Raw genomic sequence first — 56,373 nt, forward strand, 5'->3', positions numbered from 1 at the left:
ATCGCGGCGTGCGCCGGGGACGACCCGGAGACAAACATCGAGGTGCTGATCGGCCAGCTCGTCAACGTCGGTGGCGCCAAGCTGTCCAAGCGCGCCGGCAACATCATCGAGCTGCGCGACCTCGTCGACTGGATCGGCAGGGACGCCGTGCGCTACTCGCTCGCGCGTTACCCCGCCGACACCCCGCTGGAGCTGCAGGGCGAGGACATGCTCAAGCAGACCAACGACAACCCGGTCTTCTACGTCCAGTACGCGCACAGCCGCACGGTGCAGATCGGCGCGAAGGCCGTGGAGCGCGGCGTGCGCCGCGCGGACGGGTTCGACCCGGCGCAGCTCTCGCACGCCTCGGAGGCGGCGCTGATCGGCCGCCTCACCGAGTTCCCGCGGATCGTGGCGCAGGCCGCCGAGCTGCGTGAGCCGCACCGCGTGGCCCGCTACCTGGAGGCGCTCGCCGGCGACTTCCACTCCTGGTACAACGACGACGAGAAGCTGCGCGTCACGCCATACCCGGACGAGGAGGTCACGGACGCGCACCGCGCCCGCCTGTGGCTGAACGACGCCGTCCGCACGGTCCTGGCCAACGGCCTCGACCTGCTGGGCGTGAGCGCTCCGGAGCGGATGTGACCGGCGCGCCCTGGTCCACCGGCGTCGGTCGGCTGCCGGACGGCGCGCTGGCCGTCGCCGGCGTGGACGTCCGCGATCTCGCCGCCGAGCACGGCACGCCCGCCTACGTGCTGGACGAGGCCGACTTCCGGATGCGCGCCCGCGCGTACCGCACGGCGTTCGAGGCCGCGTTCGGCGCGGTCGGCGCGGGTGTGGACGTGTACTACGCCGGCAAGGCGCTGCTCACCGTGGCCGTCGCGCGCTGGGCGCGCGAGGAGGGGCTGCGGGTCGACACCGCCTCCAGCGGCGAGCTCGCCGTCGCGCTGCGGGCCGAGGTGCCCGGGGCCGAGATCGGCCTGCACGGCAACAACAAGTCCGACGCCGAGATCCTGCGCGCGCTGGACGCCGGGGTGGGCCGCATCATCGTGGACTCGCTGGTCGAGATCGAGCGGGTCGCGCGGCTCGCGGCGGGGCGCGGGGTCGTGGCACCGGTGATGGTGCGCGTGACCACGGGCGTGCATGCCGGTGGCCACGAGTACATCGCGACGGCCCACGAGGACCAGAAGTTCGGTCTGTCGGTCAACGCCGCGGGCGGGGCGGAGAACCCCGCGATGACCGCGCTGCTGGAGGTGCTCAAACACCCCGAGCTCAAGCTGCTGGGCATCCACTCCCACATCGGCTCGCAGATCCTGGACCCGGACGGGTTCGAGGCCGCCGCCCGCGTGGTGCTGCGCCTGCGCGCCGACCTGGCCGAGCGGTCGGGCGTGCTCGTGGACGAGGTCGACCTCGGCGGCGGGTACGGCATCGCCTACCTGCCGGGGGACGTCGCGCTCGACCCGGAGCGCGTGGCCAAGGACATCGCGCAGTCTGTCGCCGGGGTGTGCCAGGAGCTGGGCACGGGCCTGCCGCGGTTCTCGATCGAGCCCGGCCGGGCGATCGTCGGCCCCGCGGGCCTGACGCTGTACACGGTGGGCACGGTCAAGCCCGTCACGGTCTCGGCCGACGACGGCGCGGACTTCACGCGCACCTACGTGTCCGTCGACGGCGGCATGAGCGACAACATCCGCCCGGCCCTGTACGGCGCGGCGTACCACGCCGAGGTCGTGGGCCGGACGTCGACGGCGGAGACCATGCTGGCGCGGGTGGTCGGCAAGCACTGCGAGTCCGGCGACATCGTGGTGCACGAGGTGCGTCTCCCCGCCGACGTGCGTGCGGGCGACCTGCTCGCCGTCGCCGCCACCGGCGCCTACGGGCGCTCGATGGCGTCGAACTACAACATGCTGCCCCGCCCGCCCGTGGTCGCGGTGACCGCCGGGGCCTCCCGGGTGCTGGTGCGGCGCGAGACCGAGGACGACCTGCTGGGCCTCGACCAGGGCTGACGTGTCCGGGTTCCGGCCGCCGCGCGGCCGGAACCCAGGTCAGACGCCCTGGGCGTCGTCCACGTGGCACCCCTCGGCGGTGTCCGTGTAGTCGTCGATGTGGCCGTCGATCTGCTCGTTCAGGTCCTCGAGCTGCACGGTCAGCGCGTCGATCTCGGCGGCGATGGTCTCCGCCGCGGCGATGTTGCCCGCGTTGACCGCGGCCATGAAGTCGTTCAGACCTTCCAGGTAGACCACCGTCTTGTCGTCGATCTTGGCCGAGACCTCGAGCATGGCGTCCGCGTCGTCGATCGCGCCGACGCAGGCGGTCGCTGTGGTCTCGGCCCGCTCCTTGGCGATCTCCAGGTCGTCGATCGTCGCGCGGGCCTCGGCGAGGGTCTGCTCCGCGCTCGCCAGGTCCGACGAGAGCGTCGCCGCACGGGACTGCCAGTCGTTCGTCGAGACCACGCCGAGCGCACCCCACACCACGGCCGCGATCAGCAGCACCACCAGCACGAGGGTGACGGCGTGGTTCTTGAGGAACGCCACGACGCTGCCGAGCGCCTGCCCCGGTGCCGGTGCCGCGGGCCCGGCCGCGTCGTCCGCGAACGGTGCGGTGCTCTCGGCGGTCAGCACCTGGCCGGCCGCCGGCTCCGCTGCGTCGTTCGTGACCGGGTCGTTCGCGACCGGGTTGTTCGTGACCGGCTCGGCCGCCGTCGTGCTGCCGTTCGTGGCGTCGGAGACGGAGCCGTTCGATGCGTCCGGAGCCGGAAGGGGCTCGGCGGACGGGTTCAGTTCTGGAGCGCGGGTCGCGCTCTCGTCGTCGGACATGGGCGCACCGTATCCGGCAAAAAGGGCGAAAAGCCGACCTATTCGAGCCAGAGGTGAAAGATCACCCGGCCTGGTTCGTAGCCCCGCTCGCGCTGCCGTCTCCGAGCAGGCCACCGACGACGCCGCCGACCACACCCTCGACCGTTTCGCCGACCAGGCCGACCGTGCCGCCGACCACGTCCTCGACGAGGCCCGTGCCGGTGGGGGAGTCCGGGTCCTCCTGCGCGGGCGGTTCGGTCGGCGTGGGCTCGGCCGGGGCCGGCGGTTCGGGAGCCGTCGGCGTGCTGCCGCCCGGTTCCGTCGACGAGCCGCCGCCGGAGCCTCCGGTCCCACCGGATCCGCCGTCCTGACCACCGGCCGAGCCGGCGCCGGAGCCGGAATCGTTCCCGCCGGACGCCGGCCGCTTCGTCGTCGCGGCCTCCTCCGCAGGCCGGGAGCCCGGGTCCGCCGGATCGGTCCGGGACGCCGAGTCCGACGCCCAGGTGCCGACGTCGGCCGGGTCGATGGCACGGTTCGGGATGGAGCCCGCCGCGAAGAACTCGAAGTGCCACGGCTCGGGCTTGGCGCCGCCGAGCCGGGCCCAGGACGGGTTGTCCCAGCCGTAGTCGGGCGCGTGCAGGCGCAGCCACACGTACTCGGGGGAGCTGCCGCCGGCGACGGGGTCGCCGAGGTCGATCGCGAGGCCCCAGCCGTGGTTCGACGTGCCGGGGATCGCCGCGAGGTGCGGTTTGGTCCCCTTGACCACCACCTGCATGTCGTACGAGCGGTACGAGTCGGTCAGCGGGATCGGATAGCCGAACTCGTCCTCGAAGCGGGCGCTGAGCGCGGTCAGCCGCTCGGCCGCGTCGCAGCGCAGCAGGTGGCCGGGCGCGAAGGGCAGTGCGCAGAGCGCGTCCGCGGGGATGCGGCCGTTCGCGTACCCCGCGGTGGAGTCGCCGTAGGCCGCCACGGTCTCCAGCAGGTTGCGCCGCAGCGACGTGCCGGCGTCGGGCAGCGTGTCCATCAGCGCGGTGGGCGACGACGGGTCGAGCATGTTGGCGAGCCGCATCGCGGCGACGGCCACCTCGTCGAACGTCACGTAGCCCGGACCTTCCTCGGGGACGGCGCGCTGCGGCGGGAAGACGTCCGACGGACCCCACTCCGGGGCCCTGGTCTGCCGGAGCGCGCTGGTGACTGTGCGCGACACCTGCTCGGCCCGCACGACCTCGGCCGCAGGGGCTGCCGGGCGCGCATCACCCGCCGTCGGGGCCGACTCGACGCGGAGCGGCCGGTCGGCCTCGGCCAGGGCGAGCTGTTGCGCCTGGTAGGTCGTGTAGAGCATGCCGAGCTCCGCGGCGGCCTGGGCGACGCCGGGGCTGGGCGCCGAGCTCTGCCGCAGGGTCAGCTCGGCGCGGTCGAGCACGGCGAGGACCTGACTCACGGTGACGCCGTCCGACACGGCGGACGGCGCCGGCGCGGCGTGTCGGACGGTGCCGAGCCGCGCCGCCGTCTGCCCCGGGCCCGACGCCGCGGGCACCGTCGCCACGCCCGCCGTCGGCGTGCCGAGCAGCCCGGCGCCCGCCGGCGGAACGCTCGCGGAGGCGGTGACCAGGACGCTTCCGGTCACCGCCAGGGCGACGACGCCGGTCCAGGCGCTGCGGCCGTGGCGGCTCAGGGTTCCGCGGCGGCGGTCGTCCGGTCGGCGGAAGGCCGCTCCCGGCGGGGACGACCGCGGTCCCGACATCCCCGGCTCGGCAGCACCGGCAGGCCCGCCCGGACCGCCCTCGCCCGGCGTCCGGTCCGCCGGCTGTGCACCGTTCGGCTGTTCGCTCACTGGTCAACGCCCCCTTGCGTATGACATCGGCGCCGGCGGAGCACGGTCCGCCCGCCGACCGGTCGGGGCAGCGGCACGGTCGAGCGCCCCGCTGCCGTCCGTCGAAGAACGCCCAGGGTAGCGCTACTGACGGGGCATACAACAACCGAGCCCGACGCCGTGCCGGTCTCACCCCAGGGGTGGTGGGGCGCCGAGAGAGCGGCGACCGGGCACGGCGTCGGGCGGATGGAAGGGACGCCCCGACAGCGGGGCGTCCCAGCCTGAGGTCGGCCGGCTACGGCCGGTCGACGGGCGAGCCCACCAGGTGCCCCTGGTAGGCCGGGCTCGTGAGGAACGCCGGGAAGTCGTCCTCCAGGGCGACGGCGCGGAAGATCTCCGCCGCGTCGTCGATCCGGTTGCCCTGGCCGTGCGGCAGCGAGGCGACGACGTCGAGCAGGATCGCCTCGACCCGTTCCCGGGTCACCGGCTGCCGGTCGTCGTCGGTCACGGTGCCCGACGCGATCCACTGCCACACCTGGGACCGGGAGATCTCCGCGGTGGCGGCGTCCTCCATGAGGCTGTCCAGCGCGGCGGCCCCGGTACCGCGGAGCCACGCGTCGAGGTAGCGCACGGCCACCGAGACGTTCGACCGCAGCCCGGCGGACGTCACGGTCGCCCCGGCCCGCCGCGCCGACGCGACGTCGAGCAGCTCGTGCTGCCCCACGGCGACGTCGGGCCGCAGGCGGGAGACCTGGTTCGGCGCGTCGCCCAGCACGGCGTCGAACTCGGCCTCGGCCACCGGGATGAGGTCGGGGTGGGCCACCCAGGTGCCGTCGAAACCGTCGCCGGCCTCGCGCTTCTTGTCGGCCGCGACCTGCTGGAACGCCTGTCGCGTGACCTCCGGGTTGCGGCGGTCGGGGATGAACGCGCTCATGCCGCCGATGGCGTGCGCCCCGCGCTTGTGGCAGGTGGCCACCAGCAGCTCGGTGTACGCCCGCATGAACGGCGCCGTCATGGTGACCTGCGCGCGTTCCGGCAGCACGTACGAGTCGCCGCGCGTGCGGAAGCACTTGATCACCGAGAACAGGTAGTCCCAGCGGCCGGCGTTCAGCCCGGCGCAGTGGTCACGCAGCTCGTAGAGGATCTCCTCCATCTCGAACGCCGCGGGCAGCGTCTCGATGAGCACCGTGGCGCGCACGGTGCCGCGCGGGATGCCGAGCGCGTCCTGCGCCACCTCGAAGACCTCGTTCCACAGCCGCGCCTCCCGGTAGCCCTCCAGCTTGGGCAGGTAGAAGTACGGGCCGCGGCCACGGGCGACGAGCTCGGCGGCGTTGTGGAAGAAGTAGAGACCGAAGTCCACGAGGCTGCCGAGCGTGCTGCTCGTGATGCCGTTCGCGTCCGTGTAGCGCAGGTGCGCCTCGTCGAGGTGCCAGCCGCGCGGGCGGAACACGATGGTCGGGAGGTCCACGAGGTCGGCCGACCGCAGCGTGTACTCCTTGCCGCCCTCGTTCGTGAAGTTCAGCGTGCCGCGGATCGCGTCGTGCAGCGCGAGCTGCCCCTCGATCACGTTGGGCCACGTGGGGCTGGACGCGTCCTCGGCGTCGGCCAGCCAGCACCGCGCCCCCGAGTTGAGTGCGTTGATGGTCATCCTCGGGTCGGTGGGACCCGTGATCTCGACGCGGCGGTCCTCCAGGCCGGGCGCGTTGCGCGATCCGGCCACCCGCCAGTCCGGGTCGTCCCGGACCGGCCGGGTCGAGGCCCGGAAGTCGGGGTCGCTGCCGTCGGCGATGTCCTGCCGGCGCAGCTGGCGCTGCGCGATCAGCTCGTCGCGGCGGGCGTCGAACCGGTCGTGGAGCAGGGCGAGGAACGCCAGGGCCTCCGGCGTCAGGATCTCGCCGTACCGCGGCCCGACGGGCGCGGTCACGGTGATCACGCCCCGGCGGGCGCCGGTCCCCGAGGCGCCCACCCCGCCGTTCGGCAGCGTGCTCGGGGCCGAGCTCCGAGGTGCGGGCGCCGGAGCGGGAGCGGGGGAGGGCGCCGGGGCCGACGCCGTGCGGGCTGCCGGCGGTGTGCCGATCCCGGCCAGGCCGGCGTCGGCGTCATAGGGGCTGGTGCCCTGGGCGCGGGTGTCGATGGTGGCGGTCATCAGAACTGCGCCGTCTCGGTCGAGCCGGCCAGGGCGGTGGTCGCCGAGTCCGGGTTGAGCGCGGTGGCGACGCGGTCGAAGTAGCCGGTGCCGACCTCGCGCTGGTGCCGCGTGGCGGTGTAGCCGCGCTCCTCGGCGGCGAACTCCAGCTCCTGCAGCTTCACGTACGCCGACATCTGCTCGCGGGCGTAGCCGTGGGCCAGGTCGAACATCGAGTAGTTCAGGGCGTGGAAGCCGGCCAGGGTGATGAACTGGAACGTGAAGCCCATCGCGCCCAGCTCACGCTGGAACTTCGCGATCGTGTCGTCGTCGAGGTGCTTCTTCCAGTTGAACGACGGCGAGCAGTTGTAGCTCAGCATCTGGTCGGGGAAGTCCGCCTTGACGGCCTCGGCGAACTTGCGGGCCAGCTCCAGGTCGGGCGTGCCGGTCTCCATCCAGATCAGGTCGGAGTAGGGCGCGTACGCCTTGGCGCGGGCGATGCACGGCTCGATGCCGTTGGTCACCTTGTAGAAGCCCTCGTTGGTGCGCTCGCCGGTGATGAACGGGCGGTCGCGCTCGTCGACGTCGGACGTGATCAGGGTCGCCGCCTCGGCATCGGTGCGGGCGATCACGATCGACGGCACGTCGGCGACGTCGGCCGCGAGCCGGGCCGCGTTGAGCGTGCGCACGTGCTGCTGGGTGGGGATGAGCACCTTGCCGCCCAGGTGGCCGCACTTCTTCTCCGAGGCGAGCTGGTCCTCCCAGTGCACGCCCGCGGCGCCGGACTGGATCATCGACTTCATCAGCTCGTACGCGTTCAGGGGGCCGCCGAAGCCGGCCTCGGCGTCCGCCACGATCGGGGCGAGCCAGTCGCGGGTGGGGGTGCCGTTCTCGGACACGTCGATCTGGTCGGCACGCAGCAGGGCGTTGTTGATGCGGCGGACCACCGCCGGCACGGAGTTGGCCGGGTAGAGCGACTGGTCGGGGTAGGTCTGCCCCGAGAGGTTCGCGTCGCCGGCCACCTGCCAGCCCGAGAGGTAGATGGCCTGGAGGCCCGCCTTGACCTGCTGCACGGCCTGGTTGCCGGTCAGCGCGCCGAGGGCGTTGATGTAGTCCTCCTCGTGGAGCTGGCGCCACAGGCGCTCGGCCCCGCGGCGGGCGAGAGTGTTCTCCTCGCCGACCGAGCCGCGCAGGGCGACGACGTCCTCGGCGGTGAAGCTGCGCTCGATGCCGGCCCAGCGCGGGTCGGACTCCCAGGACTGGCGCAGCTCCTCGGCGGTCTGGACCTGGTCCCCGGTGCGCACGGAGGCCTGCGCCGGCACCGCGGTCGTCGCGGACGTGGTCGCCTCGGACGTGTGGTCGATCGTGGGTGCGCTCATGGCGGGTCTCCTTCTCGGGACGGAACGTTGTCACCGCGTCTGCCGGTGACGTGTTACGACCATCTGCCCTCCGCAACCCCTTCCTCAAGCAGATCCGCGCAGAAGTTTTCGTTTTCTTCTGTTGATCGGAAGCCTTTGCCTATGTCACCCTCAGTCATGGCAGGAAGCACCGAGAATCGCGGAACCGCCCGAAACGCGACATCCTCGCGTTCTCCGCAGGGCGGGCAGAGCGCCCAGCCGCGCCGGCAGGCCGCGGGCGCCACACGCCGTCCGGTGGCGCGCCCCGCGCGCGGCACGGCGGGCGGTATCGCCGGCGGCCCGACGGCGGACGCCGAGCCCGACGCCCTCACGATCGGCCGGCGCATCCGCTACCTGCGGACCAGCAAGGGCATGACGCTCGAGGACCTCGCCGCGGCGATCGACCGCGCCCCGTCGCAGGTCAGCACGCTGGAGAACGGGAAGCGGGAGCCCAAGTTCTCCCAGCTCCAGGCCATCGCCCGGGCGCTCGGCGCGGGGGTGGACGACCTGCTCTCGGCCGAGCCGCCGTCGGAGCGGGACGCTCTGGAGATCGAGCTGGAGCGCGCGCAGCGCGGCCCCCTGTTCGCGTCCCTCGGGATCGACGGCGTGCGTATCGGCAAGTCGCTGCCCACCGACGCGCTCGGGACCATCCTGGCGCTGCACCGGGAGCTGGAGCGCCTGCACACCGAGCGCGCGGCCACCCCCGAGGAGGCGCGCCGGGCCAACGGCGAGCTCCGGGACGACATGCGCGCCAAGGACAACTACCTGCCCGAGCTGGAGCAGGTGGCCAAGGAGCTGCTGGCCGACGTGGGCCACACCTCCGGGCCGCTGCCGCAGCGGATGGCCGCGGAGATCGCCGCGCACCTGGGCTTCACGCTGCACTACGTGAGCGACCTGCCGCACTCGACGCGGTCGGTGATCGACACCCGGAACCGCCGGGTCTACCTGCCGTCCAAGGGGTTCCGCGGCCGCTCGAACACGCGCTCGGCGCTGCTCCAGGCGCTCGCCTCGCACGTGCTCGACCACACCGAGCCGGGCCACTACGGCGAGTTCCTGCGCCAGCGGGTCGAGGCCAACTACCTGGCGGCGGCCCTGATGGTGCCGGAGAAGCCGGGCGTGAAGTTCTTGCGCGACGCCAAGGACGAGCGCGCCATCGCGATCGAGGACCTGCGCGACGCGTTCGGGGTGTCCTTCGAGACCGCCGCGCACCGGTTCACCAACCTCGCGACGCGGCACCTCGGCATCCCGGTGCACTTCATGAAGGTCCATGAGTCGGGCATCCTGCACAAGGCGTACGAGAACGACGGCGTGCGGTTTCCCTCGGACGCCCTGGGCGCCGTCGAGGGCCAGCACGTGTGCAAGCAGTGGACGGCACGCCAGGTGTTCGACGTCGAGGACCGGTTCAACCCGTACGCGCAGTACACGGACACGCCGTCGGGCACCTACTGGTGCACCTCGCGCGTGGAGAACACGTCGGACGGCGCCTTCTCGGTCTCGGTCGGCGTGCCGTTCGCGCACGTCAAGTGGTTCTCCGGGCGTGAGACGACGGTCCGGTCGGCCTCGCGGTGCCCCGACGAGTCGTGCTGCCGGCGTCCGCCGGCGGACCTGACCGAGAAGTGGGGCGACTTCGCCTGGCCCTCCGCCCGGCCGCACGCGTCGATGCTCGCCGCGATGCCCTCAGGCGCGTACCCGGGCGTGGAGACCACGGAGGTCTACACCTTCCTGGAGCGGCACGCTCCCGAGGGCTGAGCGGGTTCGGCAGCGCTGCGTCAGCAGCCCGTGACCAGGTCGAACACCCCCTCCGACGTCTCCCGCAGGGTCGTCACGGTCGTGTTCCCCTGGCCGAGGTAGTCCAGGGTGCCGACGGCGTAGAACGGGTTGTACGGGTCGATGCCGTACGACGTCGCTCGGCCCGCGGCCTGGTGCTGCGCGTTCGTGGCCGCGCCGCAGAACAGCCCCGGCGGGTCGGTGGGCGGATCCGTCGGCGGGTCGGTGGGCGGGTCGGTGGGCTCGGCCGAGCGGTCCACGCGCCGGTTGTTGTCGAAGAAGAAGTCCGTCACGTACGCCGGGTAGTTCACCGAGCTCGTCGAGATGTACGAGCCGCCCGGCCCGCCGCCGGCCGGCCACGCGTGGCCCACGTTCGTGTTGGCGATGAGCGAGACGCGCGGCCCGGTGCCGTCGGACCAGAGGGTGCCCGAGCCCGAGGTGTTGGTGCCGGGCAGTCCCGCCAGGGAGAACGACGACTGGCTGGAGGCCCCGTAGATACCGGCCATGACCTGCGCATTCAGGGTGTTGTACCCCGTCGCCACGGTGGTGTCGGACGACCCGTAGATCACCGACGTCACCTGCGTGCCGAAGCCGGGCGAGCCGGTCGAGGCGAAGTTGCGGCAGACGGTCGTGGCCTGTGCCTGCGTGGTCGCCACCGACCCGATCTGGCCGGACGTCGTGCCGACCGTCGGGCCGGCGTTGATGCCGATCCCCGCGAAGACGTCGGGCGCGAGGCAGCCCATGACCATGGTCTCGCCGCCGCCGGACGAGAGCCCGGAGAGGTAGACCTGGTTCGGGTCGATGCCGAGCGACGCGTCCCCGAGCAGGTCGTCGACGAGCTGCAGCAGGTTGTCGTCGTGCCGCGCCGGGTTGGCCCGCGAGTGGGACGTGTCGTAGTAGTCCCAGCAGCCGAGCAGCACGCCGCCGTTCGGCGCGGCGGGCACGGCCACGACCATGCCGTGCTCGTCGGCGGTCGTGGTCCAGTTGCCGCCGTTCCTCAGGTTGGTCGCGGTCTGCACGCACCCGTGCAGGTTGATCATCAGCGCCCGCCCGGCCGCCAGCGCGGGCTGCGACGTCGGCACGTAGAGCTGCGTGGTCATGCCGCCCGCCGTCCGGGAGGACCAGGCGCCGGCCGCGACCGACTGCGCGGCCGGCTGGGCGACGGCGGCCATGGCTGCGACGGCGGGTGGGGTGAGCGCTATCGCGACGACGGTCGCGATCCACGCGGCCAGGCGCCGAGGGCGCCGTGGGGATGGGTGTGTCATGCGAACCTCCACATTGAGGTCGTGCTGCCCGAGGCGCTCCGATGCGCGGGGTCAGCCGGACATCTGCGGACATTAGGTGCGACCTGAATCACCTGTCAATAGTTCACCCGGCCCCTTCCACCGGCGGATGGGTTGACACGAGATGCCCGGCTCGTCCACTATCTCCGCAACCTGAATCGCCTCTCAGGTTTGGGCGACGTAGCCCGCACCCCACGAGCGGCGACCACCCGAAGAAGGGCAGAGTCATGCGGACGAGGAAGTCCCTCATGGCCGTCGCCGCCGCGGCGGTGACGGGCCTGGCGCTCGCAGCGTGCGCGCCGACCGGCGCGACCACCGGCGGCAGCGGCGACGACGGCGCGGACGCGGCACCGATCGACGTCGGCATCGTCTACTCGGAGTCCGGGCCGCTCGCCGCCTACGGCGCGGCCTATAAGCAGGGGTTCGAGGCGGGCATCGAGTACGCCACCGACGGCACCGGGACGGTGGCCGGTCACGAGCTGAACGTGACCTACCACGACGACGCCGGCGACCCCGAGAAGGCGGTCTCGCAGGCCAAGGACCTGATCGGCAAGGGCTACCAGATCCTGGGCGGCACGGTCGTCTCGGGCGTGGCGCTGCCGCTCGCCGAGCAGGCCGAGCAGAACAAGGTCCTGTACGTGTCCGGCCCCGCGGCCGTGGACACGCTCACCGGCATCAACCGCTACACGTTCCGCAGCGGCCGGCAGTCGCTGCAGGACGTCGCCGCGGCGGGCACGTTCGTGGACCCGAAGGGTGCGAAGGTCGTCGTCTTCGCCCAGGACAACGCGTTCGGGCAGGGCAACCTCGCCGCGGTCGAGGGCGTGCTGGGCGGCCAGGGCGCGGAGGTCTCCTCGGTGCTGGTGCCCGAGGACGCCACGGAGTTCACGCCCTTCGCCAAGAAGGTGCTCGACGCGAAGGCTGACATGGTCTTCGTGGCCTGGGCCGGCGCCACGACGGGCGCGATGTGGCAGGGCCTGGACCAGCAGGGCGTGCTCGACGGGACCACCGTCGTGACCGGCCTGGGCGACGTGGCCACCTACGGCGCCTATGGCGACGCGGCCGAGAAGGTCAGCTTTCTGAACCACTACTTCCCGGGCGCGGCCGGCACCGCGACCGAGGCCGCGATGCTCGACGCCGTCGAGGCGGCCGGCGGCACGCCCGACCTGTTCACGCCGGACGGCTTCGTCGCGGCGCAGCTCATCGTGCATGCGATCGAGGAGGGTGCGGGCGACGTCGAGGCGATGGTCGACGCGCTGGAGGGCTACACGTTCGAGGGCCCAAAGGGCGAGACCACGGTCCGCGCCTCCGACCACGCGCTGATCCAGCCGATGTACCAGGCCAAGCTGGTCAAGGACGGCGACACCTGGACGCCGGAGCTGGTCGAGGTCATCGACGGCGAGACCGTCGCGCCCGCCGAGGCGACCGAGTAATGGCGACGGGTGGCGAGCCGGTCCTCGACACGGCCGGGCTCGGGCTGACGATCGGCGGCGCGCGCATCCTCGACGGGGTGGACCTCCGGGTGGGGCGCGGCGAGCTGCTGGGCGTGATCGGGCCGAACGGCGCGGGCAAGACCACGCTGTTCAACCTGATCAGCGGGATCTACCGGGCCACGAGCGGCCGCGTGCTGCTCGGGGGTCGGGACGTGACCGCGGCGTCCGTCGCGGTGCGGGCCCGCGCCGGCCTGGGCCGGACGTTCCAGACGTCGAGCCTGTTCCCGCGGCTGTCCGTCGTCGAGAACGTCCGGCTCGCCACCCAGCGCCGCCTCGGCGGCAGCCTCTCGGTGCTGAGCTTCCCCCGGCGCGGCGACGCCGCGTCGGGGGAGGCCGCCGAGCACCTCGCGACCGTGGGCCTGACCCACCGGGCCGACGCCGCGGCCGGCGACCTGTCCCACGGCGACAAGCGCAAGCTGGAGATCGCCGTGCTGCTGGCGATGGACTCGTCGGTGGTGCTGCTGGACGAGCCGATGGCGGGCGTGGCGACGGGTGACGTCGCCGGGCTGGTCGAGGTGATCCGGTCCATCAACGACTCCGGCCGCACGGTGCTCATGGTGGAGCACCACATGGACGTGGTGCTTGGCCTGGCCGACCGCGTCGCCGTCATGCACCACGGCGAACTCCTGACCTGCGACGTCCCGGAGAAGGTCATGGCGGACGAGACCGTTCAGTCGGCGTACCTGGGCACCACGGCGGGCACGACGGCGGGGAGCGCGGCATGAGCGGGCCGAACGTGCTGGAGGTGCGCGGGCTGTCCGCGCGCATCGCCGGCCAGGAGGTGGTGCACGACGTGTCGTTCGAGGTCCCGGCGTCCGGCGTCACCGCGGTGCTCGGCCGCAACGGCGTCGGCAAGACGTCCACGCTGCGGGCGATCCTCGGCCTGATCGAGCGGTCGGGCGAGGTGCTGCTCGACGGCGTCCGCGTGGACACCGAGCGCACGGACCGCATCGTCCGCCGCGGCGTGGGCTACGTGCCGGAGGACCGCGAGGTGTTCGCGGGCCTGACGGTGGCGGAGAACCTCCGGCTCGCGGAACGGCCCGGTACGACCGTGGAGCACCGCGAGCTGGTCGACGCCCTCTTCCCGGACCTGGTCAAGCGAGCTGGGCAGCGTGCCGGCACGCTCTCGGGCGGGCAGCAGCAGATGGTCTCGCTGGCGCGGGCGCTGCTCAACGAGAACCGGATCCTCCTCGTGGACGAGCCCACCAAGGGGCTCGCCCCGCGGATCGTGACCGAGGTGACCGAGACCCTGGCCGCGGCCGCCCGGACCGTGCCCGTGCTGCTCGTGGAGCAGAACCTGCAGGTCGTCGAGCGGCTGGCCGAGCGCGTCGTGGTGATCGACGCCGGACGTGTGGTGCACACGGGCCCGGCCCGGGCGCTGCTGGACGATCCCGACCTGGTCCAGCGGCTGCTGGGGGTCTCGGCAGGTCCGGCCGAGGACGTGCCGACCGGCGAGGAAGCACACACCACCGCGGAGGCCGGCCGATGAGCACCCTGATCCTCCTCCTGGCCACGGGCCTCGGCCTGGGTGGGCTGTACTTTCTCGTCGCCTCGGGCCTGTCCCTGATCTACGGCCTGATGGGCGTGCTGAACTTCGCGCACGGCTCGTTCCTCACGCTCGGCGCGTTCGTCGGGCTCGCGGCGGGCAACCTCGTCGGCGCGGGCACCTGGGGAGGCCTCCTGCTGGGCCTCGTGGTGGGTGCGCTCACCGGTGCGGCCGCGGCGACCGCCACCGAGCTGGGCCTCATCCGGCCCCTGTACGACCGGCACATCGAGCAGGTGCTCGTCACCGTCGGCCTCTCGCTCGCCACGGTCGCGCTGTTCGAGGGGATCTGGGGGCCCAACCCGCGCAACGTCACGCGCACCGAGTGGCTGTCCTCGACCACGGACGTCCTGGGCGCGCACGTGCCGAACACCGCGTTCCTCAACGTGCTCGCGGCGGCCGCGGTGCTCGGCGGCATCGTCGCGTTCCTGCGGTACACGCGGTACGGCCTGATCATCCGCGCCGGCGTCGAGAACCGGGCCATGGTCACGGCGCTCGGCATCGACGTGCGCCGCGCGTTCACGCTCGTGTTCGCCGTCGGCGGGGCGGCCGCCGGCCTGGGTGGCGTGCTGGCCACGCAGTCGCTGAACTACGTCTCGCCGCACCTGGGCGCGAGCCTGCTGATCTTCGCGTTCATCGTCACGGTGATCGGCGGCATGGGTTCGCTGACCGGGGCGGCGGTGGCGTCCGTCGTCGTCGCCGTGCTGCAGCAGCTCGCGAACTTCTACCTGAACAACACCGGCGACCTGATCGTCGTCCTGCTCCTGGCGCTCGTGCTGCTCGTGCGCCCGTCCGGACTGATGGGGAGGCCCGCATGAACCGCAGGACCCGCACCCGCCTCGGCGGCCTGGCGCTCCTGGTGCTCCTGGCCTGCCTGCCGCTGCTGGCGCTCCCGGTCCCCGGCGTGCTGCCCGGCTACACCTACGAGCCCGGCACGCTCCAGCTCCTCGCCCTGTGCTGGCTGACGGCGGCGCTCGCGCTGTCCTACCACCTGCTGTTCGGGGTGGCTGGCCTGATGAGCTTCGGGCACGCGCTGTACTTCGCGGCCGGGATCTACGGCCTCGCGATCGTGCTGGACCGCACCGACGTGCCCCTCCTGCCCGCCGCCGCGCTGGTGCTCGTGGGCGGTGTGGCCCTCGCGTTCGTCGTGGGCGCCATCTCGCTGCGCGTCACCGGCATCTCGTTCGCCATGGTCACGCTCGCGTTCGCCCAGGCCGGGAACGTGCTGGTGCGCCGCGACCAGGGCGACGTGACCGGCGGCGAGGAGGGCCTGGCCCTCGCGACCGACGGCGTACCGGACGCCCTCGTGGGCGTGGTCAACACCCGCAACCTGTACTGGCTGGCGCTCGCGGTGCTGCTGGTGGTCTACCTGGTGGTGCTGTGGATCGAGCGCAGCCGGGCCGGGCACATGGCCGCGGCCGTGCGCGAGAACGAGGTCCGCGTGCGGATCATCGGCGGCCGCCCGTACCTGACCAAGCTCGTGGTGTTCGTCCTGGCGGCGTCGCTCGCGACCGTGGTCGGGATGGCGTACCTGCTGCTGCAGTCCGGCGCCTCGCCCGCGACGTCGACCGCCGACTTCACGCTCACGCTCCTGGTCATGGTGGTGCTCGGCGGGGTCGGCTCGCGCTGGGGCGCCGTCGTCGGGGCGGTGCTCTACACGCTGCTCGACCAGCGGCTCGCCGAGCTCGCGCACTCCGAGGCCGTGGCCGGGCTGCCCGCCGTGCTCCGCATCCCGCTCTCGGAGCCGATGTTCCTGCTCGGCACGTGCTTCGTGCTGGTCGTGATCTTCCTGCCGGGCGGGCTTGCGGGCGCGGCCGAACGGCTGGCCGCCCGACGTCGGCCCGCGGCGACCCCCGCACCCGAGGGGGTGGCGGCATGAGCGACCTGCACACGCTGGGCCGGTGGCCGCGCGACCGCGCGCTGGCCACGCCCGACCGGGTGGCGGTCGACGACCGCGGCGTCACCCTCACCTATCGCGCCCTGGACGCACGGGCCACGGCCCTGGCCGCCCGGCTGCGGGACGCCGGCTACGGTGTCGGCGACCGGATCGCCACCGTGACGGGGAACAGCTCCGACCAGGTGGTGCTGTTCTTCGCCTGTGCCAAGGCCGGGCTCGTGCTCGCGCCGCTGTCGTGGCGGCTGTCCCCGCACGAGCTCGCGGCGCAGCTCGACCAGGCCGACCCTGCGCTCGTGCTCGTCGAGGAGGAGTGCGGCACCCTGGCGGACGCCGCGCTCGAACGGCTGCCCCTGCCGCCGTCACGCACCGCGCTGGGGCCGCACGGCGTGGAGGCGCGCGTGCCGCCGCTCACGCGCCGCCGGGCGGAGCCGCCCGCCGGCCCGCCGCACCGCGCGGTGCGCGACGACGACCCGCTGCTGCTGGTGTTCACGTCCGGCACGGGCGGCACCTCGCGCGGCGCGCTGCTCACCCACGCGAACTGCTTCTGGAACAACCTGTCGCTGTCCCGGACCGTGGAGCTGACCAGCACGGACGTGGTGCTCTCGGTGCTGCCGCAGTTCCACGTGGGCGGCTGGAACATCCAGCCGCTGCTGGCCTGGTGGACGGGCGCCACCGTGGTGCTGGAGCGCACCTTCGAGCCCGAGCGCGTGCTGCGCCTGGTTGCCGACCGGCGGGTCACGACGATGATGGGCGTGCCCACCAACTACCTGCTGCTCGCCGAGCACCCCGGCTTCGCGGCGGCCGACCTGAGCTCCTTGCGGCACGCCGTTGTGGGCGGCGCGCCCATGCCGGAGCCGCTGCTGCGCGCCTGGCACCGGCGCGGCGTCGCGCTCACCCAGGGCTACGGCCTCACCGAGGCTGGCCCCAACGTGCTCTGCCTGCCCGACGACGTGGCGCGTGACCGCGTCGGCTCCGCCGGCGTGCCGTACCCGCACGTCGAGGTGGCGGTGGCCGACCCGGTCACCGGCGAGCACCTCGCGGGCACCGCGACCGGCGAGCTGCTGGTGCGCGGCCCGAGCGTGTTCGCGGGCTACTTCCGGGAGCCGGAGGCGACCGCGGCGTCGTTCGCGGGCGGCTGGCTGCGCACCGGTGACCTGGTGGAACGCGACGCCGACGGGTACTACCGCGTGGTGGACCGGCTCAAGGACGTGTTCATCACGGGCGGCGAGAACGTCACCCCGGCGGAGGTGGAGGCGGCGCTGCGCCGGCACCCCGCCGTGGCGGACGCCGCCGTCGTCGGCGTGCCCGACGAGCGCTGGGGCGAGGTGGGCCACGCGTTCGTGGTGCCGCGCGGCGGCCGGCTCACCGACGCGGAGGAGCTGGAGGCCTTCTGCCGGCGCGAGCTCGCGGGCTACAAGGTGCCGCGGCACTTCGACCTCGTCCCGGACCTGCCACGCTCGTCCTTGAACAAGGTGGTGCGCTCGGCGCTCGCCGCGCCGCCACCAGCCGGTCCAGCGAGTCCAGCCGGTCCAGCCAGTCCAGCCAGTCCAGCGAGTCCAGCGAGTCCAGCGAGTCCAGCGAGTCCAGCCCTGCACGTACGTCCCGCCGAGGAGGCCCGGTGAGCACCATCTCCCAGCCCATGACCAAGGGGGAGCGCACCCGCGCGCGCATCCTCGTCGCCGCCGAGCAGGTGTTCGCCGAGCTCGGCTTCCACGACGCCTCGATCGTCAAGATCACGGAGGCGGCCGGGGTGGGGCAGGGCACGTTCTACCTGTACTTCACCTCGAAGATCGAGGTCTTCGACGAGGTGGTCGAGGACCTGAACCGGCGCGTGCGCCACGCCATGATCGCGGCGTCCTCGCAGACGTCCGGCCGGATCGAGGCCGAACGGGCGGGGTTCCGCGCGTTCTTCGAGTTCACGGCCGAGCACCCCGCGCTGTACCGCATCGTGCGACAGGCCGAGTTCGTCTCGCCGGGCGCGCTGCGCCTGCACTACACGCGGATCGTCGAGGGCTATCGCGGGGGCCTCGCCAAGGCGCAGGCTGCCGGGGAGGTCGGCGACATCGACCCCGAGGTGGCCGCGTGGGCGCTCATGGGCATCGGCGAGATCGTCGGGATGCGGTGGGTCCTGTGGGGCCCCGACGTCGAGCCAGGAGGCCCGACGTCGGCCGTCCCGCCCGAGGTGTTCGACCAGGCGATGAGGTTCATCGAGCGGGCGCTGGCGCCCGGCAGCGGCAGCACCGAGGGGGAGGAGCGTCCATGAGCGTCGTCGACCAGGTGGAGGCCACGGGCTCGCACACCTACGCCACCCACGACGTGGCGGTGGCGGGCGGCACGCTGCGCGTGGGCGTCTGGGAGCCGACGGCGCCCGGGCCGGCCCGCCCGGACGGCGCGCCCCTGCCCGCCGTCGTGCTGGTGCACGGCATCACGGCCTCGCACCGCGCCTGGCCCGCGGTCGTCGCCGCGCTGCCCGGCCGCCGCGTCGTCGCACCCGACCTGCGCGGCCGCGGCCGCAGCAACGCGCTGCCCGGCCCGTACGGCATGGCCGCGCACGCCGACGACGTCGCGGCCGTGATCGGGGCGCTCGCCGACGGACCCGCCGTCGTCGTGGGGCACTCCATGGGCGGTTTCGTGTCGCTCGTGCTGACGCACCGCCACCCGGGCCTGGTGGCCCGGCTCGTGCTCGTCGACGGCGGCCTGCCCATCCCGCTGCCGCCGGGCGTGCCGGACGGCGCGACCCCGGAGGAACTGGTGCGCGCCCTGTTGGGACCCGCGATCGAGCGGCTGACGCAGACCTTCCCCAGCGTCGAGGCGTACCGCGAGTTCTGGCGGGCGCACCCCGCCTTCGCACGGTGGAACCCCGTGGTGGAGCAGTACGTGGACTACGACCTGGCGGAGCACCCGTCCTCGGCCGGCCCGGTGCTCCGGCCCGCGACGTCGTCCGACGCCGTCGCCGCGGACTCGGCGGACTCCGCGCGGGGCGACGCCCTGCCCGCCGCGCTCGCGTGGGCCGCGGACACGAGCCTGCCGATCACGTTCCTGCGCGCGCCGCGCGGCCTGCTCGACCAGCCGGGCGGCATGTACCCGGCGGACACGGTCGGGGAGTGGGGGCGTCGTCTGCCGCGCCTGGCGGCGAGCGAGGTGGCGGGCGTGAACCACTACACGATCATCATGGCGGAGCCGGGCGTCTCGGCGGTGGCCGCCGCGGTGGGCTGACCGTGTTCGCTCAGGGCACGGCACGAGCCGGGCGACGCCGTGACCGGCCCGGACTAGGTTGAGGCGCATGACCTCGCAGCCGCCCGCAGCGCGGGAGAGCCACCAGCACCGGGAGATGGCCGAGTCGTTCGGCACGGACGCGGAGCGCTACGACCGCGCCAGACCGCGCTACCCGGCCGGCCTGATCGAGCGGCTGGCCGCCGAGTTCCCCGGAGGCTCGGTGCTGGACGTCGGCACGGGCACCGGCATCGTGGCCCGGCAGCTCGCCGCCGCCGGTGCCACGGTGCTGGGCGTGGAGCCGGACGCCCGGATGGCGGACCTCGCCCGGCGGCTCGGCGTGGACGTCGAGGTCGGCACGATCGAGGAGTGGGACCCGGCCGGGCGCACGTTCGACACCGTCGTCGGCGGGCAGGTGTGGCACTGGGTGGAACCGGTTGCGGGCGCACGAAAGGCCGCCGACGTGCTGCGGCCGGGCGGCCGGCTGGCCGTGTTCTGGAACGCGGGCGACCCCGAGCCCGAGGTCGCCCGCGGGTTCGCGGACGTGTACCGGGGCCTCGCCGACGTGCTGCCGCCGGAGGTGGCCGCGTCGCTGCCCGCGACGATGACGAAGCCCGCCGCCGACCTCTACGCGCCGGGCGTGACGCGGGCCGCCGAGGGCATGGCCGCCGCCGGTGCCTTCGCCGAGCCGGAGGAGTGGCGCTTCGCCTGGGAGTTCACCTACACGCGGGACGCCTGGCTGGACCAGGTGCCCACGCAGGGGCTGTTCACCCGGCTGCCGCCGGACCGGCTGGACCCGCTCCTCGCCGAGATCGGTGCCGTGATCGACGCCAACGGCGGTGGTTTCACCATGCGCTTCACGACGCTGGTGAGCACCGCCGTCCGCCGCTGACCGGTCAGGCGTCCGGGCGCAGGCCCAGCATGCGGTCGCGCTGGCGGGCCATCTCGTCGGCCAGCACCTGCACCACGGCCGCCACGGCCGGCCGGCGCCAGGACTCGCTGCGGATCACGGCCCAGTAGGGCAGGCGCTCGGTGACCTCGTCGGGCAGGAGCCGCACCAGGTCGTCGTGCCGGTCGGCCATGAAGCAGGGCAGGAAACCGAGCCCCGCGCCCGCGCGCGTGGCCTCGACGTGCACGAACACGTTGGTCGAGGCCAGCGCGTCCGGCATGCCGGGCACCAGCCGGCGCGGCGCGTCGAGGTCGTTCACCTGGAGCATGGAGTCGACGAAGTAGACCAGGCCGTGCCGGGACATCTCCTCGACCGTCGTCGGCGTGCCGTGCCGGGCCAGGTAGTCCCGCGAGCCGTACATGCCGAGCACGTACTCGCCCAGGCGCACGGCCTTGGCCCGCTGCACCTTCGGGTCCCCGACGACGACGTCGATGTCGACCCCCGAGCGGTGGTGCGTCGCCACGCGCGTGACCGTGACGAGCTCGACCGACAGCTCGGGGTGCGCGCCCCGCAGCCGGGCGATGGCGGGGGAGGCGACGTACGCGCTGAACCCGTCGGTGGCGGTCATGCGCACCACACCGGTGACCGGGTCGGCCTCGGTGCCGCCACCGACGAGCCGGTCGACGGCGTCGGAGACGGCCTCGCCCGCCCGGGCCGCGCGCCGGCCGAGCGTCGTGAGCTCCCAGCCGTCGGCCCCGCGCACCAGGAGGCGCCCGCCGAGGGCGCGCTCCAGCGCCGTGACGTTGCGGGCGACGGTGGTGTGGTTGACGCCGAGCGCCCGGGCCGCCGTCGTGTACCGGCCGGTGCGCGCCACGGCGAGCAGCACCAGGAGCTGGTCGGCGACCTGGCCGGACGGCGGGTCGTTGCGGGCTGACATGCCGTGACGTTATCAAGTGTGCATCCGTGCACATGCCGTCTGCCGACTTCGTCATTGCTGTGCACAGTGCTTCCCCGAAACACTCTGGCGAGTCACAGGTGGCGGGCCGCGCGGATCGCGCGGGCCGGCCGCACCCCGTGTCAGAGTCGACACCTAGGAGCAGCAGCATGTCCGCACAGCAGGGCACCCACGCACCGGACGACCGGTCGCTGATCAGGCGCATCGTCGCCGCCTCGATGGCCGGCACGGTCGTCGAGTGGTACGACTTCTTCCTCTACGCGACCGCCGCGGCGCTCGTGTTCAACAAGGTGCTCATGCCCGAGACGGGCAACGCCTACGACGCGATCATCGCCGCGTTCGTCACCTACGCGGTCGGCTTCCTCGCCCGCCCGCTGGGCGGCATCATCTTCGGCCACCTGGGCGACAAGCTCGGCCGCAAGTACACGCTGCAGTTCACGATCGTGCTGATCGGCGTGGCGACCGTGCTCATGGGCTGCCTGCCCACCTTCCAGCAGGTCGGCTTCCTCGCCCCGGCGCTCCTGGTGGTCCTGCGCTTCGTCCAGGGCGTGGCGCTCGGCGGGGAGTGGGGCGGCGCCGTGCTGCTCGTGGCCGAGCACAGCAAGGACGCCGAGCGGGCCCGCTGGACGGCGTGGCCGCAGGCCGGCGTCCCCGCGGGCAACCTGCTCGCGACCGTCGTGCTCTACACGATGTCGGCCACCCTGACGGACGAGGCGTTCCTCGCCTGGGGCTGGCGCGTCGCGTTCTGGCTGTCGGCCGTGGTCATCGTCGTGGGCTACTACGTGCGCACCCGCGTCTCCGACGCCCCCATCTACGAGGAGGCGAAGGCCGAGATCGAGGAGGGCGACAAGGGCTACGGCGTGCTCGAGGTGATCAAGCGCTACCCGCGCGGCGTGCTCACCGGCATGGGCCTGCGGTTCGCGGAGAACATCCTCTACTACCTCGTGGTGAGCTTCTCGATCGTCTACCTCGGCACCGCGCTCGGCATGGACACCACGCGCATCCTCGGCGTGGTCGCGGCCGCGCACGCCTTCCACTTCGTGGTGATCCTCGCCGTGGGGCGGCTCGCCGACAGCATCGGCCGCAAGCCGCTGTACATCGCGGGCGCCGTGCTCGGCGCCACCTGGTGCTGGTTCGCCTTCCCGGCGATGGACACCAGGAACGTCTGGGTGATCCTGGCCGTGCTCATGGCCGGGCTGCTGTTCCACGCCCTGATGTACGCGGTGCAGCCGGCGATCATGGCGGAGATGTTCCCGACCCGGATGCGGTACTCCGGCGTCTCGATCAGCTACCAGGTCACCTCCATCGTGGCCGGCTCGCTGGCCCCGATCCTCGCCACGACCTGGCTCAAGAACACCGGTTCGTGGTGGCCCACCGCCGTCTACATGGCGATCGCGGCCCTCATCACCCTGGTCGCGGCGATCGCGCTGCGCGAGACCAAGGGTGCGTCCCTGCACGCGCTGGACGCCGAGGACCAGGCTCGCGAGCGGGAGCTCGCCGAGGGCCGGTCGTGAGATCCGCGCTGGCGGGCCGCCGGGCACTCGTGACGGGCGGCGCGAGCGGTATCGGCGCCGCCTGCGTGCGGGAGCTCGCCGCCCGCGGCGCGCACGTGATCGTGGCGGACGTGGACGGCGACGGCGCCAAGGCCCTGGCCGAGGAGGTGGGCGGCGAGGCGTGGGTGGTCGACCTGTCCGACACCCGGGCGCTCGACGACCTCCGGCTGGACACCGACGTGCTGGTGAACAACGCCGGCATCCAGCGGGTCAGCCCCATCCAGGACTTCGTGCCGGACGACTTCCGGCTGGTCCAGCGGATCATGCTGGAGGCGCCGTTCCTGCTGGTGCGCGCGGCGCTGCCCGGCATGTACGCGCGGGGCTGGGGGCGGGTCGTCAACATCTCGTCGGTACACGGGCTGGTGGCCTCGCCGTTCAAGTCGGCGTACGTGGCGGCCAAGCACGGCCTGGAGGGCCTGTCGAAGGTGACGGCCCTGGAGGGCGGCGAGCACGGGGTCACGAGCGTGTGCGTCAACCCCGGCTACGTGCGCACGCCGCTGGTGGAGAAGCAGATCGCCGAGCAGGCGCGGGTGCACGGGATCGCGGAGTCCGAGGTGATGGCGCGGGTCATGCTCGCGGAGTCGGCGGTGAAGCGCCTGGTGGAACCGCACGAGGTCGCCGCCCTGGTGGGCTGGCTCACGGGGCCGGAGGCCGCGATGGTCTCCGGCGCCTCGTGGACCATCGACGGCGGCTGGAGCGCGCGGTGAGGTGCTGCCCGGCGGCGCGCCGGGAGTGTGACACTGGCACATGGCATGACCTGCCGGTACTGACCTGATGAAGGAGTCAACGATGACTGTGGCACGCACCGGGTTCGACAAGGTGGTCGCGAGCGCGGCCGAGGCGGTGGCTGACATCCCCGACGGCGCCTCGCTCGCCGTGGGCGGGTTCGGGCTGTGCGGCAACCCGATCGCGCTGATCGAGGCGCTGCTGGCGCAGGGCACCAGCGGCCTGTCGGTGGTGAGCAACAACTGCGGCGTCGACGACTGGGGCCTCGGCGTGCTGCTGAACGCCCAGCGGATCGCGAAGATGACCAGCTCGTACGTGGGGGAGAACAAGGAGTTCGAGCGGCAGTTCCTCTCGGGCGAGCTCGAGCTGGAGCTCACCCCGCAGGGCACGCTCGCCGAGAAGCTCCGCGCCGGCGGCGCGGGCATCGCCGCCTTCTTCACCCGGACGGGCGTGGGCACCCAGGTGGCCGACGGCGGCCTGCCGCGCAAGTACGACGGCTCCGGCGGCGTGGCGATCGCGTCCCCGCCCAAGGAGGTGCGCACGTTCGGGGCGGACGACGCCGAGTACGTGCTGGAGGAGTCGATCAGCACCGACTACGCCCTGGTGCACGCCCTGCGCGGCGACCGGCACGGGAACCTCGTGTTCAACAAGTCGGCGCGCAACTTCTCGCCGCTCGCCGCGATGGCGGGGCGCATCTGCATCGCCCAGGTCGAGGAGCTCGTCGAGCCGGGGGAGATCGACCCGGACACCGTGCACCTGCCGGGCGTCTACGTGCACCGGGTGGTGCACGTCGGCACCGACATCGAGAAGCGCATCGAGCGCCGGACGGTGACCGAGCCGGCGTCGTCGGACGCCGCGACGTCGTCCGCCACGCCGGGCACGAAGGGAGCCTGAACCATGGCACTGACCCGACAGGAGATGGCCGCGCGCGCCGCGCGCGAGCTGCAGGACGGCATGTACGTGAACCTGGGCATCGGGCTGCCGACGCTCGTGCCCAACTACGTGCCGGACGACCGGCACCTGGTGCTGCAGTCCGAGAACGGGATCCTCGGCGTGGGGCCGTACCCCACGGAGGACGCCGTGGACCCGGACCTCATCAACGCGGGCAAGGAGACGGTGACGCTGCTGCCCGGCTCGTCGATCTTCGACTCGGCGACGTCGTTCGGCATGATCCGCGGCGGCAAGATCGACGCCGCGATCCTGGGCGGCATGCAGGTCTCGGCCGCCGGGGACCTGGCCAACTGGATGATCCCCGGCAAGATGGTCAAGGGCATGGGCGGGGCCATGGACCTGGTGCACGGCGCGGGCCGCGTGATCGTGCTGATGGAGCACGTGGCGCGCGACGGGTCGCCGAAGATCCTGCGCGAGTGCTCGCTGCCGCTGACCGGCAAGGGCGTGGTGAACCGGATCATCACCGACCTGGCGGTGCTCGACGTGACGCCGTCCGGGCTGGTGCTGCGCGAGCTCGCGCCGGGGGTCACGGCCGAGGAGGTCGTCGGGAAGACCGAGCCGGAGCTCGCCGTCGAGCTGGTCGGTTCCGCGGGCTGAGCTCGCGCGCGACCGCTGAGCTCGCCGGTGAATCCGGGGGATACGCTGGGAAGAACGGCCAAAGGAGGTCTCATGAGTGACGCATTTGCTGCTCCGACGGGTGCCACGAGCACCGGTCCGGGCGCCACTGGTTCGGGCGCGACACACAGCGCAGACGACGTGGTGATCGTCTCGGCGGCGCGGACGCCGCAGGGACGGCTGAAGGGTTCGCTGTCGGCGCTGAGCGCCGTCGAGCTGGGCGCCGTGGCGGCCCGCAAGGCGCTGGAGGGCGCGGGCAGCCTCGCGGCCGACGTCGACAAGGTGGTCCTGGGCCAGGTGATCCAGGCGGGCGCGGGGCAGAACCCGGCCCGGCAGACGGCGGTGGCCGCCGGCGTGGCCTGGGACGTGCAGGCCGTGACGGTGAACAAGGTGTGCCTGTCGGGGCTGACGTCGATCATCGACGGCGCCCGGCTGCTGCGCACGGGCGAGGCGTCCGTGGTGCTGGTGGGCGGGCAGGAGTCGATGACCAACGCCCCGCACCTGCTGGCCGGCGCGCGGTCCGGGTTCGGCTACGGCTCGGCGGAGCTGACCGACTCCGTGGCGCACGACGCCCTCACCGACGCGTTCGACGACGTCTCGATGGGCATCTCGACCGAGGAGCACAACTCCGGCGACGTGTTCGTCTCGCGCGAGGAGCAGGACGCGATCGCGGCCGCCTCGCACCAGCGGGCCGCCGCGGCGACCAAGGACGGCGTCTTCGAGGCCGAGCTGGCGCCGGTCTCGGTGCCGCAGCGCCGTGGTGAGCCGGTCGAGGTCCGCACCGACGAGGGCGTCCGGCCCGACACGACGCCCGAGTCGCTCGCCAGGCTGCGCCCCGCGTTCAAGAGCGACGGGACGCTGACGGCGGGCAACTCGTCGCAGATCTCCGACGGCGCCGCGGCGCTCGTGCTCACCACGCGCGGCCGGGCCGAGGCGGCCGGCGTGCCCGTGCTGGCGACGGTCCGCTCGCACGGTCAGGTGGCCGGGCCGGACAACTCGCTGCACTCCCAGCCGGCCCGGGCGATCGGTCAGGCCCTCGAGCGCGAGGGCTGGACGGCCGCCGACCTCGACCTCGTGGAGATCAACGAGGCGTTCGCCGTGGTGGTCGGCGTGTCCGCGAAGGCGCTGGGCGTGCCGCTCGACATCGTCAACGTGCACGGCGGAGGCATCGCGCTGGGGCACCCCGTGGGGGCGTCCGGCGCGCGCATCGCGGTGCACGCGGCGCACGAGCTGGCGCGCCGCGGCGGGGGCCGTGCCGCCGTCGGCCTGTGCGGCGGCGGCGGCCAGGGCGAGGCGCTCCTCCTGGAGGTCTGACCGGCCGGCTGACTCGGCGTGCGCACCCTGCCGAGTCAGCGGGTTGGTCCGGCCAACCCGCTGACTCGGCGTGCGGATCCTGGCGAGTCAGCGGGGTGGTCGGGGTGGGGGTCAGTGGGTCTCGCGGTCCTTGGTGTCGCCGATGTAGTCGCGGACGTCGTCGGGACGGCCGTCGAGGTTCATGTCCGCCGTCCTGGCCTGGCGCGCGTCGTAGCGCAGCGCGACGCCGCCGAGGATCGCCGCGAGCACCGAGGCGCTCAGGATCGCGATCTTGGCGCCGTCGGTGTGCTCGGAGTCGCCGAAGGACAGCTCGCTGATCAGCAGGGACACGGTGAAACCGATGCCGGCGAGCAGGCCGACGGGCAGCAGATCGCGTACGCCGATCCCGTCGGGCAGGCGCAGCGGCGTGATCCGGGTGATCAACGCCGTGGTGCCCAGCACGCCCACGAGCTTGCCCAGGATCAGCCCGGCTCCGATCGCGAGCACGACCGGCTGGCCGATCACGGAGCCGGGGCCGTCGCCCCCGACGAGGGTGACACCCGCGGCGAAGAAGGCGAACACGGGCAGCGCGAACCCGGACGAGAGCGGCTTGATCCGGTGCTCGTACTGGCTGGTGCGGGACGTGGCCTCGCCGTGCAGCGCGACCGCCGGGACGGTGAAGCCCAGCAGCACGCCCGCGATGGTGGCGTGCACGCCGGACGCGTGCATCAGGGCCCACGCGACCACGGCGAGCGGCAGCAGGACGAACCACCGCGGCTTGCGCGAGCGGACGTGCCAGCCGAACAGCGCGACGCAGACCAGCGTGCCGAGCAGCGCCAGCCAGTGGATCTCGCTGGTGTAGAAGATCGCGATCACGATGATGGCGAGCAGGTCGTCCACCACGGCGAGGGTGAGCAGGAACGTCCTGATCGCCGTGGGGAGCCCGCGGCCGAAGATCGCCAGCACACCCACGGCGAACGCGATGTCCGTGGCGGTGGGGATCGCCCAGCCGTGCAGTGCGCCCGGCTCGCCGAGCAGCAGGACGGTGCCCACGTAGATCAGGGCGGGCACGGCCATGCCGCCCACGGCGGCGATCATCGGGACGCCGGCTTCCTTCGGATTCCGCAGGCTCCCGGCGACGAACTCCTGCTTGAGCTCCACGCCGACCACGAAGAAGAAGATGGCGAGCAGCCCGTCGGCCGCCCAGGTGGCGAGGGAGAGGTCGAGGTGGACCGGCACCGGCCCGATCGCGGCGGGGCCCACGACGGCGTCGGACAACGCCTGATAGGACTCCCGCCAGGGAGAGTTGGCCCACAGCAGGGCGAGGAACGCGGCCCCGATCAGCAGCGCTCCGCCCGTCGTCTCGCGGGAGAGCCAGTTCTTCAGGCGCTGTGCTCGGGTGAGGGTGTGGGCGTCACCGGTCAACGGTCGTCCTCTCGGGTGGGGTCGTCTGAGCCGGACCGGTCGACCCGGTCCACGCCGACCAGACTTCCCGGCACTCCCTGGGCCCCACCCTACCGGGCGCGGGCCGAGGACTACCTGGAGGTCAGCCCGGCGCAGGCGGCGCGGAGCTTGGTGATCGTGTTCCAGTTGCGGGCCGTGGTGGGCGCACCGACGGCCCGGTCGATGACCTTCGGCGTGAGCTTGGACCGGCCGATCCCGTCCACGTAGTGCACGTACAGCACGCCCGCGGCCGTCGCGAGCATCTCCCGGCCGGGGCTGGCCAGGTCGAGCTTGGCGATGCCCGCCTCGTCGAGGTCGCCGAACGGGACGTGCACCTGCAGGTGGGACGGGTCGTCCCGGGCGGCGGCCGGGAACGGGTTGGCCGAGGCGATGGCCTCCAGCCGCTCCGCGCTCAGCCCGACGGCGGCCACGTCCTGGCCCATGCGCTCGGCGAGCCGTTCCTCGACCAGCCGGGCGACGTCGGCGGCGCTGCCCGCCCCGGAGGTCCCGGGCGTGACCACGAGATTGCCGCTGTTCAGCAGGGTGCGGACATCGGCGAGACCCGCGTCCTCGGCAGCCCCGCGCAGGTCCGCCGACGACACGCGCAGGCCGGGTCCGATGTTCACGGCTCGGAGCAGGACGGCGAAGGAAGCCATGTGACCATCCTGCCGCGTGGGCATGCCTCCCTGCGAGTTTTGCTATTCCTTGGAGTAAAAATCAAGCTATTGCCACCATGTGAACAGTTCGTGACAACTTGCGACCCGCCGGGGCTTGGGTCTGGTCACGGGATGGCAGGGCGCGTAGTTTCCACCTCAGGGACGGCACCCAGTCGCCCTTCGGGAGGCCAACCTATGGAGTGCTCGCTCCGTGGAGAAGGGCCGGCCCCGGCTCTGCGCCACGCCGCGGCGCACCGAGTCGGTCGCTCGGCCCATCCACCAGCCCCGGTTCGACCGGGTCGGTTCCGCCGGCAGGCGGTATCCGCCAGGTAGCGACGAGGCTGTCACGGCGTTTCGGCGCCGGAGGGAGAACCGCAGTGAGCCATTCCGCACACACCACCCGTCCGTCCGACCAGAGTGCCGACGCCGCTGCCGGCGCGGCAGGTGACGAACGCAGGACCTTCGTCATCGACACGTCAGTGCTGTTGAGCGACCCGAAGGCGATGTTGCGGTTCGCGGAGCACGACGTCGTACTCCCGATCGTCGTGGTCACGGAGCTGGAGGCCAAGCGCCACCACGCCGAGCTCGGGTACTTCGCCCGGAGCGCCCTGCGGATGCTGGACGAGCTGCGGGTGCAGCACGGCCGGCTCGACTCACCGGTCCCCGTGGGGGACACGGGCGGCACGCTCCGCGTGGAGCTCAACCACATCGACCCCTCGGTCCTGCCCGCGGGCTTCCGCCTGGGCGACAACGACACGCGCATCCTGGCCGTGGCCGCCAACCTGGCGGCCGAGGGCAGCAGCGTCACCGTCGTCTCCAAGGACCTGCCGATGCGGGTCAAGGCGTCCGCCGTGGGTCTGCAGGCCGAGGAGTACCGGGCCGAGCTCGCGGTGGACTCCGGCTGGACCGGCATGCGCGAGATCGACCTCTCGGACGAGCAGATGGGTTCCCTCTGGGAGAACGAGTCCGTCGAGATCGCGGCCCTGGACCCCGCGACGGTCGAGGCGGCCGCGCCGCTGCTGGTGCACACGGGCATGGTGGTGCACTCGCCGGGCGGCTCCGCGCTCGGCCGGGTGACGCCGGACAAGAAGGTGCGGCTCGTCCGCGGCGACCAGGAGGTGTTCGGCGTGCACGGTCGCTCGGCCGAGCAGCGCGTCGCCATCGACCTGCTGCTCGACGAGGAGATCGGGATCGTCTCGCTCGGCGGCCGGGCCGGTACGGGCAAGTCGGCGCTCGCCCTGTGCGCCGGCCTGGAGTCCGTGCTGGAGCGGCAGCAGCACCGCAAGGTGCTCGTCTTCCGGCCGCTGTACGCGGTGGGCGGGCAGGAGCTGGGCTACCTGCCCGGTTCCGAGTCCGAGAAGATGAACCCCTGGTCGCAGGCCGTCTACGACACGCTCGGCGCGCTGGTCTCGCCCGACGTGGTCGAGGAGGTCATCGCCCGCGACATGCTCGAGGTGCTGCCGCTCACGCACATCCGCGGACGCTCGCTGCACGACTCGTTCGTGATCGTGGACGAGGCGCAGTCGCTGGAGCGGAACGTGCTGCTCACAGTGCTGTCGCGCATCGGCCAGAGCTCGCGCGTGGTGCTCACCCACGACGTCGCCCAGCGCGACAACCTGCGGGTGGGGCGGCACGACGGCGTCGCGGCCGTGATCGAGGCGCTCAAGGGTCACCCGCTGTTCGCGCACGTGACCCTGACCCGGTCGGAGCGCTCGCCGGTGGCGGCGCTGGTGACCGACATGCTGGAGCGCCTGGAGGTGTGACGCCCCGCGGGTCGCGCCCGCCGAGATGCCAGAAGCCCAGGTCACCGCAAATGACCTGGGCTTCTGGCACCTTCTGGACTTCTGGCACTGGGGAGGCGGGCCGGCCGGACGGAACCCCCCAGCCCCGCATGTCCGGCGGACCGCCTCCCCTGCGTGCTCTGCGAGGATAGCACCTTAGGTAAGGCTAACCATAGTCACGGCGCAGGGTGAGCTTCTCGGCCTCTGGTTCAATCGGGGCGTGTCTCGCTTGTCGGATATAGCATCTGCCCCATGCTGATTGCCGAAGACTTCCTGCTGCTCGCCGTCGACGACGAGACGGGCAAGACCGCCAACGTCGACAACCTGGGTGTTCGCCTCGCCGGTGCGCTCCTGGCCGACCTCTCCGACGCGCGCAAGACCCTGCTGCGGGGCGCGCCCGAGGCCGGCGCCACCAAGGAGGAGCGTGAGAAGGCCGGTGACGCCACGATCATCGTCACCGACAACGCCCCCTCGGGCCACGTCGCCCTGGACGCCGCGCTGCAGTCCGTGCTCGCCACGCCCGATGCTCCCGCGCGGAAGGTCGTCGAGGCGATCTCCAAGGACGCCGAGGAGAACCTCCTGGCCGCGCTCGTCGAGCGGGGCATCCTGGAGAAGGAGGAGTCCAAGCTCTTCCGCATGCTCCCCGTGACCCGCTGGCCGGCCGCCGACTCGAGCCACGAGACCGCGCTGCGCGCCAACCTCACCAAGGTCCTCGTCGAGGGCGCGGAGCCCGACGAACGCACTGCCACCCTGATCTCCCTGCTGCACGGCTCCGGCCTGATCTCCGGCCTGGTCGGCAAGGAGCAGCGCAAGGCCGCCCAGGATCGCGCCGAGGAGATCGCCGGCAGCGAGTGGGGCGTCGCCACGGTCGCCACGCAGGTCGCCATCGCGGCCTCGGTCGCGGCCGTCGCCACCGTCGGTGCCGCTGTCGCCGCCGCCGTCATCATCTCGGCGACCAAGGAGAACGCGGAGGCCGAGGTCGCCTCCGCGGCCACCGAGACCGCAGGGGCACCCACGGTCTGAGAGCGTTTGAGCGGAGTGGTAGCGCAGCGGCGCCTCGTTCTCGGTGCGATCAGGTCTCGACAACCACGATCGCACCGGACGCAGGCGCCGTTGCGCTACCTGCCCGAGCTTGACTCTGACCAGCAATGACGCAGGTCAGGCGCTGCGACCCTCATGTGCCGTCCCACGCCCGGGCATAACGCTCTGAGTCGTCCGACGACGGCTGTCCACCGACGTTCATGAGGTACCTGCATCGTTCGGCGGGTCTGCCCCCTGCCACCGTCCTGGGGCCGTTCAGTTGCCGCCGTCTTTTCTTCACCCACGGGATACCCTCCGGCCGCTTCCGGCCGTTAGAAATCTCAGGTGCACGCCCGTACCTGGATCTTCGGAGGTTTCTCAGGTGAGCCATCCGGACATCTCCCCGGCGCTTCCCAGCGCCTGGCGACGATGCGATGGGTACAGACGAGCGCCGTTCGCCACGACTGGGCGCGCGTCCCCTACCGGTTGAACGACGAGCTCATTGCCGAATCCATCCTCCAGGTGGGAACTCAGGTCGTGGAGCGCCCCGCCGCCGCTAGCAGAACACCGAGGCAGCATGAACCTCCGCCACTTGACGACCGTGGGCATCGGGCTGAATCCGCCTGATTCGATCGACTGCTTCCTCATGTCCCTGATGCGACGCGCCGTCGCGCTGCTCGGCGTGGCCGTGATCATGGCGCTCTTCGGCGCGAGCGCGGCCTCGGCCCACGTGATCGCCTCCAGCGGCTACTCGGAGATCACGCAGGACGGCTCGAACGTCTCGTACAAGTTGAGCCTCGAGTACAGCATCCTCAACCGGGCGATCGTCCTGAGCCCCCTCGCCCCGGACGAGATGGACGACGACCAGAAGGAGGAGGCGCTCGAGGCGCACGCGGCGGAGATCGCGGAGTACCTGGAACCCCGGGTCATCGTCTCCCTCGACAGCGAGGCCTGCTCGCCGACCTTGCAGTCGACGTCGATCAGTACCAGAGACCTGCTTTCCTACGCCGACCTTCTGCTGGTGTACTCCTGCCCGGGCAGTTCAGGTGAGTTCGGCCTGCAGTACACCGTGTTCGGAGATGCCGAGGCAGTCGCCGACGATCACACGAACAATGCCGAATACCACCTCGGCGGCCAGAGCGGGCAGGTCCTCTTCGACCGCTCCCACCACAGCTACAACATCGGTAAGAGCACCCTCTGGGGCTCCGTGTCGCAATACGCCGTCACGGGTGTGGAGCACATCCTGACCGGCCTGGACCACGTGCTCTTCATCATCGCTCTCATGCTCGGAGCGTCGTCCTTCCGCGATCTGCTGAAGGTCACCGCGATGTTCACGCTGGCCCACAGCGTCACCCTGATATCCACCTTCGTCGGCGTCATTCACGTGCCGGCCACCGTCGTGGAGCCGCTGATTGCGCTCTCGATCGCCTTTGTGGCCATCGAGAACCTCTTCGGCTCCACGCACCGCCGCCTACCGGTGGTCTTTGTCTTCGGTCTTCTTCACGGACTCGGTTTCGCCGGGTCCTTGCAGATCACCGACGAGATGAGCTGGAGCTTGGCAGCATCTCTGGTCAGTTTCAATGTTGGTATTGAAATTGGCCAGGCGGCACTGGTGCTGGTGATCTTCCCGCTGATCTTACTTTCCCGCAGGACCCGATTCTCGACCCTGGTATTTCGCGTGGTGACGTCGATCGTCGCCGCGTGTGGGCTCTTCTGGTTCGTAGAAAGGTTCTTCCTCGCATGAGTCTCCATCCTCCTCTGGACGCCGCACCTGAAGGTGTGGCCGAACCAACAGGCCGTGCACGGCGTACGGGCCCGTGGCAGAAGGCGCTGTACATCACGACGGGTGGCCTCACCGCCCTCGTCGTCGGCGCCCCGCTGACGTCCGCGGTCTCCGCTGAGATCGACCCCCCGATGGCCACCGTGACGGGTGTCGTCTTCGAGGACCACGACAACGACGACCGTCAGGAGAAGGATGAGCCCGGCATCGCCGGCGTCACCGTCTCCGACGGCGCGCAGATCGTTGTCACCGACAATTTGGGCAAGTACTCCTTCGAGACGTCGACCGACCGTCGCGACACCGACCTTGTCTTCGTGACGCAGCCGGCCGGCTACTCGGTGGGCGTCGACGAGTTCATGACCCCGCGGTTCTACCGCAACCTCGGTCAGCTGAGCGACGGCGTCACGAAGACCGCCAACTTCGGCCTCCGCAAGGACGAGAAGTCGGCCACGGGTGGCTTCACCTTCGGTAATGTCGCCGACCCGCACGTGAACGCCCAGCTCTCCGAGCAGATCGCGGAGATCAACTCGACCGACCAGGACCTGGCCTTCATCCAGGTCAGCGGTGACCTCACCAACAATGCCTCGGACTCTGAGTTCGCGTTCTACAAGAACGGCGCCGCCGCGTCGAACGTGCCGGTGTGGCCGGCCGTGGGTAACCACGAGTACGCGGGTGGTTCGGGCTACTCGGTCCGGATCAACAACTACCGCAAGAACGTCGGACCGGAGTGGTACTCGTTCGACTACAGCAACCGTCACTTCCTGGTCCTGGAGAACAACGGCGCGGCTCCCTTCGCCGAACAGCTGGAGTGGGCCAAGGCCGACCTGGCGCAGAACATGACACGCAAGAAGCACCTCGTCGTGCTGACCCACCAGCCGATGAACGTCCCGTTCGGCTCGTCCGAGGTCTACGACGAGTACGGTGACCTGCTCGAGCAGTACAAGGCGGAGCTGATCCTCGTCGGCCACGAGCACTCCAACGATGTCGAGCCGAACAGCGCCTTCGCGAGCACGGCCAAGCACATCCAGACGGTCTCCAGCTCGTACACGATCGACAACGCGCCGCGTGGTTTCCGCTACGTCCACATGGACAACAAGACCTTCGAGAACCCGTTCCGCCTGTACGGCGCTGAGAAGGACCTGACGATCGTCAGCCCTGCTCCGAAGAGCTCCGTCCCGCTGGACAAGTTCCCCGGCGTCCAGATCAACGCCTACGACACCACCGACGCGCCGGTCTCTGCCCGGTACCGCATCGACACCCGCGCGTGGCAGGACCTGGCGCCGACGGGCGAGTTCACCTGGTACGCCGCCCTGCCGGAGAACCTGAGGAAGCCGGTCGGCGACCACACCATCAGCGTCGAGGTTCTCGACGAGGCCGGCCGTACGTGGAAGAAGAACGCCACGTTCACCCTCACCGACGAGAAGGCCATCAAGCCTGTCGCCGGCGAGGACTGGGCCCAGCACCACGGTAACGAGCAGCACTCCGGTGTCTCCGAGGACCTGATCAACCCCGGTCAGCGTCTCGCCTGGTCCTACCGCACCAAGGGCACCTACCTCACCGGCTCCCCGGTGATCGTCGACGGTGTCGTCTACTCGGGCACGCGTGACGAGAACGGTGACGGGAACGCCGCCGTGCACGCCGTCCAGCTCGCGACCGGCAAGAAGCTGTGGAGCTACACGGTTCCCGCCTCGATCCACGGCAGTATCGCCGTGTCGAACGGCACGGTGTTCGCCCCGACCCTGCGCGGAGAGCTCTACGCCCTCGACGCGACGACCGGCGAGCTCCAGTGGAAGTCCTCGCCCGAGGCCGCTCCCGAGCCCTACAACCAGCGCACCTACGGCTACTACGGAGTCACCGTTGCCGACGGCAAGGTGCTCTTTCCGTACCAGACCCGCCACGGCGAGGCTTCGCGCGGCCTGCTCGTCGCACTCGACGAGAAGACCGGTGAGCGGATCTGGGCCTCGCCCATGGCCGGTGCGACCATGAGCGACGGCACCCCCGCCGTCTCCGACGGTCGCGTCTACGTCGGTAGCCAGGACGGCAGCATCGTCATCGCCTACGACCTGAAGACCGGCGAGAAGCTCTGGCAGGGTACGGACACGCTCGGCGGCTGGCAGGACGGCGTCCCTTCCGCTGCTGACGGTCGCGTCTTCATCGGCTCGAACAACGGCATCGTCGCTCGCGACGGCGCCACGGGCGCTGTCCTGTGGAGCTACACGAGCTCGCACCCGTCGCTCGTCAACGGTGGCGCAACGCCCGCTGCTGCGACGATCAAGGGCAACACCGTGTACATGGCGTTCCCGAGCGGGGCTGTCACGGCCCTGAACGCGACCACCGGTGCAGTGCAGTGGGACCGGCTCCTGCCCGGCTCCCAGTACCGCGGCGGATCGTTCACGTCCCCGGCCCTCACCGGCAACACCCTCTTCGTGGGTGCCAACAGCGGTGGCTTCTACGCGCTCGACGCCCGTACGGGTCAGCCCATGTGGGAGCAGAACATCGGTACCTGGGTCTCGGCCGGACCCGCGGTCAGCGGCAACACGGTCGTCGTCGGTGCCTTCGACGGCAACCTGTACGCCTTCACCCCGGGTGGCACGCCGGCCAAGGCCTGGCCCGTCGTGACCGGCAAGGTCACCAACAAGGACGGCGGGGTTCCCGTCGCCGACGCGGGTGTCCTCGTGGTCCAGGACGGCAACATCATCGGCACCACCAGCACGGACGCGAACGGCAACTACCGGTTCGGCATCGAGGCGGGTCCTGGCACGTACACGATCCAGTCGTCGCAGCTCGGCTTTGCCACCAGTGCCAAGGAGGTCGAGGTCACGGCGACCGGGGCCACGGGCATCGACCTGGAGATCGCCACGGTCAGCGTCGATGCCAGCATCGGCAAGCGCATCACCAGCGGTGGCCTCGTCGAGGGCACTCTCGGTGACGTCGTCATCGAGAACAAGCACCTCGCCATGACGATCGCCAAGGCGTTCAGCGACCCTCAGCTGGCCCCGTCTTCCTTCGGCAAGGTCATCGACATGGCCCAGACCGGCAAGCCGGACAACCTGGACTGGATCAACCTGCCCTACGTGGGTTCGGCTGAGCCCCTCACGGGCAACGCATGGCAGCAGCTTCAGGTGATCTCGACGAAGGTCGAGATCACCGAGAACTCGGGTGAGAAGGCGGTCGTCAAGGTGACCGGTGCCTCGTCCGAGATCCCCGGCCTGAACGTGGTCACGACGTTCACGGCCACCCCCGATGACGAGTTCATCACCGCGGAGTCCGTGTTCACGAACACCACCGGTGCGGCACTGCCGGTGTGGCTCGGCGACGCAATGGACTACGACACGGCGGGCAGCCACTCGCGCACCGCGGGCTTCCCCGCGGTCACGAGCGGCGGACCGTTCAGCCAGGCCCCCGACGCCAGCCGTTGGATCGGTCAGTCCGGTGACGACACGCAGACCTATGGTCTGATCTACGACGACGCCAGCGGCCCGTTCGTCGGTTACTCGCAGAGCAACTTCACGATGAGCAAGTTCAAGGTCACGATCGACGCAGGCTCGAGCTTCACGCTGAGCCGCAAGATCGTCGACGCCTCGCACGAGGGGGACGCCGACAAGTTCGACGTTCTCGACCGGATCGCTGGTCAGTAGTACACGGTGCTCCGAGCGCGCGACTGAGTAGTACGCGCGTCTGAACGGCGGAAGAGGGCGGCCGGTCCGGCCGCCCTCTTCTGTCGTCTCCAGCCCTCGCCGTCGGGCACCCAGCCCTCGCCGCTGGCGGGCGCTCGGAACGAGTGGCGTCAGGCCTGCGGCGGTCGCGTCATCGACAGCACGTCGAGCGCCGTGTCGAGCTGCTCCTCGGTGACCTCGCCGCGCTCGACGAAGCCGAGGTCGACCACGGCCTGACGCACCGTGATGCCCTCCTTGACCGCGTGCTTGGCCACCTTGGCCGCGGCCTCGTAGCCGATCGCGCGGTTGAGCGGCGTGACGATGGACGGCGACGACTCGGCCAGCGCGCGGGCGCGGTCCACGTTCGCGGTGATGCCCACGATCGTCTTGTCCGCGAGCACGCGCGACGCGTTCGACAGCAGGCGGATCGACTCCAGCACGCCCTGCGCGATCACCGGGATCTGCACGTTCAGCTCGAACGAGCCGCTCGCGCCGGCCCACGCGACGGTGGCGTCGTTGCCGATGACGCGCGCGCAGACCATGAGCACGGCCTCGGGGATGACCGGGTTGACCTTGCCCGGCATGATCGAGGAGCCCGGCTGCAGGTCGGGCAGCGCGATCTCGCCCAGGCCGGTGTTGGGGCCGGAGCCCATCCAGCGCAGGTCGTTGCAGATCTTGGTCACGGAGACCGCGATGGTGCGCAGGGCGCCCGACAGCTCGACCAGGCCGTCCCGCGCGGACTGCGCCTCGAAGTGGTCCCGCGCCTCGGTCAGCGGCAGGCCCGTGTCCTGCGCGAGCAGCGCGATGACGCGCTGCGGGAACCCGGCGGGGGTGTTGATGCCCGTGCCCACGGCGGTGCCGCCCAGCGGAACCTCCGCGGCGCGCGGCAGCGCGGACTGCAGGCGCTCGACGCCGTAGCGGATGGCGGCGGCGTACCCGCCGAACTCCTGGCCGAGGGTGACCGGGGTGGCGTCCATGAGGTGCGTGCGGCCCGACTTCACGACGGTCGCGTACTCGTCGGACTTGGCCTGCAGCGCGCCCGCCAGGTGGTTCAGCGCGGGGATCAGGTCGTTGACCACGCCCGACGTCGCGGCGACGTGCACCGAGGTGGGGAACACGTCGTTCGAGGACTGCGACGCGTTGACGTGGTCGTTCGGGTGCACGTCCTTGCCGAGCGCGGCCGTGGCGAGCGTCGCGAGCACCTCGTTGGTGTTCATGTTCGACGACGTGCCCGAGCCGGTCTGGTAGACGTCGACCGGGAAGTGGCCGTCGTGCTTGCCGGAGGCGACCTCGTCGGCCGCGGCGACGATGGCGTCGGCGATGTCCTGGTCCAGCACCCCGAGCTCCGCGTTCGCGGTGGCCGCGGCCTTCTTCACCCGGGCGAGCGCCTCGATGTGGGCGCGCTCCAGCGGGGTGCCGGAGATCGGGAAGTTCTCGACGGCACGCTGCGTCTGCGCTCGGTACAGGGCGTTCGCGGGGACGCGGACCTCGCCCATGGTGTCGTGCTCGATGCGGTAAGCGGCGTTGGTGTCGCCGGGCTCGGTCGAGCCCGACGAGACGACGGTGTCAGCAGTCATGGGTCTATCGTGCCGCAGGCTCGGGCGGGTGACGCATCCCAGCGCGTGACTCGTGTCACCCCGGCCCGCCCGAGCCCTTCCGGTCGCCCGGTGGTCAGGGCCGCTCGCCGACCTCGCCGATCACGTCGACCATGCGCGCACTGCCGACCGCGAGGTCGTACTCCAGGCCGACGACGGCGCAGCGGCCCTCCTCGACCGCGCGGGCCAGCGCTGCCGAGTAGCCGTGCAGCATCCCGACCGTGTGCTTCACGTGCTCACGGCGCAGCACGTCCTGGTCGGACAGGGCGGCCATGGCCTGGGCGGGGTCGCCCGAGGTGATGCTCGCGATCGAGGGGATCACCCGGTCCACGACGGCGCGCACGAACCCGGGCGGCTGCTCGCCGGTGGCGAGCGTGTGGGCGGCGGCGGCGACCGCGCCGCACGAGTCATGCCCCAGCACCACGACCAGTGACGCGCCGAGCACCTCGACCCCGTACTCGATCGACCCGACCACGGTGGTGTCCACGACGTGTCCCGCGGTGCGCACCACGAACACGTCGCCAAGGCCCTGGTCGAAGATGATCTCCGCGGCCACCCGCGAGTCCGAGCAGCCGAAGATCACGGTGTGCGGGTGCTGCGCGGCCTGCAGCTCGCGCCGCCGGTCGGCGTTCTGGGACGGGTGCGCGGGCGCGTCCGCGACGAACCGGTCGTTGCCCTCGCGCAGCCGCTGCCAGGCCTCGCTCGGGCTGAGCCGATCCGGGCCCTGGACGGTGCTCACAGGCCGACCTCCTCGCGACGCGGCGGGTTGGCGCCCGCCCGGGAAACGGTGATGGCGGCGACGGCCACGCAGCGGTCCAGCACGTTCTGCACCGTGGCCGCGCCGACGGCGTTCAGGGCGTCCCGCCGGGCGGCGCCCAGCAGGTCGTGCTCCCACAGGCCGTCGATCAGGGCGCCCATGAACGAGTCGCCGGCACCCACGGTGTCGACCACCTCGACGCGCGGGGCCACGGCCTCGACCTCCCCGGCGTCGGACACCGCTACCGCGCCCTTGCCGCCGAAGGTGACGACCACCAGCGCGGGCGTACCGCGCTGCCAGTCGCGGGCGACGGTCACCGGGTCGGTCCCGGGATAGAGCCAGGCCAGGTCCTCGTCGCTCACCTTGACCACGTCCGAGAGCTGCACGAGCGCCTCGACCCGCGGACGCACCTCGTCGGCCGGTCCCATGATCGCGGGCCGGGCGTTCGGGTCGTACGTGACGGTCGACGTCGTGCGCGCGCCGTCGAGCAGCATGCTCACCTCGGCCGCGCCGGGCTCCAGCATCGCCGCGATCGAGCCGGCGTGGACCGCGAGGGTCTCGGCACCGGCCGCTGCCGCCGCCGGGACCTGCCAGGTGAGGTCGAACTCGTAGGTGGCCGAGCCGGCGTCGTCCAGCGTGGCGACCGCCGTGCTGGTGCGCTCCGCGCCGTCGCTGCCCTCGACGAGCTCGACGGCCGAGTCGGCGAGCCAGCCGCGCACCGCGTCGCCCCGCGCGTCGGTCCCGAACCAGGTCGCGAGCCGGACCTCCCGGCCCAGGCGGCCCAGCGTGAGCGCGACGTTGGCGACGCTGCCACCCGGGTGCTCGGCCGACGAACCGTCGGGCCGGTGCACCCCGTCCACCAGGGCCTCGCCCACGGCGAGGACGTGCGCGCTCACTCGGCCTCCTCCGGCGAGTCGGGCGTCGCCGTCGACGCGTTCTGCGCGGCCGCGAGGCGCTCGCGGGCGCCGTCGAGCCACTCCTGGCAGCGGGCGGCCAGGGCCTCACCGCGCTCCCAGAGCGCGAGGGACGCCTCCAGCGGTTCGCCGCCGGCCTCCAGCCGGCCGACGACCTGCACGAGCTCGTCGCGCGCCTGCTCGTAGCTGAGGGAGGCGACGTCGGGGGCCTTCACCGGTTCGCCTGCATCGGTCACAGCATCTGTACTCACGGGGAACAGTCAACAGCACACCGCCGACATCCGGGGTCCGCTGTCCACAGGTGCGACGTCGACGGGCCCGACGTCCGGCAGACCCAGCGTCCGACCCGGAGCCCGGAATCAGTTTGGTCCAGGCCGGTCCGGCATCGGACCATGGTGACCCATGGGCCATCTAGAAGTCGCGCACGCCGAGTACCACCTGCCGGACGGCCGGACCCTCCTGGGGGACGTCTCGTTCCGCGTCGGTGAGGGCAGCGCGACGGCGATCGTCGGCCCCAACGGCGCGGGCAAGACCACGCTGCTGCGCCTCATCACCGGCGAGCTGGAGCCGCACGGCGGATCCGTGGTGGTCAGCGGCGGGCTCGGCGTGATGCGCCAGTTCGTGGGCTCGGTGCGCGACGAGACCACGGTGCGCGACCTGCTGGTCTCCGTCTCCGACGCGCGCCTGCAGCAGGCGGCCCGCGCGGTCGACGAGGCCGAGCACGCGATGCTCACCGTCGACGACGAGGACGCCCAGATGGCGTACGCGCAGGCCCTGTCGGACTGGGCCGAGGTGCGTGGGTACGAGGCCGAGACGCTCTGGGACGTGTGCACCATGGCCGCACTCGGCGTGCCCTACGACCGCGCGCAGTTCCGCGAGGTGCGGACCATGTCGGGCGGCGAGCAGAAGCGGCTCGTGCTGGAGGCGCTGCTGCGCGGCACCGACGAGGTCCTGCTGCTCGACGAGCCGGACAACTATCTGGACGTGCCGGGCAAGCGCTGGCTGGAGGAACAGCTCAGGGCCACCCGCAAGACCGTCCTGTTCGTGTCGCACGACCGGGAGCTGCTCTCGACGGTGGCCGACCGCATCGTGTCGCTGGAGCCCGGCCCGGCCGGGGCCGACGCCTGGGTGCACGGCGGCGGGTTCGCCACGTTCCACGAGGCGCGGCGCGAGCGGTTCGCGCGGTTCGAGGAGCTGCGCCGGCGCTGGGACGAGAAGCACGCCCAGCTCAAGAAGCTCGTGCTGACCCTGCGCAACCAGGCCGCGAGCAGCCCCGACATGGCCTCGCGCTACCGGGCGGCGCAGACCCGCCTGCGCAAGTTCGAGGAGGTCGGCCCGCCGCCCGAGCCGCCGCGCGAGCAGGACATCACGATGCACCTGCGCGGCGGGCGCACGGGCCTGCGCGCCGTGACCTGCGCGGGGCTGGAGCTCACCGGGCTCATGAAGCCGTTCGACCTGGAGATCTTCTACGGCGAGCGGGTCGCGGTGCTGGGCTCCAACGGGTCGGGCAAGTCCCACTTCCTGCGGCTGCTCGCGGGCGGCGACGTCGCGCACTCAGGCTCGTGGAAGCTCGGGGCGCGCGTGGTCGCCGGCCACTTCGCCCAGACGCACGCCCACCCCGAGCTGTTCGGGCGCGCGCTGCTCGACATCCTGTGGGAGGACCACGCGCAGGACAAGGGCAAGGCGATGGCACGGCTGCGGCGCTACGAGCTCACCGTGGCGGCCGAGCGGCCGTTCGACCGGCTGTCCGGCGGCCAGCAGGCCCGGTTCCAGATCCTCCTGCTCGAGCTCGCGGGCTCGACGGCGCTGCTGCTCGACGAGCCCACCGACAACCTCGACCTGGAGTCGGCCGAGGCGCTGCAGGAGGGCTTGGAGTCCTTCGACGGCACCGTGCTGGCCGTGACGCACGACCGCTGGTTCGCGCGGTCGTTCGACCGGTACCTGGTCTTCGGCTCCGACGGCATCGTGCGCGAGACGCCGGAGCCCGTCTGGGACGAGCGGCGGGTCGAGCGGGAGCGCTGAGCGGCGCCTGTCACAGATCCGGGGTGCTCCCGGTCGAACACGTGACGGGCCGTCCCGGCCCGTCCGCGAACATCGCCAACCAAGGAGCACACCATGAAGATCGTGGTCATCGGCGGCACGGGCCTCGTCGGCAGCCAGGTCGTGAGGAATCTGGAGGCGCACGGGCACGAGGCGGTCGCCGCCGCGCCCCAGACCGGCGTGAACACCCTGACCGGTGAGGGTCTTGACGAGGTGCTCGAGGGCGCGCAGGTGGTGATCGACCTCAGCAACTCGCCGTCGTTCGCCGAGGAGGACGTCACCAACTTCTTCCGCACCTCGACGACCAACCTGCTCGAGGCGGAGAAGAAGGCCGGCGTACAGCACCACGTGATCCTCTCGATCGTGGGCGCCGACGGCATCGACTCCGGCTACATGCGCGCCAAGGTCGTGCAGGAGGACCTGGTCAAGGCCTCCGGCTCGGGCTGGTCGATCGTCCGGTCCACGCAGTTCTTCGAGTTCCTCGCCGCGATCGCCGACACGGCGACCGTCGACGGCGTCGTCCACATCGCGCCCGTCCGCTTCCAGCCGATCGCCTCGGCGGACGTCGCCAGGTTCGTCGGCCGGACCGCCGCGGGCACGCCGCTCGGCGCGACCATGGAGATCGCCGGCCCGGACGCCTTCGGGTTCGACGAGATCGTGCGCAAGCACCTCGCCTCGAAGGACGACCCCCGCGAGGTGCGCGCCGACCCGAGCGCGACCTACTTCGGGGCGGAGCTCAAGGACGCCGAGCTCGTCCCCGCGGGGGAGGCCCAGCTCGGCGAGGTCAGCTACGACCAGTGGCGGGCGGCTCAGGCGTAGCGTCCGCGGTGCCGGCCTCCGGCGTGGCCTGGTCCGCCCAGGCCCGCCGGAGCGGCGCCATCTTGTCCGGGTTCATCTGCCACATCAGCTCCTGCACGCCCCCGTCGGACACCGTGGCGGACAGGACGCCGACCAGCACGCCGTCCCGCTCCATCGCGAAGCCCTCGGCGCCGTTGACCTCGACCGGACGCGTGGTGATGCCCGCCCAGAAGGTCTCGGCGAACGACGACAGGACGCGGGCCACCTTGTTCCGGCCCTGGACCGCGACCCGGGCGACGTGCTTGGCGCGGCCGTTGCTGTCGGCGCGCGTCACGACGTCCTCGGCGAACAGCCGCTCCAGCCGGGCGACGTCGCCCACCCGGGCCGCGGCGAGGAACGCGGTGAGCAGCTCACGGCGGGCCGTGTCGCTCACCGCGTTGGTGCGCTCCGAGGCGAGGTGCTTGCGGGCCCGGCTCACGAGCTGGCGGGTCGCGGTGGGGGAGACGCCCACGATCTGGGCGATCTCCGGGTACCCGTAGTCGAACGCCTCACGCAGCACGTACGCGGCGCGCTCCGTGGGGGAGAGCTTCTCGAGCAGCACCAGTACGGCGACGTCCAGCGCCTCCGCCCGCTCCGCGCCGAGCGTCGGGTCGTCGCTGGTGTCCACCGGCTCCGGCAGCCACGGACCGATGTACGTCTCGCGCCGTGACCGCGCGCTCTGCAGCACGTTGATCGCCAGCCGGGTCGCCGCCGTCGTCAGGAAGGCCTGCGGGTTCACGACCACCGAGCGGTCCGTCGTCTGCCACCGCACCCAGGTCTCCTGCACCACGTCCTCGGCCTCCGCGGCGGAGCCGAGCATGCGGTAGGCGATGCCGAACAGCCGGCGGCGGGCCGACGCGAAGACCTCCGCGGCGTCATCGAGCGTGTCCACATCGCCTGTCATCGTGCTCTCCTGGGGTCGCGCAGTTCTCCCCGGGGGAGACACCGGTCGTTCGCGCACGGCCGGTGTCTCGTCCGGTCGCGCGCCTCGATACCCTCCTGACCGTACGCGACCGAATGGCCTTGGGCCTGGTCCGACGGTAGGTGAACATTGTTGCCATGACCACACCCGACCCGATCTTCGTGGACCCCCGCCTCGCGCGCCTCTACGACGCCTTCGACGACGACCGCAGCGACCTCGATCTGTACGTCGGCCTCGCCGAGCGGCTGGGCGCCCGCAGCGTGCTCGACGTCGGCTGCGGCACCGGCGTGCTCGCCCTGCTGCTGGCCGCGCGCGGCCTCGACGTGACCGGCGTCGACCCCGCCGCCGCGTCCCTGGAGGTGGCCCGCCGCAAGCCCGGCGCCGAGGACGTCACCTGGGTCGAGGGCGGGGCCGACGCCGTCGCCGGGCTGGGCCTCGCGGCCGACCTCGTGACGATGACGGGCAACGTGGCACAGGTCTTCACGAGCGACGACGACTGGGCGCGGGCGCTCGCGGCGGTCCAGGACGCGCTCCGTCCGGGCGGCGTCCTCGTGTTCGAGACCCGGGTCCCGGCGCGACAGGCCTGGCTCCGGTGGACCCGCGAGCACTGGTCGGCCCGCCGCACGATCCCCGGCGTCGGCGAGGTCGAGACCTGGACCGACCTCCTGGAGGCCACGCTCCCGCTGGTCACCTTCCAGCACACCTACCGCTTCCCGTCCGGCCTGTTGCCCGACGGCGACGTGGTCACCTCGGTCTCGACGCTGCGGTTCCGGGAGCGTGACGAGATCGAGGCGTCGCTGGCTGCCGCCGGGTTCACGGTCGAGGAGGTGCTGGACGCGCCCGACCGGCCGGGCCTCGAATGGGTGTTCGTGGCCCGCCGGGGCTAGGGGCGCGGCGCGCCCTTTTCATGGCAGTGCCATGTCATAGGATTCCCGCATGGCGAGGCAGAAGGATCCGGCGGTGCGCACGCAGCTCCTGGAGCGTGCGGCGCGGATGCTGCGCGAGCGCGAACCGATCACGCTGCGGTCGCTCGTCGACGGGACCGGGGTCTCGACGATGGCGGTCTACACCTACTTCGGCGGGATGGACGGGGTGTGGCGCGCGCTGCGCCAGGAGGGTTTCACCCGGCTGGCGGCGCGGTTCGAGACCCTCGCCGTGCCGGAGGACCCCGTCGAGGACCTCGTGGCGGGGGTGGCGGCCTACGTCGTCAACGCGCTCGAGTTCCCCGACCTCTACCGGGTCATGTTCGACGCGACCGTCGAGCTCGAGGACGTCGCGGCCGCCGAGGCGACCCTCGGCTACCTCGTGCGTGCCGCGCGGCGCTGTCGCGACGCGGGCCGCATCGCCGAGGACGCCGACCCCGAGCGGCTCGCCACCGAGGTCTGGACCGTGAGCCACGGGATCGTGTCCCTGGTGGTGAGCCGGGTCGCCTCCCGGCGCACCCTCGCCTCGGGCGTTCCCCTGCTCACCGCGGTGATCGTCGCGGCCGGCGACGATCCCGCGGTGTGCCGGCGCTCGGTCGAGGCCGGCTGGGTCGCGCTGCGCCCCCCTCAGGGCAGCACGGCGATGGCGTCGACCTCGACCAAGTAGCCCGGCGCGGCGAGCGAGGTGACGCCGATCCAGGTGCTCGGCTGCTGGAACTCGACGCCCAGTGTGGCGGCCGCCCGCTCACGCCCGATGACGAACTGCTCGGCCTTCGCCTCGTCGAGGTCGACGATGTAGACGGTGACCTTGGCCAGGTCGGCCGCCGTCGCCCCGACCGCGTCGAGCGCGGCGGCGATGTTGAGGTAGGCCTTCTCTGCCTGTGCGGCCACGTCGTCTCGGCCCACGAGGTTGCCCTCGGTGTCCCACGACACCTGGCCGGCGAGGTAGATGGTGCGCGAACCCTGCGTGTCGGCCACCTGGTGGTGGACGTCGACGCGGTTGACGCCTTCGGGGTGCACCAGCTTGACGGTCATCGTCCTGCTCCTTCTTCTCCACGGTCTCCTCGAACCCCTAAAACATAACACTGCGATGCTATGTTATCGAGGATGTGTGGGCAGGGTCACGCCGGCCGGGAACTGGTGGGCGGAGGCCAGTTCAGTCGAGGCCGCGGAAGAAGTCGTGGATGTCGTCCGCGAGCAGCTCGGGCTCCTCCATCGCGGGGAAGTGCCCGCCCTCGGCGTGCTCGCTCCAGTGGCTGACGGCGTTCCACGGGTCGAGCGCGCGGCGCATCAGCGGGTGCGTGTCGAACACGACCCAGCCGGCCGGCACTCCGGAGGGGGCGAGCCAGTCGAGGCCGGAGTGCTCCGACTCCCAGTAGAACTGCGCGCTGGAGGCGCCGCTGCGGGTGAACCAGTACAGGCTGACGTTCGTCAGGAGCTGGTCACGGTCGACCGACTCGTCCGGCGTCGGGCGGGTGGGGTTGGTCCAGGTCTGGAACTTCTCGGCGATCCATGCGAGCTGGCCCACGGGGGAGTCGACCAGGGCCGCGCCGATCGTGTCGGGGCGATGGTTCTGCATCTCGAAGTAGCCGCGCTCGGCCACGTCCTTGGCCCGGACCGCCTCGATCTGCGCGATCTCGTCGTCGGACAGGCCCTCGGGGTACGGGAACTTGTCGCCGACCATCCCGAGCGACCGGCCGTCGCTGCCGACGTGGGTGCCGATGACGCGTTCCGGGTACAGCGCCGCGAGGCGGCCCGTGATGCCCGCGCCGATGTCGGTGCCGTGCGCGGCGAACCGCTCGTAGCCGAGCCGCGTCATGATCTCGGCGTACGCCTCCGTGGTCCGGGCCAGCTCCCAGCCCGTGCCGGACAGCGGCGTCGAGAACCCGAAGCCCGGCAGCGACGGGATCACCACGTGGAACTTGTCGGTGAGCAGCGGGATCAGGCGCTGGTACTCGACGAACGAACCCGGCCAGCCGTGGTTCAGGACGAGCGGGGTGGCGTCCGGGTCGGCCGAGCGCGCGTGCACGACGTGGAACGTCTGGCCGTCGACGACGGTGGTGAACTGCTCGTAGGCGTTGAGCGCGGCCTCCTGGGCGCGCCAGTCGAACCCGTCGCGCCAGTACTCGGCGAGCTCCGTGAGGTAGGCCTGCGGGATGCCGCGGCTGAAGTCCGCGCGGTCGACGCGGCCGGGGACGGGGACCGGCCGCCGGGTGCGTGCGAGGCGGTCGTGCAGGTCGTCGAGATCGGCCTGGGGGATGTCGATGCGGAACGGAGTGAGTGCGGTGTTCTCGGTCATGACAGCTACCTTTCCAGGAGAGGCGGACAGGTACTGTCCGCTATTTCGGTTCGCCTGAGGCTGGCGTTGCGAGACGTTCCAGGCCGCGCCGGGCGTCCTCCAGTCCGTTCTCGTTGTCGCGCTGGTCGCGGATGCCGGTCAGGTCACGCTCGGTCAGCCTCCGGGCGAAGTACGCGGCCCGTACCGCGAAGCGGAACCGGCGGAACGCGTCGAGGTGACGCAGCTCGGACGCGTCGAGCGGGCCCGCGGCCGAGTAGGCGTCGAGGAACGCCCCCGCTCGCTCCGGCCCGCCGAGATACATCACGGCGGAGGCGACGTCGTAGAGCACCGGGCCGCGGCACGCGCCCGTCCAGTCGATCAGGCCGACGGCGTCGGCGGCGGCGTCGTACCGGAACGCCTCGGGCGCGGGATCGGTGTGCAGGACGGACCAGGTGACGGTCAGGCGGTCGGTCGCGCCACGGGCTGTGTCCACCGCGCGGGGGAGCCAGGGGTGGTTGCGCACGCCGGGCGCGTCCGCCGTCAGCCAACCGAAGAACCCGGTGGTGCCTGGTCCCTGTCGTGCGGGGGCGCCGGCGTGGTGCACCTGGGCCAGGGTGGCCCCGATCCAGCGCTGCTCCTCGACGGTCGTTCCGCCGAGCTCGCTGCCGGGGACGTGCTCGAGGAGCGCCAGGCGCTCGTCCGGTGCGACGAGCGCGCCGAGCACGGTGCGCACCGGCCTGCCGGTGGTCAAGCCCGCGCGGCCCAGCCGCTCGGCGACCGAGCATCCTGTTGCCAGCAGCTCGACGTCCGCCGCGGAGACCCGTTTGGCGACGTAGGAGGCGTCACCGGCACGAACCAGCCACGTCCTGGAGTTCATGCCTCCGTCGATGGTGGTGACCGTGGTCGCGTCCAGACCCCAGTGGTTCCGCAGGGCCTCGTCGAGCGCATGGGCGTCCATCTCGCCACCTTCACACCGGCTGGTGCGCCGGCCTAGGGAATAGTCGCGGTGACCTCCGCGTCGAGCGCGCCCTGTGCCAGGCGCACGTGCACGCCGGCCCCGACCGTCACGTCGTCGGGATGGCGCACCACGTGGCCGTCCGCGCGCTGCACGACGGCGTAGCCGCGCTCCAGCGTCGAGGCCGGCGACAGCGCCCTGACCTGGGCACCGAGCCGGCCGATCTCGCCGCTCGCCCGCAGGAGCAGCGCGTCGAGGGCGTGCCGGCCGTGCCGGATCGCCTGGAGGACGTCGCGTTCGCGCGACTCCAGCATGGTCTGCGGCGTCGCGAGGACAGGGCGCGACCGGACGCCGTCGAGCCCACGCTGCTCGCGGTCCAGCATGGCCGCGACGGCGCCGCGCATGCGGGAGCGGGCCTGGGTCAGGCGGAGCCGCTCCTCGGAGACGTCGGGCACGATGCGCTTGGCGGCGTCGGTGGGGGTGGAGGCGCGGTAGTCGGCGACCAGGTCGAGCAGCGGTGCGTCGGTCTCGTGCCCGATCGCGCTGACCAGCGGCGTGCGGACCTGCGACACCGCGCGCACCAGCGACTCGTTGCTGAACGGCAGGAGGTCCTCGACCGAGCCGCCGCCGCGTGCCACGACGATGACGTCGACCCGTGGGTCCCGGTCGAGCTCGGTGATGGCGTTCGACACCTCGCGGACGGCGTTGACGCCCTGCACCGCGACCTCGCGGATCTCGAACCGCACCTGGGGCCAGCGGGCGCGCGCGTTGACCACGACGTCGTGCTCCGCCTTGGACTCGCGCCCGCAGACCAGCCCGACGACGGCGGGCAGGAACGGGAGGCTGCGCTTGCGGGAGGCGTCGAACAGGCCCTCCGCGGCGAGCACCCTCTTCAGGGCCTCGATCCGGGCCAGCAGCTCGCCCACGCCGACGGCCTTGATCTCGTTCGCCTGCATCTGCAGGGTGCCGCGCTTGGTCCAGAAGACGGGCTTGGCATGCACCACCACGTGGTCGCCCTCGGCCGGCGGCTGCGCCAGGGTGCTCAGCACGCGCGAGAAGATCGTCACGGGCAGGGACGCGTCGGCGTCCGTGTCGCGGAGCGTCAGCCACTGCATGCCCGAACCAGGCCGTAGGTTGAACTGCACCACCTGGCCCTCGACCCAGACCGGCGGCATCTTGTCGATGTAGCCCTTGATCTTCTCCGAGAGCACGCGCACCGGCCAGGGGCTGGTGGGCGTGGTGTCGAGCGCCTTGCGGGGCAGCTCGGTCGGGAGGGTCTGCTGGGTCGGTTCCGTCACGTGTCCAACCCTGCCACCCACCACCGACACAAGCCCTCCGCACACCGCCCCTAGACTGAACCTGTGAGTGTCACGAGCCCTGAGCGCCCTGCCCGGACCAAGACGAAGCGCGTCCTGCTGGCTGCACCCCGTGGTTATTGCGCCGGAGTGGACCGCGCCGTGGTCGCCGTCGAGAAGGCCCTGGAGACCTATGGCGCGCCCGTGTACGTGCGCAAGGAGATCGTGCACAACAAGCACGTGGTCGAGACGCTGCGCGAGCGCGGCGCCATCTTCGTCAACGAGACCGACGAGGTGCCCGAGGGCAGCCGGCTCGTGTTCTCCGCGCACGGGGTGTCGCCCGCCGTGCGCGCCTCGGCCGTGGCGCGGAGCCTCGACACGATCGACGCGACCTGCCCCCTGGTCACCAAGGTGCACAAGGAGGCCGTGCGGTTCGCCAAGGACGACTACGACATCCTGCTGATCGGGCACACCGGTCACGAGGAGGTCGAGGGCACCGCCGGCGAGGCGCCCGAGCACGTGCAGATCGTCAACTCGCCCGACGAGGTCGACCAGGTCGTGGTGCGCGACCCCGACAAGGTCGTGTGGATCTCGCAGACCACGCTCTCCGTGGACGAGACCATGGAGACCGTCCGCCGGCTGCGCGAGAAGTTCCCGTCGCTGCAGGACCCGCCCAGCGACGACATCTGCTACGCCACGCAGAACCGCCAGGTCGCGGTGAAGAAGCTGGCGCCGGAGTGCGACCTGGTCATCGTGGTCGGCTCGGCGAACTCGTCCAACTCGGTGCGGCTGGTCGAGGTGGCGCTCCAGGCGGGCGCCACCGCCTCGTACCGCGTGGACCGCAAGACGGAGATCAAGGACGAGTGGCTGGAGGGCGTCACCACGGTCGGCGTGACCTCGGGCGCGTCGGTGCCGGAGATCCTGGTGCAGGACGTCATCGCGCACCTCGCGGAGCACGGCTTCGGCACCGTCGACGAGGTGCGGACCGCGACCGAGGACCTCATGTTCTCGCTGCCGCGCGAGCTGCGCGCCGGCCTCAAGGCCGCGGGCGAGGAGACCAAGCGTCCCCGTCGCGAGTCCCGCACGGAGCTCCCGCAGGCATGAGCTCTGCTGCCCGGCGGCCCGCGGGCCGTAGCCCGGGTGATCGGTAGAACGTCAGGTGGTCGGCAACCCGGGTTGCCGACCACCTGACGTTCTACCGGCCACTTCGATCTGCCGGGGCGTCAGCCCGCCGCGCTGTCCTTCTGGGCGTTCTTCTTGGCTGCGGCGTCCTCGACAGCCTCCAGCGCGCGCTTGTCGGTCACCGCGAGCTCCGTGACCTCCAGCGCCTGCACCAGGATCCCGTCGGCCTCCTGGTCCTGCGCCCGGTCGATCGCGACGATGCCGCCCTCCTCGGCGGCCAGCAGCTCGGGCTTGGTGATCGGCCGCGGCACCTCCTCGATGCCCCGGATCTCCTCGATGCCGTCCTTCTCGTCGACCACGTCGAGCTCGACCATCCGGCGGGCCGACGTCAGCACGTTGCGCTCGAGCGAGCCGATCATCTGGTTGTAGCTCTTGGTCGCCGACTCCAGCGCGCGTCCCGTCCGGGTGACGTGGCCGGTCATCGTGACCAGGCGCGCGTACAGCTCCTTGCCGACGGAGAGCACCCGCTGCGCGTTCTCCGCGAGGGCCTCCTGCCGCCAGGCGTAGGCGACGGTGCGCAGCAGCGCGAGCATCGTGGTGGGCGTGGCGATGATGACGTTCTTCTGCGCCGCGTACTCCAGCAGCTCGGGCGCGCGCTCCAGGGACGCCGAGAGGAACGCCTCGGCGGGCACGAACATCACGACGAACTCCGGCGCCGGCTCGAACTGGTTCCAGTACTTCTTGCCGGCCAGGTCGTCCACGTGCTTGCGCATGTGCCGCACGTGAGCGTCGAGGCGCTGCTCGCGGTACGCGGCGTCGTCGGACTGCTGGGCCTCCAGGAAGCCCAGGAACGCGACCTTGGAGTCGACGACGACGCGCTTGCCACCGGCGAGGTTGATGACCATGTCCGGGCGGAGGATGCCGTCCTCCGTGGTGACCTGCGCCTGCTCGGTGAAGTCGACGCGGTTGATCATGCCCGCGGACTCCACGACCTTGCGGAGCTGCAGCTCGCCCCACGCGCCGCGGGTCTGGGACGAGCGCAGCGCCGTGACCAGGTCTGCCGTGCCGTTGCGCAGGTCGGTCGAAACCTCGGCGACATTGCGCATCTGCTCGACCAGGGCGCCCTGACCCTCGATACGGGCCTTCTCCGCCTGGAGCACCTCGCTGCGCACCAGCTCGACGGCCTTGGTCAGTGGGTCCACCAGCGACTTCACGGCCTGCTCGCGCTGGGCGAGGGCCTGTTCCCCGGCCGACGCCGACCGCTTGAGCCGCTCCTCCGCGAGCTCCAGGAACCGCTTGCTGTTGGCGTCCAGCGCGTCGCCGGCGAGCGCCTGGAACTGGCGCCGTGCGTGTTCCTGCTCGGTGCGGGCGGCCGCGATCTGCTCGGCGGCGCGCTCGCGGGCGTCGGTGATCTGCTCGTCCGCGCGGTCCCGCGCGGCCTCCACCTGCCGTTCGGCCGCCTCGACCTGGGCGCGCAGACGCACGGCTTCCAGGTCCGACTCGCGCACGGCCGAGGTGCTGCGCTGCGCGTGCCCGAGCCACCCCAGCAGCGCACCGACGACGAGGGCGCCGAGGGCCAGCAGAATCGTTGCGGCGATGTCCATGGGCGACAGGCTGCCACGAGCCACCGACAGTCCCGTACGCCGACACCCCGAGCCGCCCCGATCGTCCGGTATGCGCCGGACATCGGTCCCGTATCGCCGCAGGTGACGTTGTCCGACCGGAGACGGACGGTCTATCACCCGCACTCATCCTCGCGTCGGATCCGGTGCGTCGGAGGTCCCGGCTAGGTTGGTTGCCATGACGACCCCAGTCGACCCAGACCCGCCGGGCAGTGCCGGCCCGCAGGACGCCCCGGAGCCGCCCCCGTACGACCCGTCGGCAGCGCTCAGCGTCCGCGGCCTCTGGAAGCGGTTCGGGCAGAAGATCGCCGTCTCCGGCGTCAGCCTCGACGTACCGCGCGGCTCGTTCTACGGCCTGGTCGGCCCCAACGGCGCGGGCAAGACCACCATGCTCTCGATGGCCACCGGCCTGCTCCGCCCGGACTTCGGTACCGCGTGGGTGCAGGGCGTGGACCTCTGGGCCCGGCCCGACGAGGCCAAGGCCACCCTCGGCGTCCTGCCCGACGGCGTCCGTCTCTTCGACCGGCTGACCGGCCGCCAGCTCCTCACCTACGCGGGGATGCTGCGCGGCATGGACAAGGCCACCGTCGTCGAGCGCACGAACGACCTGCTCCAGGCGTTCGACCTCGGCGCCGACGCCGACACCTTCGTCGTCGACTACTCCGCGGGCATGACCAAGAAGATCGCGCTGGGCAGCGCCATGATCCACGCCCCGCGCACCCTCGTCCTGGACGAGCCGTTCGAGGCGGTGGACCCCGTGAGCGCGGCCAACATCCGCGACATCCTCAAGGACTACGTGTCGGGCGGCGGCACCGTGATCGTCTCCAGCCACGTGATGGACCTGGTGCAGCGCATGTGCGACCACGTCGCGGTGATGGCGGCGGGGCAGGTCCTCGCCGCGGGCACCGTCGACGAGGTGCGCGGGGAGCAGAGCCTGGAGGACCGGTTCGTCGACCTCGTCGGCGGTCGCCAGCACTCGGAGGGGCTCTCATGGTTGCGCGGTTCCTGACCCTCAAGCTGACGCTGATGGGCAACACGTTCCGCAAGAGCGTGTGGCAGACGATCGGCCTGGTCGTCGCCTCGCTGTACGCCCTCAGCGTCGTCGGCCTGGTCGTCGTCGCCGTCGTCGGCCTCGGCGTGCTGCAGGACCCGGCGTGGGCCGGGCTGGCGATCACGCTCGGCGGGGCCCTGACCGTCCTGGGCTGGTGGATCATCCCGATCTTCGCGTTCGGCGTCGACGCCACGCTGGACCCGCACCGGTTCGCCACCTTCGCGATACCCCGGCGCACCCTCGTGGCCGGGCTGGCCGTCGCGGGCCTGGTCTCCGTGCCCGGCATCGCGACCGTCCTGGTCGTCCTCGGCACCTCCTTCGCCTGGGTGCTGGAGCCGGGCACGCTGCTGGTGGCGCTCGCCGGCGGGACGCTCGGCGTCGCGACCTGCGTCATCGGTTCCCGCGCCATCACCACGCTGCTGGCGCCCGTGCTCGAGTCCCGGCGCTACCGCGAGGTCGTCACGCTCGTGGCCCTCGTGCTCGTGGTGTCGATCGGCCCGATGATCGGCTGGCTCGCCAACGGCGTCGAGGTGTCCATGGAGGCGGAGCCCGAAGGCAGCACGGGCGTGCAGCTCCTGCCCGTCTTCGAGCAGGCGGCCGGCTTCGTGGGGTGGACGCCGTTCGGCGCGGCCTGGGCGCTCGCGGGCACCGCGCACGACGGCGACTGGGCCGGTCTGGCGGGGCGGCTCGCCGTCGCGCTCGGCACGATCGCGCTGGCCTGGCTGGTCTGGGACCGCGCGCTGGGCCGCGCGCTGGAGCGCCCGCCGGTCGGTGACGGCGGCGGTGGCCGGGCGAAGGGTCTCGGCGCGTTCGGCCGGGTCCCGTTCTCGCCCACCTGGGCCGTGACGGCGCGGACCGCCACGTACTGGTTGCGCGACCCGCGCTACTCGGGGTCCCTGGCGATCGTCCCGCTGCTGCCCGTGATCATGTACTTCTCCGGCCAGAGCACGGGCAACTACTTCCTGCTGCTCGCGACGGGGCCGTTCGTGGCCTGGATCCTCGGCTTCAGCATCTCGAACGACATCGCCTACGACAACACGGCGTTCGCGCTGCACGTCGCCTCCGGCGTCGACGGCCGGGCGGACCGGTGGGGTCGGGCCATCCCGATGCTCACCGTGGGACCCGTGGTCACCGCGGCCACCGTGATCGCGTCGGTCTGGGTCGCCGATGCCTGGCACCTCATGCTGCCGCTGCTGGGGCTGGCCTTCGGCTCCCTGCTGGTCAGCACCGCCGTGGCGTGCGCCGTCTCCGCGCGGCTCGTCTACCCGGTGGCCAAGCCGGGCGAGAGTCCGCTGAAGTCTCCGCAGGGCGCCGCCGTGGCCACCATGGTGTCGCAGGGCATCGGCTTCGTGATCACCCTGGGGCTGTCGGTCCCGGTGTTCGCCGTGGGGATCGCCGCCCTGGTGCTGGGCGGGGTGCTGTGGGGCGTCGCCACCCTCGTCGTCGGCGTGCTGTACGGCGTGCTCGTCCTGGTGCTGGCGGTGCGGTTCGGCGCCCGCGTGTACGACCGGCGCCTGCCGGAGCTGCTGCAGCAGGTGCAGTCGTTCCCGTGAGCCCCGGGCCCGGCCCGTGCGATCTGGGCCTGCGGCCCGGGGCGCCCGGGCCGGATGTCAGAGGCCCGGCGTAGCGTCGCCCGCATGAACCAGATCACAGGACGCGTCGACGGCATCGAGGGCGCCGACCTCCGCGGCGCCGTCGTGCGCGACGCCGACATGAGCGGCGCCTCGTTCCGCGAGGTGGCCCTGAACGGTGTGCGGATGCGTGGTGTCGAGCTGGCCGGTGCCGACATCGACGGCTACATCTACGACCTGCGCATCAACGGCGTCGAGGTGGAGCCCCTGGTCGAGGCGGAACTGAACCGGCGGTACCCGGAGCGCGCGCTGCTCCAGGACCGCACGCTCGCCGGCCTCCGCGCGGCTCTGGACGCCTATGACCGCATGTGGGAGGCCGCGGTCGAGCGGGTCGCCTCAATGCCTCCGGGCACGGTGGACGTCTCGGTCGACGACGAGTGGTCGTTCGCCCAGACCCTGCGGCACCTCGTCTTCTGCACCGACGGCTGGCTGCGCTGGGGCGCGCAGGGGCAGCGGGACGGTGTGTTCTGGCCGGCCGGCGTGCCGCACTCGGGGTTCGCCGCGGGGGCGCCGGGCCTCGGGATCGACCTGGCGGCGGCGCCGCCGTACGAGGAGGTACTGGAGGTGCGCCGGGGCCGGCTGCGTGAGGTGCGGGAGTATCTGGCCGCCGTCTCGCCGGAGCAGGCGGGCAGCCCGGCCGAGCCGCCGCCCTGGATGGACCAGTCCGAGGCGTTCGTCGCGGCGCAGTGCGTCTCGGTGATCCTCTCCGAGGAGTGGCAGCACCACCAGTTCGCGACCCGGGACCTGGACCTGATCGACGCGGGCGCCGCCGCGTCCACGTAAACTTGCGCCCCGTGGCTCTCACTATCGGCATCGTCGGCCTGCCCAACGTCGGCAAGTCCACCCTCTTCAACGCTCTGACCCGCAACCAGGTGCTCGCGGCGAACTACCCGTTCGCCACGATCGAGCCCAACATCGGCGTGGTCTCCCTGCCCGACGAGCGGCTGACCAAGCTGGCCGAGATCTTCGAGAGCCAGCGGATCCTGCCGGCCACGGTGTCGTTCGTGGACATCGCGGGCATCGTCAAGGGCGCCTCCGAGGGTGAGGGCCTGGGCAACAAGTTCCTGGCGAACATCCGCGAGGCCGATGCGATCTGCCAGGTCACGCGCGCCTTCGACGACCCGGACGTGGTGCGCGTCGACGGCTCTCTCGACGCCCCCGGCGACATCGAGACGATCTCCACCGAGCTCATCCTCGCCGACCTCCAGACCCTCGAGAAGGCGCTGCCGAGGATGGAGAAGGAGGTCAAGATCAAGCGCGGCGACCCCGTCCTGTACGCGGCCGCCAAGAAGGCGCAGGAGATCCTCGACAGCGGCGTGACGCTCTACCAGGGCGCCGCGGACGCCGGCCTGGACCTCGCCGAGATCGCGAGCCTGCAGCTCATGACGGCCAAGCCGTTCATCTACGTCTTCAACACGGACGACACCGGCCTGGCCGACACCGCCTCCCAGGAGGCGCTGCGCAAGGTGGTCGCGCCCGCGCAGGCGATCTTCCTGGACGCGAAGTTCGAGTCTGAGCTCGTCGAGCTCGAGCCCGACGAGGCCGCCGAGATGCTCGCGGAGACCGGCCAGGAGGAGTCCGGCCTGGACCAGCTCGCCCGGGTCGGCTTCGACACGCTCGGCCTGCAGACCTACCTCACCGCGGGCCCCAAGGAGTCGCGCGCCTGGACCATCCACCGGGGCTGGACGGCACCGCAGGCCGCCGGCGTGATCCACACCGACTTCGAGCGGGGATTCATCAAGGCGGAGGTCATCTCGTTCGACGACCTTGTCGAGACCGGCTCCGTGGCCGGGGCGAAGGCGGCGGGCAAGGCC

At 72.0% G+C, this 56,373-nt stretch carries 48 protein-coding genes (2 of these 48 only partly in view); 30 read left to right on the forward strand and 18 right to left on the reverse strand.

All coding sequences use genetic code 11. From position 1 onward, the window contains the following. Together argS and lysA are read left to right on the forward strand one after the other, a co-directional pair. A protein-coding gene (argS, locus tag ACIPN7_RS26175) for an arginine--tRNA ligase (RefSeq protein WP_400549479.1) crosses the window boundary here: on the forward strand, positions 1 to 624 show its 3' portion. The gene continues 1,038 nt to the left of window position 1, outside the view; 624 of the gene's 1,662 nt are visible here — the last part of the coding sequence; its start codon lies beyond the left edge, outside the window; the stop codon is at positions 622 to 624. After that, entirely contained in the window at positions 621 to 1,982 is a 1,362-nt protein-coding gene (gene lysA / locus ACIPN7_RS26180; protein WP_400549481.1) for a diaminopimelate decarboxylase, read from the forward strand. The genes argS and lysA overlap by 4 nt, the downstream gene beginning before the upstream one ends. A 39-nt stretch (positions 1,983 to 2,021) precedes the next feature. On the opposite strand, the gene ACIPN7_RS26185 is transcribed toward lysA, so the two are convergent. The 4 genes from ACIPN7_RS26185 to aceA all read right to left on the reverse strand — a co-directional run bounded on the left by ACIPN7_RS26185 (position 2,022) and on the right by aceA (position 8,088). After that, positions 2,022 to 2,792, reverse strand: coding sequence for a hypothetical protein (locus ACIPN7_RS26185; protein ID WP_400549483.1), 771 nt, complete (start codon positions 2,790 to 2,792; stop codon positions 2,022 to 2,024). Positions 2,793 to 2,853: 61 nt separating this feature from the next. Continuing rightward, the gene (locus ACIPN7_RS26190; protein ID WP_400549485.1) at positions 2,854 to 4,605 is read right to left on the reverse strand and encodes a D-alanyl-D-alanine carboxypeptidase family protein; all 1,752 of its coding nucleotides are present in this window, start codon (positions 4,603 to 4,605) and stop codon (positions 2,854 to 2,856) included. A 274-nt stretch (positions 4,606 to 4,879) separates the two neighbouring features. Then, complete coding sequence (aceB, locus tag ACIPN7_RS26195; protein ID WP_400549487.1) at positions 4,880 to 6,730, reverse strand: malate synthase A; 1,851 nt, start codon at positions 6,728 to 6,730, stop codon at positions 4,880 to 4,882. Continuing rightward, a complete protein-coding gene (gene aceA / locus ACIPN7_RS26200) occupies positions 6,730 to 8,088 on the reverse strand; it encodes an isocitrate lyase (RefSeq protein WP_400549489.1) in 1,359 nt (452 codons plus the stop codon). Before aceA ends, aceB begins: the two co-directional genes overlap by 1 nt. 273 nt (positions 8,089 to 8,361) lie before the next feature. Between aceA and ACIPN7_RS26205 the strand changes: the two genes are divergently transcribed. Then, a complete protein-coding gene (locus ACIPN7_RS26205; RefSeq protein ID WP_400549491.1) occupies positions 8,362 to 9,855 on the forward strand; it encodes a helix-turn-helix domain-containing protein in 1,494 nt (497 codons plus the stop codon). Between the two features lie 20 nt (positions 9,856 to 9,875). Here ACIPN7_RS26205 and ACIPN7_RS26210 read toward each other — a convergent pair whose 3' ends face one another. Then, positions 9,876 to 11,138 carry a PHB depolymerase family esterase gene (locus ACIPN7_RS26210; RefSeq protein ID WP_400549493.1) on the reverse strand — a complete coding sequence of 421 codons (1,263 nt, stop codon included), beginning with the start codon at positions 11,136 to 11,138 and terminating at the stop codon, positions 9,876 to 9,878. A 245-nt stretch (positions 11,139 to 11,383) separates the two neighbouring features. Here ACIPN7_RS26210 and ACIPN7_RS26215 point away from each other — a divergent pair, with 245 nt between their 5' ends. The 9 genes from ACIPN7_RS26215 (at position 11,384) to ACIPN7_RS26255 (ending at position 20,191) form a co-directional block, all read left to right on the forward strand. Then, the gene (locus ACIPN7_RS26215; protein WP_400549495.1) at positions 11,384 to 12,586 is read left to right on the forward strand and encodes a substrate-binding domain-containing protein; all 1,203 of its coding nucleotides are present in this window, start codon (positions 11,384 to 11,386) and stop codon (positions 12,584 to 12,586) included. Beyond that, on the forward strand, positions 12,586 to 13,371 hold the full coding sequence (locus tag ACIPN7_RS26220; protein WP_400549497.1) for an ABC transporter ATP-binding protein: 786 nt from the start codon (positions 12,586 to 12,588) through the stop codon (positions 13,369 to 13,371). The genes ACIPN7_RS26215 and ACIPN7_RS26220 overlap by 1 nt, the downstream gene beginning before the upstream one ends. Continuing rightward, positions 13,368 to 14,135, forward strand: coding sequence for an ABC transporter ATP-binding protein (locus tag ACIPN7_RS26225; RefSeq protein ID WP_400549499.1), 768 nt, complete (start codon positions 13,368 to 13,370; stop codon positions 14,133 to 14,135). Before ACIPN7_RS26220 ends, ACIPN7_RS26225 begins: the two co-directional genes overlap by 4 nt. Next, positions 14,132 to 15,007 (forward strand): branched-chain amino acid ABC transporter permease, encoded by an 876-nt coding sequence (locus ACIPN7_RS26230; protein ID WP_400549501.1) that lies wholly within the window; start codon positions 14,132 to 14,134, stop codon positions 15,005 to 15,007. Before ACIPN7_RS26225 ends, ACIPN7_RS26230 begins: the two co-directional genes overlap by 4 nt. Beyond that, entirely contained in the window at positions 15,004 to 16,068 is a 1,065-nt protein-coding gene (locus ACIPN7_RS26235) for a branched-chain amino acid ABC transporter permease (protein WP_400549503.1), read from the forward strand. Before ACIPN7_RS26230 ends, ACIPN7_RS26235 begins: the two co-directional genes overlap by 4 nt. Then, on the forward strand, positions 16,065 to 17,708 hold the full coding sequence (locus ACIPN7_RS26240) for a class I adenylate-forming enzyme family protein (protein WP_400549505.1): 1,644 nt from the start codon (positions 16,065 to 16,067) through the stop codon (positions 17,706 to 17,708). Before ACIPN7_RS26235 ends, ACIPN7_RS26240 begins: the two co-directional genes overlap by 4 nt. A 17-nt stretch (positions 17,709 to 17,725) precedes the next feature. Further along, entirely contained in the window at positions 17,726 to 18,349 is a 624-nt protein-coding gene (locus tag ACIPN7_RS26245) for a TetR/AcrR family transcriptional regulator (RefSeq protein WP_400549591.1), read from the forward strand. Beyond that, complete coding sequence (locus tag ACIPN7_RS26250) at positions 18,346 to 19,302, forward strand: alpha/beta fold hydrolase (protein WP_400549507.1); 957 nt, start codon at positions 18,346 to 18,348, stop codon at positions 19,300 to 19,302. The genes ACIPN7_RS26245 and ACIPN7_RS26250 overlap by 4 nt, the downstream gene beginning before the upstream one ends. 67 nt (positions 19,303 to 19,369) lie before the next feature. Beyond that, positions 19,370 to 20,191, forward strand: coding sequence for a class I SAM-dependent methyltransferase (locus ACIPN7_RS26255; RefSeq protein WP_400549509.1), 822 nt, complete (start codon positions 19,370 to 19,372; stop codon positions 20,189 to 20,191). 4 nt (positions 20,192 to 20,195) lie between these two features. On the opposite strand, the gene ACIPN7_RS26260 is transcribed toward ACIPN7_RS26255, so the two are convergent. Next, positions 20,196 to 21,125, reverse strand: a complete 930-nt coding sequence (locus ACIPN7_RS26260) for a LysR family transcriptional regulator (RefSeq protein WP_400549511.1) — start codon at positions 21,123 to 21,125, stop codon at positions 20,196 to 20,198. A 167-nt stretch (positions 21,126 to 21,292) separates the two neighbouring features. Between ACIPN7_RS26260 and ACIPN7_RS26265 the strand changes: the two genes are divergently transcribed. The 5 genes from ACIPN7_RS26265 to ACIPN7_RS26285 all read left to right on the forward strand — a co-directional run bounded on the left by ACIPN7_RS26265 (position 21,293) and on the right by ACIPN7_RS26285 (position 26,302). Continuing rightward, positions 21,293 to 22,657, forward strand: coding sequence for an MFS transporter (locus tag ACIPN7_RS26265; protein ID WP_400549513.1), 1,365 nt, complete (start codon positions 21,293 to 21,295; stop codon positions 22,655 to 22,657). Further along, entirely contained in the window at positions 22,654 to 23,403 is a 750-nt protein-coding gene (locus tag ACIPN7_RS26270; protein ID WP_400549515.1) for a 3-hydroxybutyrate dehydrogenase, read from the forward strand. Before ACIPN7_RS26265 ends, ACIPN7_RS26270 begins: the two co-directional genes overlap by 4 nt. A gap of 82 nt (positions 23,404 to 23,485) precedes the next feature. After that, the gene (locus tag ACIPN7_RS26275) at positions 23,486 to 24,316 is read left to right on the forward strand and encodes a CoA transferase subunit A (RefSeq protein WP_400549517.1); all 831 of its coding nucleotides are present in this window, start codon (positions 23,486 to 23,488) and stop codon (positions 24,314 to 24,316) included. Positions 24,317 to 24,319: 3 nt separating this feature from the next. Beyond that, on the forward strand, positions 24,320 to 24,970 hold the full coding sequence (locus ACIPN7_RS26280; protein ID WP_400549519.1) for a CoA transferase subunit B: 651 nt from the start codon (positions 24,320 to 24,322) through the stop codon (positions 24,968 to 24,970). A gap of 72 nt (positions 24,971 to 25,042) precedes the next feature. Next, complete coding sequence (locus ACIPN7_RS26285; RefSeq protein ID WP_400549521.1) at positions 25,043 to 26,302, forward strand: acetyl-CoA C-acyltransferase; 1,260 nt, start codon at positions 25,043 to 25,045, stop codon at positions 26,300 to 26,302. 111 nt (positions 26,303 to 26,413) lie between these two features. On the opposite strand, the gene nhaA is transcribed toward ACIPN7_RS26285, so the two are convergent. After that, positions 26,414 to 27,706: a Na+/H+ antiporter NhaA gene (nhaA, locus tag ACIPN7_RS26290; protein WP_400549523.1), complete on the reverse strand. Its 1,293-nt coding sequence runs from the start codon at positions 27,704 to 27,706 to the stop codon at positions 26,414 to 26,416. Positions 27,707 to 27,816: 110 nt separating this feature from the next. Then, a complete protein-coding gene (locus ACIPN7_RS26295) occupies positions 27,817 to 28,380 on the reverse strand; it encodes a DUF1697 domain-containing protein (protein ID WP_400549525.1) in 564 nt (187 codons plus the stop codon). A gap of 503 nt (positions 28,381 to 28,883) precedes the next feature. Here ACIPN7_RS26295 and ACIPN7_RS26300 point away from each other — a divergent pair. The 4 genes from ACIPN7_RS26300 to ACIPN7_RS26315 all read left to right on the forward strand — a co-directional run bounded on the left by ACIPN7_RS26300 (position 28,884) and on the right by ACIPN7_RS26315 (position 36,599). Then, complete coding sequence (locus ACIPN7_RS26300) at positions 28,884 to 30,143, forward strand: PhoH family protein (protein ID WP_400549593.1); 1,260 nt, start codon at positions 28,884 to 28,886, stop codon at positions 30,141 to 30,143. Positions 30,144 to 30,413: 270 nt separating this feature from the next. After that, a complete protein-coding gene (locus ACIPN7_RS26305) occupies positions 30,414 to 31,184 on the forward strand; it encodes a GPP34 family phosphoprotein (RefSeq protein ID WP_400549527.1) in 771 nt (256 codons plus the stop codon). A gap of 574 nt (positions 31,185 to 31,758) precedes the next feature. Beyond that, positions 31,759 to 32,925 carry a HupE/UreJ family protein gene (locus tag ACIPN7_RS26310; protein ID WP_400549529.1) on the forward strand — a complete coding sequence of 389 codons (1,167 nt, stop codon included), beginning with the start codon at positions 31,759 to 31,761 and terminating at the stop codon, positions 32,923 to 32,925. Continuing rightward, complete coding sequence (locus ACIPN7_RS26315) at positions 32,922 to 36,599, forward strand: PQQ-binding-like beta-propeller repeat protein (protein ID WP_400549531.1); 3,678 nt, start codon at positions 32,922 to 32,924, stop codon at positions 36,597 to 36,599. The genes ACIPN7_RS26310 and ACIPN7_RS26315 overlap by 4 nt, the downstream gene beginning before the upstream one ends. A 149-nt stretch (positions 36,600 to 36,748) precedes the next feature. Here the strand turns inward: ACIPN7_RS26315 and ACIPN7_RS26320 are convergent, their stop codons facing one another. The 4 genes from ACIPN7_RS26320 to ACIPN7_RS26335 form a co-directional block, all read right to left on the reverse strand. After that, positions 36,749 to 38,194 (reverse strand): class II fumarate hydratase, encoded by a 1,446-nt coding sequence (locus ACIPN7_RS26320; RefSeq protein ID WP_400549533.1) that lies wholly within the window; start codon positions 38,192 to 38,194, stop codon positions 36,749 to 36,751. Between the two features lie 94 nt (positions 38,195 to 38,288). Then, positions 38,289 to 38,951 (reverse strand): carbonic anhydrase, encoded by a 663-nt coding sequence (locus ACIPN7_RS26325; protein ID WP_400549535.1) that lies wholly within the window; start codon positions 38,949 to 38,951, stop codon positions 38,289 to 38,291. Then, the gene (locus tag ACIPN7_RS26330) at positions 38,948 to 39,865 is read right to left on the reverse strand and encodes a carbohydrate kinase (RefSeq protein WP_400549537.1); all 918 of its coding nucleotides are present in this window, start codon (positions 39,863 to 39,865) and stop codon (positions 38,948 to 38,950) included. Before ACIPN7_RS26330 ends, ACIPN7_RS26325 begins: the two co-directional genes overlap by 4 nt. Continuing rightward, positions 39,862 to 40,134: an exodeoxyribonuclease VII small subunit gene (locus ACIPN7_RS26335; protein ID WP_400549539.1), complete on the reverse strand. Its 273-nt coding sequence runs from the start codon at positions 40,132 to 40,134 to the stop codon at positions 39,862 to 39,864. Before ACIPN7_RS26335 ends, ACIPN7_RS26330 begins: the two co-directional genes overlap by 4 nt. Positions 40,135 to 40,285: 151 nt before the next feature. Here ACIPN7_RS26335 and ACIPN7_RS26340 point away from each other — a divergent pair, with 151 nt between their 5' ends. Together ACIPN7_RS26340 and ACIPN7_RS26345 are read left to right on the forward strand one after the other, a co-directional pair. After that, positions 40,286 to 41,905: an ABC-F family ATP-binding cassette domain-containing protein gene (locus ACIPN7_RS26340; protein ID WP_400549541.1), complete on the forward strand. Its 1,620-nt coding sequence runs from the start codon at positions 40,286 to 40,288 to the stop codon at positions 41,903 to 41,905. A gap of 93 nt (positions 41,906 to 41,998) precedes the next feature. Beyond that, complete coding sequence (locus ACIPN7_RS26345) at positions 41,999 to 42,742, forward strand: SDR family oxidoreductase (protein ID WP_400549543.1); 744 nt, start codon at positions 41,999 to 42,001, stop codon at positions 42,740 to 42,742. Here ACIPN7_RS26345 and sigJ read toward each other — a convergent pair. Further along, positions 42,708 to 43,664: an RNA polymerase sigma factor SigJ gene (gene sigJ, locus ACIPN7_RS26350; protein ID WP_400549545.1), complete on the reverse strand. Its 957-nt coding sequence runs from the start codon at positions 43,662 to 43,664 to the stop codon at positions 42,708 to 42,710. The two genes, ACIPN7_RS26345 and sigJ, sit on opposite strands and share 35 nt — an antisense overlap. A gap of 155 nt (positions 43,665 to 43,819) precedes the next feature. On the opposite strand from sigJ, the gene ACIPN7_RS26355 reads away from it, so the two are divergent. Both ACIPN7_RS26355 and ACIPN7_RS26360 read left to right on the forward strand, forming a co-directional pair. Continuing rightward, entirely contained in the window at positions 43,820 to 44,569 is a 750-nt protein-coding gene (locus tag ACIPN7_RS26355; RefSeq protein WP_400549547.1) for a class I SAM-dependent methyltransferase, read from the forward strand. 49 nt (positions 44,570 to 44,618) lie between these two features. Continuing rightward, positions 44,619 to 45,272 carry a TetR/AcrR family transcriptional regulator gene (locus tag ACIPN7_RS26360; protein WP_400549549.1) on the forward strand — a complete coding sequence of 218 codons (654 nt, stop codon included), beginning with the start codon at positions 44,619 to 44,621 and terminating at the stop codon, positions 45,270 to 45,272. Here the strand turns inward: ACIPN7_RS26360 and ACIPN7_RS26365 are convergent. The 4 genes from ACIPN7_RS26365 to xseA all read right to left on the reverse strand — a co-directional run bounded on the left by ACIPN7_RS26365 (position 45,233) and on the right by xseA (position 49,136). Then, positions 45,233 to 45,640: a RidA family protein gene (locus tag ACIPN7_RS26365; RefSeq protein WP_400549551.1), complete on the reverse strand. Its 408-nt coding sequence runs from the start codon at positions 45,638 to 45,640 to the stop codon at positions 45,233 to 45,235. The genes ACIPN7_RS26360 and ACIPN7_RS26365 overlap by 40 nt on opposite strands. A gap of 121 nt (positions 45,641 to 45,761) precedes the next feature. Beyond that, entirely contained in the window at positions 45,762 to 46,904 is a 1,143-nt protein-coding gene (locus tag ACIPN7_RS26370) for an epoxide hydrolase family protein (protein WP_400549553.1), read from the reverse strand. Positions 46,905 to 46,944: 40 nt separating this feature from the next. After that, positions 46,945 to 47,841, reverse strand: a complete 897-nt coding sequence (locus ACIPN7_RS26375) for a phosphotransferase enzyme family protein (protein WP_400549555.1) — start codon at positions 47,839 to 47,841, stop codon at positions 46,945 to 46,947. Between the two features lie 32 nt (positions 47,842 to 47,873). Continuing rightward, positions 47,874 to 49,136, reverse strand: a complete 1,263-nt coding sequence (xseA, locus tag ACIPN7_RS26380; protein ID WP_400549557.1) for an exodeoxyribonuclease VII large subunit — start codon at positions 49,134 to 49,136, stop codon at positions 47,874 to 47,876. A gap of 63 nt (positions 49,137 to 49,199) precedes the next feature. On the opposite strand from xseA, the gene ACIPN7_RS26385 reads away from it, so the two are divergent. Then, the gene (locus tag ACIPN7_RS26385; protein ID WP_400549559.1) at positions 49,200 to 50,237 is read left to right on the forward strand and encodes a 4-hydroxy-3-methylbut-2-enyl diphosphate reductase; all 1,038 of its coding nucleotides are present in this window, start codon (positions 49,200 to 49,202) and stop codon (positions 50,235 to 50,237) included. A gap of 119 nt (positions 50,238 to 50,356) precedes the next feature. Here ACIPN7_RS26385 and rmuC read toward each other — a convergent pair whose 3' ends face one another. Beyond that, a complete protein-coding gene (rmuC, locus tag ACIPN7_RS26390) occupies positions 50,357 to 51,859 on the reverse strand; it encodes a DNA recombination protein RmuC (protein WP_400549561.1) in 1,503 nt (500 codons plus the stop codon). Between the two features lie 196 nt (positions 51,860 to 52,055). On the opposite strand from rmuC, the gene ACIPN7_RS26395 reads away from it, so the two are divergent. From ACIPN7_RS26395 to ychF, 4 genes are all read left to right on the forward strand, one after another. Further along, complete coding sequence (locus ACIPN7_RS26395; protein ID WP_400549563.1) at positions 52,056 to 52,886, forward strand: ABC transporter ATP-binding protein; 831 nt, start codon at positions 52,056 to 52,058, stop codon at positions 52,884 to 52,886. Continuing rightward, on the forward strand, positions 52,868 to 54,481 hold the full coding sequence (locus ACIPN7_RS26400) for a hypothetical protein (RefSeq protein ID WP_400549565.1): 1,614 nt from the start codon (positions 52,868 to 52,870) through the stop codon (positions 54,479 to 54,481). Before ACIPN7_RS26395 ends, ACIPN7_RS26400 begins: the two co-directional genes overlap by 19 nt. A gap of 84 nt (positions 54,482 to 54,565) precedes the next feature. Continuing rightward, entirely contained in the window at positions 54,566 to 55,342 is a 777-nt protein-coding gene (locus ACIPN7_RS26405; RefSeq protein ID WP_400549567.1) for a DinB family protein, read from the forward strand. 11 nt (positions 55,343 to 55,353) lie between these two features. After that, positions 55,354 to 56,373, forward strand: partial view of a redox-regulated ATPase YchF gene (gene ychF / locus ACIPN7_RS26410; RefSeq protein WP_400549569.1) — the 5' portion only. It continues 66 nt past the right edge of the window; the window shows 1,020 of its 1,086 coding nt (coding positions 1–1,020); its start codon is at positions 55,354 to 55,356; its stop codon lies off the right edge, out of view.

The organism is Promicromonospora sp. NPDC090134, assembly GCF_044746965.1.
In the GTDB taxonomy this organism is placed as follows: domain Bacteria; phylum Actinomycetota; class Actinomycetes; order Actinomycetales; family Cellulomonadaceae; genus Promicromonospora.

What these genes read in the sequence shown, in the direction of transcription:
- ACIPN7_RS26245 (WP_400549591.1), top strand. Translation starts at nt 17,726, where the DNA reads ATGACCAAGGGGGAGCGCACCCGCGCGCGCATCCTCGTCGCCGCCGAG.
- ACIPN7_RS26255 (WP_400549509.1), top strand. Translation starts at nt 19,370, where the DNA reads ATGACCTCGCAGCCGCCCGCAGCGCGGGAGAGCCACCAGCACCGGGAG.
- ACIPN7_RS26340 (WP_400549541.1), top strand. Translation starts at nt 40,286, where the DNA reads ATGGGCCATCTAGAAGTCGCGCACGCCGAGTACCACCTGCCGGACGGC.
- ACIPN7_RS26215 (WP_400549495.1), top strand. Translation starts at nt 11,384, where the DNA reads ATGCGGACGAGGAAGTCCCTCATGGCCGTCGCCGCCGCGGCGGTGACG.
- ACIPN7_RS26370 (WP_400549553.1), bottom strand. Translation starts at nt 46,904, where the DNA reads ATGACCGAGAACACCGCACTCACTCCGTTCCGCATCGACATCCCCCAG.
- ACIPN7_RS26185 (WP_400549483.1), bottom strand. Translation starts at nt 2,792, where the DNA reads ATGTCCGACGACGAGAGCGCGACCCGCGCTCCAGAACTGAACCCGTCC.
- ACIPN7_RS26210 (WP_400549493.1), bottom strand. Translation starts at nt 11,138, where the DNA reads ATGACACACCCATCCCCACGGCGCCCTCGGCGCCTGGCCGCGTGGATC.
- sigJ (WP_400549545.1), bottom strand. Translation starts at nt 43,664, where the DNA reads ATGACAGGCGATGTGGACACGCTCGATGACGCCGCGGAGGTCTTCGCG.
- ACIPN7_RS26355 (WP_400549547.1), top strand. Translation starts at nt 43,820, where the DNA reads ATGACCACACCCGACCCGATCTTCGTGGACCCCCGCCTCGCGCGCCTC.
- ACIPN7_RS26240 (WP_400549505.1), top strand. Translation starts at nt 16,065, where the DNA reads ATGAGCGACCTGCACACGCTGGGCCGGTGGCCGCGCGACCGCGCGCTG.
- rmuC (WP_400549561.1), bottom strand. Translation starts at nt 51,859, where the DNA reads ATGGACATCGCCGCAACGATTCTGCTGGCCCTCGGCGCCCTCGTCGTC.
- ACIPN7_RS26405 (WP_400549567.1), top strand. Translation starts at nt 54,566, where the DNA reads ATGAACCAGATCACAGGACGCGTCGACGGCATCGAGGGCGCCGACCTC.
- ACIPN7_RS26400 (WP_400549565.1), top strand. Translation starts at nt 52,868, where the DNA reads ATGGTTGCGCGGTTCCTGACCCTCAAGCTGACGCTGATGGGCAACACG.
- ACIPN7_RS26305 (WP_400549527.1), top strand. Translation starts at nt 30,414, where the DNA reads ATGCTGATTGCCGAAGACTTCCTGCTGCTCGCCGTCGACGACGAGACG.
- ACIPN7_RS26250 (WP_400549507.1), top strand. Translation starts at nt 18,346, where the DNA reads ATGAGCGTCGTCGACCAGGTGGAGGCCACGGGCTCGCACACCTACGCC.
- ACIPN7_RS26315 (WP_400549531.1), top strand. Translation starts at nt 32,922, where the DNA reads ATGAGTCTCCATCCTCCTCTGGACGCCGCACCTGAAGGTGTGGCCGAA.
- ACIPN7_RS26365 (WP_400549551.1), bottom strand. Translation starts at nt 45,640, where the DNA reads ATGACCGTCAAGCTGGTGCACCCCGAAGGCGTCAACCGCGTCGACGTC.
- ACIPN7_RS26395 (WP_400549563.1), top strand. Translation starts at nt 52,056, where the DNA reads ATGACGACCCCAGTCGACCCAGACCCGCCGGGCAGTGCCGGCCCGCAG.
- ACIPN7_RS26295 (WP_400549525.1), bottom strand. Translation starts at nt 28,380, where the DNA reads ATGGCTTCCTTCGCCGTCCTGCTCCGAGCCGTGAACATCGGACCCGGC.
- ACIPN7_RS26265 (WP_400549513.1), top strand. Translation starts at nt 21,293, where the DNA reads ATGTCCGCACAGCAGGGCACCCACGCACCGGACGACCGGTCGCTGATC.
- ACIPN7_RS26260 (WP_400549511.1), bottom strand. Translation starts at nt 21,125, where the DNA reads ATGTCAGCCCGCAACGACCCGCCGTCCGGCCAGGTCGCCGACCAGCTC.
- aceA (WP_400549489.1), bottom strand. Translation starts at nt 8,088, where the DNA reads ATGAGCGCACCCACGATCGACCACACGTCCGAGGCGACCACGTCCGCG.
- ACIPN7_RS26280 (WP_400549519.1), top strand. Translation starts at nt 24,320, where the DNA reads ATGGCACTGACCCGACAGGAGATGGCCGCGCGCGCCGCGCGCGAGCTG.
- ACIPN7_RS26235 (WP_400549503.1), top strand. Translation starts at nt 15,004, where the DNA reads ATGAACCGCAGGACCCGCACCCGCCTCGGCGGCCTGGCGCTCCTGGTG.
- ACIPN7_RS26345 (WP_400549543.1), top strand. Translation starts at nt 41,999, where the DNA reads ATGAAGATCGTGGTCATCGGCGGCACGGGCCTCGTCGGCAGCCAGGTC.
- ACIPN7_RS26230 (WP_400549501.1), top strand. Translation starts at nt 14,132, where the DNA reads ATGAGCACCCTGATCCTCCTCCTGGCCACGGGCCTCGGCCTGGGTGGG.
- ACIPN7_RS26300 (WP_400549593.1), top strand. Translation starts at nt 28,884, where the DNA reads ATGTTGCGGTTCGCGGAGCACGACGTCGTACTCCCGATCGTCGTGGTC.
- ACIPN7_RS26360 (WP_400549549.1), top strand. Translation starts at nt 44,619, where the DNA reads ATGGCGAGGCAGAAGGATCCGGCGGTGCGCACGCAGCTCCTGGAGCGT.
- ACIPN7_RS26275 (WP_400549517.1), top strand. Translation starts at nt 23,486, where the DNA reads ATGACTGTGGCACGCACCGGGTTCGACAAGGTGGTCGCGAGCGCGGCC.
- ACIPN7_RS26220 (WP_400549497.1), top strand. Translation starts at nt 12,586, where the DNA reads ATGGCGACGGGTGGCGAGCCGGTCCTCGACACGGCCGGGCTCGGGCTG.
- ACIPN7_RS26285 (WP_400549521.1), top strand. Translation starts at nt 25,043, where the DNA reads ATGAGTGACGCATTTGCTGCTCCGACGGGTGCCACGAGCACCGGTCCG.
- aceB (WP_400549487.1), bottom strand. Translation starts at nt 6,730, where the DNA reads ATGACCGCCACCATCGACACCCGCGCCCAGGGCACCAGCCCCTATGAC.
- ACIPN7_RS26225 (WP_400549499.1), top strand. Translation starts at nt 13,368, where the DNA reads ATGAGCGGGCCGAACGTGCTGGAGGTGCGCGGGCTGTCCGCGCGCATC.
- ACIPN7_RS26310 (WP_400549529.1), top strand. Translation starts at nt 31,759, where the DNA reads ATGAACCTCCGCCACTTGACGACCGTGGGCATCGGGCTGAATCCGCCT.
- ACIPN7_RS26375 (WP_400549555.1), bottom strand. Translation starts at nt 47,841, where the DNA reads ATGGACGCCCATGCGCTCGACGAGGCCCTGCGGAACCACTGGGGTCTG.
- ACIPN7_RS26320 (WP_400549533.1), bottom strand. Translation starts at nt 38,194, where the DNA reads ATGACTGCTGACACCGTCGTCTCGTCGGGCTCGACCGAGCCCGGCGAC.